The sequence below is a fragment of the Candidatus Eremiobacterota bacterium genome (assembly GCA_031082125.1).
GTDB lineage: Bacteria > Vulcanimicrobiota > CADAWZ01 > CADAWZ01 > Ess09-12 > Ess09-12.
Window position 1 is genome coordinate 1 of sequence record JAVHLM010000040.1, and the last position, 54,467, is coordinate 54,467.

The following is a 54,467-nucleotide window of genomic DNA, read 5'->3' on the forward strand; positions in this document are numbered from 1 at the left end:
CACGGCCTCCGGACCCTCACCATAAGGGGCCGGGCTCCCCACAATCTCACCTTCTCCTTTGGCGCCCCCTCGGAAAATGAGCCTTTCCTGGTCTATGAGAAGGGGGTAAAATCAAGGATCAGCCGGTAAATGTCGCCACCTGTTCCCTCCCCTCATTATATGCTATAATAAATATGCATTGCCGCATCCTGCCCGACGGCTTGATTAAAGAAGCATGGCGAGAGAAGGAGTATCTGCTCATGGAGATAAGCAACGGGAGCCAGAAATATGTCTCCCTCCCTCTGAACCCGCACCCCATGGAGGGAGAAAGCCCACCCACAGCCGCTCCTGAGCCACGGGAGAGCGTCGATATAGGAAATGCCCCCCAGGGCAGGCTTGCAGGAAGACCGGTGTTTCCTCAGCCCACAGGGCTTCCCGCAAGCGCCCCTCAGGGAACAGAGGGAACTGAGGCAAAAACCGATGGACCCTCGGAGGTGCGGCGCCCTGTGCCACCTGAGCCTCCCGCCTTTCCCGCCGACGAGGGAGCCCATCCCGGGGTGAAGACAGAATGGTGGTATGTCAACGGGCACCTCAAGGACAGTGACGGCCGCCGTTTTGGCTTCCACGAGGCGCTTTTTGACACTCCTGATGTCATATCGGGCCGTTACAACATCGACCTGCCAGGCATGCCGGGAGCGACGATGCTTGACACGGCATTTCTTGAACTTGACGCGAAAGCTCACACCCAGAAAAGGATCCTTCACCTCCATATGCCGGGAGCAGACCATCCCGGTCTCTCTGAAGGCAAGCTCGACAACCGCTTCGATTCCCCCATGGGAGAATGGCAGCTCAGGCGGATCGACCCTTCCACCATTGAGCTGGATAAACCCCTCCCCGACGGGAAGCTCCACCTTACCCTCCGCGAGAAAAAGGCGCCCCTCATGATGGGAGGCCAGGGCGAGATACCCATGGGCCCCAAAGGGCTCTCCAAGTATTACACCCACTCTTCTCTCAAGGCCGAGGGCACCATTACGAGGAACGGCAAGACCCTCGACATCAAAGGCTCCGTGTGGATGGATCACCAGTGGGGCGACATGTCCATGTTTGATCCCTGGAAGGGATGGGACTGGTTCGGTATACAGCTTGACGGGGGGAGGCAGCTCAATGCATTCAACTTCAGAAACGAAGATGGCACCAGCCTCCAGACCACCCTTGGGATAAGCAACCCTGACGGCACCCAGGAGCACCTGGACGAGTTCACCGTGAAGCCCGGAGGCCACTGGGAAAGCCCTGTGACCGGCGCATGCTATCCCCTCGAGTGGACTATTGAAATTCCCGCGAAAAAGGCCACCCTCCACGTCAAGGCATATCACAAGAAGCAGGAGGTGCCCGGCAACTGGCCCTATACCAGCAAATATCTTTCTGCCATGCCCACGTACTGGGAGGGAGCGTGCAAGGTGACCGGAACCTTTGAGGATAAGCCTGTCAAAGGAAAGGCTTACATGGAGCTCCTCGGCTATGAGGAGAGGAAAGATGACGGTGAAAAGGCCGTGGCAGAGGCCAGGAAGCTTGTGGCAGCGGCAGAGAGCCACGATCCTTCGGCAGAGATGCTCTTCTCGGGGGGGAACAGGCAGCAGGGATAATCAAAGAGGTATTCTGGTGAAGAAAAGGGCCTGTCATAGACAGGTGCCTCAGGGGTGCCAGAGGCTTCCCTGGTGAAAGAACAATATGAAGAGGGGGTGGCAATTATGCGAATAATGATGCCCGTCCTTCTCCTCATGGCAGTTTTTCTGCTCATGACGCCCTTCCAGGCCCATGCGTGCGGAACCTGTGCCTATCAGATGATAAACGCGCACTTCCCTTTCATCGGTCAGTGGTTCGTGCTTTTTCTCCTTTGGTTCCTCATCATCATTGTGCTGAAAGCCATTGACGGCACCCTTGAAGGTGCAGCTGTCGGACAATTCGCGATTTTCGGATTCATAGCCTTTTGCAGCGGCGCGGCCATGCTGGGCCCCCTTCCATTCATTCCTGTCCTGATCTACTGGCTCTGGTGGTACGGGAGCCTTTTCTACCAGAAGGGGAAGACGAGGACCGAGAAGCTGGCGCTCTATGTCACCCATGGGCTGACGATAGCTCTCATCGTGTCAGCAGGCCTATCTCTGAACAAGGCCGCGGACGAAGGAATAAAGGGAAAGCTGAGCAGGGTCAGCGGCGGGTCCATGCTTTACGGCCTTAGAAGCCAGGTGGCGCAGGAAAAGCTTTTAAGCGACATCGAGCTTGTGGAGCTTGCCCAGAACGGCGATGCGAACCAGAAAACAAGCTCCATTGCAATCATGGGCAAGATGAAAAATACCTTCTTTGTTCCTGCACTCGTGGAGATCATGCAGAACGAAAAGAATAGTAATGTCAGAACACAGATATCCTCTACTCTCAAGGAGCTTACGTCGGTGACGGGGGCGACAGACAGTTCTGTCTTCTGGAAAAACTGGTGGACAGAGATAAAGCCCACGTGGAGCACTTTTAAAGAGCGCCGGAAGGAAGAACAGGAGAGGAGCTCATTATGTCCGGGCCCTTAAAGGAAGGCGAGACAATAAAGGACAGGTACAAGGTGGAGCGTCTCATCGGAGAAGGCGCCACAGGGTTTGTTTATCTTGTCACAGAGATAAGCAACCCTGCTATCACGTGGGCCGTCAAGGAGATCGTGAGCTCCCTTCCCGCGGGAGCCGAACAAAGTGAAATCCTGGAGCAGTTTCAGCGGGAATGCGCTATCCTGCAGAACCTTAACCACACGGGCCTGCCGAAGGTAGGCGAGACATTCTCCGAGGAGGAGAGGCACTATCTCGTCATGGAGTACATTGACGGAGAGAACCTTCTCCTGAAGCTCAAGATAAGGGAAAGCCCCTTCACCTTCGAAGAGCTGCTCCCCGTGATAAGTCAGCTTACCAGCATCCTGGAATACCTTCATGGGCAGGACCCGCCGGTCATATTCAGGGATCTCAAGCCTTCCAATATCATGATCACCGCGAAAGGGCGCGTGAAGCTCATAGATTTCGGCATTGCAAGGCATTTTACCCCGGGCAAGGTGCGGGATACCTACATAATGGGCACCCCGGGGTTTTCAGCGCCCGAGCAGTACGGGAAAGAACAGACTGACCCTAAGAGCGACCTCTATTCCCTTGCCGTCACCGTGTACTTTCTCCTCACCAAAGAAGACCCTGAGAAATTTGCCTTTAAATTCCCTCCCGTGACGCAGTTTAACAGTACCGTGCCCCAGTGGCTCTCGGCGGTTCTCTCCCGCGCGCTGGAAGAGGACAGGGAGAAGCGCTTCCCTTCTGTCGGCGAGATGCTCAAGGAGATAAGGAAAAACGTGCATTCCGAGTCGAAGACGGCATTCTCCTTACCGCCGCAGCCGCAGGCTCCGGCTCCCGTCTCTGATACAGCCATCTTATTCTGGAAGCTTTTCAGCTCCGTCACCCTGTCCGGGGCGTCGGTCCTCGTGCTCAGATATGACTGGGGAATTCCCCTCGGGCTTATTTTTGCCGCAGGTGCCTTCCTGTTCACTCTTGCCCTGTTTTTTGATTTTTTTGCTTCCCATGGGAAAAGGGGATCGGCAGGACAGGGGATCCCGCCATTGATTCCCCTGTGCGCCGGTATTGTGTGCGCCATTGTGCTCTTTTACCCTTTGAGGTCCTGTTATGCAAAACTCACCCCTCCCCCGCGCGATGTTTATGGAGACTGCGTCCGCAATCTTGAAAGCATAGGAGTTGCCTGCGAGCTCTACGCAGGCGACAATGGCGGTCTCTACCCTCCTGCCCTGGATAAGCTTGCCCCCCGCTATATTGAAAAAATACCGGCATGCAGCCTTACAGGCCAGGAAGGATATTACTACCAGACCGACGGAGGGGCAGCTTATACGGTGCAGTGCAAGGGGAGACATAAGGAAGAGAAGGCTCCTTACTTCCCTCAATACAGCTCCAGCAAAGGGCTATCCCGGCAGAATTAAATGGGATCTCAAGAGCAAGCCGCCGTTCCCTTTAGAGGACAAGCCGCGGCCGTTGTTGAACATTGAAAAGACCGTTATGCCTGAAAGAGAAGTGGGGGAATCGAGTTGGAGAGCCCGTCAATCATAACCGTGATATTACTTTTAGTCGTGCCGGTTCTCATCGTCATCTATGCATTATGGACGAGGGCGCGGATTATGGGTCAGCTTGAGAATCTGAAGCATCTGCCCCCGCTCGCCCCGACTATTTCTCTTGAACCGGCTTCCTCGCCTTCCCTGAAAGACCGCAGAAAGGCGGATTCCTGCAGCGACGAGTTCGTCAATCTCGGCTTTGCCTCACTCGGAAGCTTCACGATACCTGAAAAACCGGGCTACGTCGTGATTGCCTTCATAGATGAGAAGGAAAACATTTTCGGCTTCATTCAGGAGTTCCCTCAATTAGGCATCTTCGCAGAATTGCGCTGCTATTATGAGGACGGCACCCGCCTGAGAGTGAGCAATTATATCACCACACTCACTCCGGAGCAGCGGGAGAACAAGAAGGCTCCTCAAGGGGAAAATGGATCCTCAGAAAGTTCGAGCACAATAGCGATAAACAGGGAAGGTGCCTCCGTCACCGGCCTTGCCGCACTTATGAAGGAAAGCCTGGGGGATAAGCCCCGGAAGGCTCTCTCCGGCGAGCTTTTCAAGGCATGCTACGAGAATGATTATGCTGAAGAGGCAAAGCACATAAATGAGGTCATTGAGCAACTGAATGCGCAACTCGTTAAAAGAGTATGCTGAAGCCTGCAGGAAATATGCTCTCTGACCGAAGTAAATAGCTTTTCATACTCTCGTATAGGACTTTCTCTCATCTCTATTGAAGTGGATTCATTATGAGCAATGGAGGTATATTTTGGATAAAACAGAGATAATCAACTCCAGCTTTAGGATTCTCTATTTCACCGGAACAGGCAACACCGACTGGGTGGTAAACAAGATCAGGAACGGCCTCATCGCAAAGGGTGCTTCATGCGAGGCTCTGCCGGCGGACCGCCTGCTGGCGGATTGCGGGATGGGTGTCAGTACAAAGGCGGACCCGGAGCTGATCAGGGCAAAACTGGGAGATTTCCTGGCCGGCGACGCAGTCCTGGTGCTGGGATTCCCCACATACGAGGGAACGGTCCCGAGGCCCTTCAGGGAGCTCTTTCCGCTCTTGCCTGATGGAAAGGTCCGGAAACTGGCATGTGTCTCGACGATACTGCTGGCGGGCGGGGACGCCGTCCACATCGCCGAGAAGACTCTCGCACATCGCGGGTACAAGTCGTTCCTTACCACTTACGTGGTCATGCCCGGCAATATAAGGCTGCCTGATTTCACGTTTTTTGAGATACATAACGGTCATGAGCTTGACCGCTTTTACGAGTCGGCGGGAAAGGCCGTCGCGGAGATTGTGGATGAGCTGCTTTACCAGAAGGCCCACTTTGAAGGAAGAACCATCGCCGACTATCTTATCGGCGCCTCGAACCGATGGGGCGAATATATCCTCCCTGACCTGTGGGGCAGGCATATGTTCGCCGATGCGAAGTGCATCAAGTGCGCTCTCTGCGCTTCCTCCTGCCCGATGGGGAACATCAGCCTTGCAAAGGGATATCCCGAGTTCGGCAACGACTGCTGCACGTGCCTGCGCTGCTACAACTTCTGCCCGGAAAACGCCGTCCAGATAACAGAGCATACCAGGGACGAGAAAAAATACAACCGCTACAAGGGCTTTGACGGCTGGAAGCCGCCGCGGCTGAGGAATGTAGAGGTCGGAAAGCGGGAGCCGGCGAAAAAGTAACCAGCACATCGATGACGGGGGGCGATGAATATGAAGGTGAAGTTCACTGTTTCCCTGCAGGTTCTATCATTATGCCTGATTTTCCTGTGCTCCGGCGCTTACGCACAATCAGGCAGGGATCCCGGGAAGGCCGTGACCCTCCCCGTCACCTCAAAGGCCGTCACCATAATCAGCTCCGTTCCCTCCTGTGAAAGGGGGAGCGAGGTAAAAGCCTTTTCAGGCGCTTTCAGAAAGCTCAGCGCAAAGGCACACAATGGCTCCGTCTCCGTTCAGGCCGGGAGGGAGCCCGTTTTTATCAGTGATGGTGATACTTCTTTACCGGGGAATGTGCCTGCTGAAAAATCCCCTTTCGGCTTTCATCCTGCGAATGTGGCAGGTGACAGGAAGCCCTTTGGTGCCGCGGAGGATATCGGCATCAGGTGGCACCGGGGATTTTATGCCTATTGGATCGTGATACAGAGAGATAACGAAGATATTGAGAAAGGCCGTTACCACTGGGTCGAGAATGACCGCGAGTGGGGCGCCGTGCCCCCTTCAATGACGATTCTCGCGAATATCGGCCTCCCAGAGCGCCTGAAGCCCAATCCCGTGAAGGCGGGAAAAACCGGTGCCCATGACCGCGGAGGCTCACTGTGGCAACTCAACGAGCCCGAAGAGGCCTATCTCAGTTTCGTGAAGGCGGCCGTTGACAGATATGACGGCGATGGAAAGAATGACATGCCGGGCCTCAAGGTGCCCATTAAATACTGGCAGTTCGAGAATGAGCCCGACCTGAGAGGGAACAGTGACTGGGAAGGCTTTGCACATCTCCAGGAGATCACCTATAAGGCCATCAAGAAGCAGTGTCCCGCAGCCAAGGTAATGATGGGGGGACAGTCGGGCGGCGGCATCGAGACTTTTGACGCTTTCTATGCGCCTATTCTCAAAAAACTTGGGGGGCGCTTCGTCGATATCTATGATTTCCATTATTATGGCGATGCAAGGCTGGACTGGCGCGGCGTGAAGAAGATATATGATCATATAAGGAAAACGCTTGACAGCCTGGGGTATAAAAAGACCGAGATATGGATCACGGAGATGGGCTCATACAGCGGGGCGCCGGGTGATGAAAAAGAAAGGCAGGGGCCCCGCCAGGATCCCCATAGAATCAAGGACCGGCCGCAGACAGAGCGGGAGCAGGCAAGAGACGTGGTCAAGAGATATGTCTATCCTCTTGCCCTCGGGGTGAAAAAGGTCTTCTGGGCCTTCGGCCTCATGGAAGGGTTCAAGCATGACGACGGCTATTTTGACCATACAGGATTCATCTATGACGGGGAGTTCGACAATGACCCGCCGCGGGGAACGAAAAAGCTCTCTTACTATACCTTCAAGCTGATGACACAGACGCTTGAGGGCGCCGACTGGGACAAGGCAGGAATACTCGACCTGGCCGGCAATGTATATGCGATCAGGGTGCCGCGTGGAAAAGGCACGGTGACCATCCTCTGGTATGATCCCCCCTATGCTGTCTCAGAATGCCTGCCTCCTGAGAAAATAGCTGAAATCAGGAAAATGCTGAGCGCACTGGAAGAGGAAAAGACAGACCAGAGCAATGCCGAGAAGAAATTCGCCAGGCTCTTCCGGATTATCAGGATAGCCGTCGAGTCCGGCGGGCCGGGCGCGGTAAACTCCTGGGCCCCGAAAGACAAAGTGACGGCCATAGAGAGAAAAATCCGCGAAAGAAAAGCCGATGCCGTGAGCGACCTTGACGGCCTGATAAGGAAAGCCGTCAAGGCCTTTCAGTAGGCAAGAAAGAATCCGGGAGCGGTCCCCTTTCAGAAGGTTATCTCGCCGACGCGCTGCGTCTCTTTCCCCTCTGCAAGGCGCAGCGTGAGGTTTCTCCTCTTTTCCTCGGGGCGCCCGAAGCTGGTGATCACCTCGGCCTGCACGGTGACAGGGCCCATAAGCGAAGGGGCGCTGCTCCCGTAGTAGTTCACATCCACCTTGTAAGTCCCCTTCTCGGCGCGCCTCAGGCAGTATTCCTCAGGGCCGTATCCCTGGGTGAAATCGCGGCTCACCAGCCCGCCGATGGTGGTCCTGTTGTGGTTGTATGACGCCTCTTCACCTGACGGCTCTATGAGGTGGAGGTCCATGTCAGTGAGATCGGCATCCCATGTGAGAAGTATCCTGATATCAAGATCAAGGAGCTTCACAAGCCTCTTGTCGGAGGGATATTGTGCCGTCGCACCGCTCGTGCGCCTCAGGTACTCGGCACGGATGGCGTTGAGATCCATGAGAGCTATGACCTCGATCTCTTCGAAGCGGTCCCATGTATTGATCACCACGTGGTTCAGAAGCTCCATCGACTTCTCGTATTCCTTCGCGTCACCGGTGCTGCGGGCTCTCTTCGCAAGGGCCAGGGCGAGATCGCGGTATGACTGGGGTTCTTCGGGGCGGAGCCTCTTTGCCTCCTCGAGGAGAGGAATGGCAAGATCATATTTCTCGAGCTGCAGGAGCCTCTGGGCCAGCACCCTCAGGAGCGGCGCGCTCTCGAGCTCAAGCTCCGCTATGTTGGAGAGGATCTGTATCGCGATGCCTTCCTGCTTCTTTTTCAGCATATACTGCGCGCAGTCAAGGTAGAAGGCCGGCGAGGCACCGTATTTTTTCTTCTCCTTGATATAAACACTGAAGGGGTCCTCCTTGCCTGCCTGCGAGAGAGCCGTGAGATAGGGAGTCTCAGGATTCCATTCCTTGATGATGATCTCAGGCCCCGCCGGGCTCTCGCCCTTCCCGCCCGACTGCTTCTTGTCGGCGCCCGCCTCTGTCTTTGACATCGCCTCGTCGCGCTCCCCTCCACTGCCGAAGCCGTCTGCCGCCGAAGTGCGCGGCGCTGCAGTTGTTGCCTGGGGTGCGGCACTGTTTCTCATGGGCTCCGCAGGAGCCTGGTGACGCTCTCTTTGCTGCTCCCCGTTATAATATTTGAAATCCTTCTTGTAGGAATATTTCTTTTCCCACCAGGACACGCGGTCATCCCACAGCTTCACTATCCGCTCTATCTTGGACTCATCATCCTTCACTTTTGCCGCTTTTTTCTCTTTCATAGCCCTGTCATACTGCTCCCGGTAATCGGCAAGCCCCGCGGGAGGCCTTATGGCGTGATCCATATACTGCTCAATGCTCTCAAGGACTATAAGGGAAGTGAAGGGAGTGACAAGTGAGAACTCTTTTCCCACGCTCTCAATCTCCTGGGCATTTTTCTCCTGGAATATCGAGAGGTCCTCGACCTTTTTCTCCGCCCAGCAGCAGCGGAGAAGCTGGCCCGATGGCGCATTTTTTGTATCGATGGTATAGGAGGATTCCTTCTCAGTCATACCGGCGCGCCCATACCTGAGAGCCACCTTCGCCCCGGCCCCGCTGAAGCGCCCAAGGAGGGTGAACCTGCCCTGCACAGGCTGTGCCGTCGCAGGATAGCATTCAGGCTCCTCCGGAGATCCCAGATACGAAAAAGGCTTTTTACCTATCTCCCCGACAATTTCAGAAGGGGCGCGGCGCTCAAGGTTGAAAAATGCGCCGCCTGACGAGAGGGCGAGGAATTTCAGGAATCCGTAATTGGCCGAGAGATCCGATGAAAAGACGTAAAGGGGCTTTTTGAGCCCTGAGGGGACCTCACTGCCGAAATTGGAAATACCGTCGGTGAAGAGCAGGGCCACATCAGGATCCCGGGGAGGCGCCGCCAGGCAGCCTGTCTGTGTCCCGCCGTCATAGGCAAGCCCGCTTATTGCCTTTAAAAGCCCTCCGGCATCGCCGTTTCTCACCTCGAAAGACTGCGGCGGGGCCATGGCGTTCCTGAAAACAAGGAGATCGACGATGACTGGATCATTCCTGTACTGAGAGAAGAAGGCTTCAAGAAGGGCAAGCTCTTTCTTGTGATCAGCCTTTTCCCTTGAGCCCGAGGCATCCCAGTAGAGAGCCACGCGGCGGGGTGCAGGGCTTCTCTCCGCGACACCGGCAGGCGAGGGAAAATCATTGACGGCGAAGTAGTAGAAGCCATCGCCGCCATCCTCAACGATGACCGGCGTTTTTTCTACCTCAGGGAGCGCGATGGAGATCAGACCCTCGGCAGGACTGTCCTTGAGCTTGGCTTCGGCCACGTAACTGTCGTTCCAGCGGGAAAAGGCCAGGTTCGCCGGCCCTCCTGACTTCACCACCGGGGCGGCGGCACCCTTCACCACTTCCACCCTCATGGAGAACTCGCTGAGCTTTTTCGCAAAATTGAGGGGGAGGCGGTAGGAGGCCCCATCCTTCCCCGTCACAATGTCGCTTACATAGCTTACCCTTACGGTGCGGCTGCCCCCCGGGGGAATGGGAAATACGCGGGTCTTGAAGGTATTGCCTTTCGCCAGCTCCATGAGGCCCGGGTCGATTCCCTTGCGGACCTCCTTCTCAAAGACCTGCCTCCCCTTCTCCTTGCTCACGGCCACTCCTTCAACCATACGGCCCTTCACGTCCAGGGCATAGCCGCTTACTGTGGCGCCTTCAGGAAGGGGAAAGTAGAGATCGCCCGCCATAGGCCTGCTGTGGGGATTCGAGAATACCAGGGTCATCTCCGTCTCGGCAAAGTACCCGTAGATCCTGGTCTTTATCTCAACCCTCGCGATGCCGAGCTCTTCGGGCTTCTCGTCCTGCCCCTTCACCACCATTGCCGGGGGCCTTGTCACATCAGGCGCCGGAGGCTCGTCATCGGAGACCTGTGAAACCTGGCTATCAGGCCTGGTCTGCGCTACGGGGGCTTTTGCGGTTCGCGTGCAGGCCATGGCAAAGAAAAAAATCACGACAAATAAGGAGATCCACAGCTTCAGGGCAGAATTTACTTTCATCGCGGCAGGCATCCTTTCATAATTTACCTCAAGATAAGAGAAGAGTCGCATGTTCCGGACTATTATTTCTTCTCCCGCGACGATGAAAAATCTTTTTTGAGGGAAAAGGTTTGTAAAGGAGTCTGTCCCCATTTTCCTCGAATGCTGCAGATATGAGGGAGCATGAGAGCATGGCACCACCGCAAGATAAGGCAGGAAGAGGCGCAGGCGCTGCAAAAAAGAAAACGGCCTTTGTGGTGCTCACTGCTCTTGTGCTCCTCATCCTGCTGGAGCTGTTCCTCAGGATGTCCGTGAAACCATCTGAAATATCGTACGGGAAGCTCTTCGGCACCGAGCTCCCACCCTTCAAGATCGCCCCCGTCCCTGAGAAACCTGCTGAGAAACCTGCTGAGAAACCGCCTGTAAAGCAGAATGAGCCCCCTGTCTCAGGCGATGACCTCTATGGCTATTTTGTCCCCGATCCCCTTATCGGTTACCGATATCCCGAGAGCTATTCGTCGGCCCACAGGTGGTGGCGCACCAACAATGTAGGGGCCCGGGCCGACAGGGAGACAGCCCGCCAGAGGGAGCAGGGGAAGAAGCGTGTCATCATTTTCGGCGATTCCTTCACCAACTGCAGCCAGGTGCCCCAGGAAGCCACGTGGCCCCTCATTATGGAGAAAAGGGATCCCTCCCTGGAAGTGCTCAATTTCGGCGTCGATGGCTACGGTATGGGGCAGAGCCTTCTCAGGTACAGCCAGATAAAGGAAAAAATAAACTACGACGCGGTGCTCATGGTCCATGTCTCCTCCTGTGATCTCCTCAGGGACATCAACACTTACAGGAAGCTCATCGGCTGGGGAGGATGGCAGATCATGCCCAGATATGTCATTGAAAACAACGGCCTGAAGCTCATAAAAAGCCCATTTGCCTCCACCGATGAATTCTACAGCGAAAATGAAGGAAAGCTCAGCAGGCGTACTGTCGAGCACCTCAGGAAATACGACGCGCTCTATATCCCCACGAAGTACGAGAGTCCCCCGCTCCTCGGCGATCTGATTCTAGTGAAGCTGCTGCTGGGCTTCTACAACTATGTCCGTGAAGATTCCGTGCGCCTGGGGGTCTTCAAGGGAAACTCCGAGGCCCTGAGGATCACGAAGCTGATATTCAAGGAGATGGAGAAGGAGTGCCGCCAGGGGGGCAGGCTCTTTCTCGTCATCGTGCTGCCGCGCCAGGACGAGATCATCCAGTACAGGGATAAACCGGTCTTCAAGAGAAAGTGGGACGGCATCATCAGCTCCCTGGAAAAAGACCATATTCCTTTTGTTGACCTCATGCCCGATATGGTGGACATCCCCGAAAACAGATTCGACAAGAGCTACGACGGTGAGCATAACGGGCCGGAAGCAAACAGGATCATTGCCGATCTCCTGCTGAAAGCTCTCATCGAGAAGGGAATAACCCGGGACCTTTGATATTGAAGCGAGTTGACTGCCTCAGGCGTATTCTGTTATCATATGAGCGCAGCATTTTAGCGGGCAGAGCCGCGGTCCTTGTTTCAGCGATGGGGTTTACCGCCTGAAGCTGACTGTGAGGTAAGGATAATGCTTTCAACATGGCTTGTCATACTTTTTCTTATAGCCGTCAATGCTCTTTATGTTGCGGCCGAGTTCTCGGCTGTGAGCGTGAGGCGGAGCAGAATCCAGCAGCTTGCCGCTGAAGGGAATCTCTTCGCACGCCAGCTGCTGCTGTCAATCAAGGAAGCGATGGCACTTGACCGGTATGTCGCCGCGTGCCAGATAGGCATCACCATTTCCAGTCTCGTGCTGGGAGCCTACGGGCAGGCGACGCTTGCCTGTGAATTGGCACCTCTTTTCGCACGCTGGGGCTCACTTCAGGAAGCTGCGGCACAGTCAACATCGGCGGTAATCGTGCTTGTCGCGCTGACGGTGCTGCAGGTGATACTCGGGGAGCTCGTTCCCAAATCCATTGCATTACAGTATTCACTGCAGACGGCCCTTTTCTCAGTCGTGCCCATGCGTTTCTCAATGAAGATCCTCTCCTGGTTCATCAACGTGCTGAACGGCAGCGGCATCAGGATACTCAGGTGGCTGCGCGTGCCCTACGGAGCCCATCGCCATATCCACTCTCCGGAAGAGATTTATCTGCTCATCGCCGAGAGCCGTGACGGGGGGCTTCTTGAAGAGGATGAGCAGCGCCGTCTTCATAAGGCCCTGAAGCTGACGACAAGGACCGCAAGGGACCTTATGGTGCCCCGCCGCTCCATCGTGGCGATAGACAGCGCATCTTCACTGGAGAAGATTCTGTCACAGGCAGGCGAAGGCCCCTATACCAGAGTGCCGGTGTACCGGGAATCAATAGACCACATCATAGGATTCATTCATACCAAGGATCTCATGCTCCGCTGCTTCGAGCCCTGCGGCATCGGTGTACTGTCCGAGGCGCTGCGGCCCGCGGTCTTTGTCCCTGAGCACATTACCACGGATCGCCTGCTGTCGGTCCTTCGTGAGAAACGCAGTCACCAGGCGGTCGTCATCGATGAGTTTGGAGGCGTGAAGGGCCTGGTGACGCTGGAGGACGTCCTGACTGAGCTGCTCGGTGACGTGGGAGACGAGCTCAAGGCCGATCAGCCGGAACCTGAAAGACTCCCTGACGGCCGTGTGCGCCTTCCCGGCATCATGCGCCTTGACGGCATCGAAAGATGGACAGGGATTCCCTGGAAGGGCGGCTCGTCAACCGTGGGGGGCCACGTGGCAGAGGCTGCGGGGCGCATTCCTGCTGCAGGAGAGAGGATTACCATTGACGGTGTGCAGGTGGAAGTAGAGCAGATGGACTGCCATACCATAGTCTCCGTGCTCGTCACCCCGGTTTTACCCATTGAGAAAGAGAGAGAGCCGTGGAGATACTGATCCCGGTCATAATCATTAGTATCCTGATTCTCGTCAACGGGCTTTTCGTGGCGGCCGAGTTCGCTATTGCAGGTGTCTCCCGCGCCGCTGTCGAGAATATGGCGTCGAAAGGTCACCGCATTGCCCGTCAGGTCCTGCGTATTATCAGCGATACGCGCCTCCAGGACCGCTATATCGCCACTGCACAGCTTGGAATAACCTTTGCGAGCCTGGGCCTGGGAATGTACGGCGAGCACATTCTGGCAGGGTGGATAGCCGGGAGCCTTGATTCCCTCGGTGCCTCCCGCTGGCCTGCAGCTCACGGCCTTGCGAGCGTGCTTTCCATTGTCATTCTGACGTACTTTCATATCGTGCTGGGCGAAATGGTTCCGAAGTCTCTCGCGCTTCTTTCCGCCGAGCGGACCGTGCTGTGGATCACCCCGCTGATGGGCATCATTCAGAGCGCCCTTTATCCCCTTGTGATCGGACTGAACGCCACAGGCAACATTTTTTTGAAGCTGCTGGGCATCAGGAGGGAGTTTTCTGCCGGGAACTACCACACCCCGGAAGAGATAGAATACATTGTAAGGGAAAGCGAAGAGGGAGGCCTGCTTCGCGCCGAGGCGGGAAAAGTGCTGCGCGATCTCTTCGAGTTCGGCGACCTCACTGCAAGTGAAGTGATGGTTCCCCGCGTCCGTGTCACAGGGCTGCCGATGGACGCCGCAGAAGACCGCATTCTCTCTCTCGTAAGGCAGTCACGCCATACTCGTTACCCTGTGTACAGGGAAAGTCTGGATCACATCCTGGGAATGATCCATATCAAGGATCTTTTCCGTCTTCTGCGGTCAGGCAGGACGATCCAGGAGATCGACATAAGGGCAGTGCCTTATCTTCCGGAGACAACCGACCTGGATACCGTGCTCGCCGCCATGCGGAAGTCCCATGCGCAGATGGTGGTGGTGATGGATGAGCATGGCGGAACCGCCGGAATCATCACGCTGGAGGACCTTTTTCAGGAAGTGATAGGTGACATAGAGGAAGGCAGGGCTTCTGAGCCTGAGATTGCCAGGGATCAAGACGGCCGCCTCACCGTGAGCGGTACCGTGCGACTAGACGAAGTCGGAGAAATCTGCGGGATACCAATTGAGAATGAAGAGGTTGACACCGTGAGCGGCCTTGTGCTCATGCTGCTTGAGCGCCCCCCGGAAATCGGGGATGTCGTACATTACAGGAATATCCGTTTTGAAGTGACAGCAGTGGTGGGCCACGGGGTAAGGAAATGCACCGTCATTCCTGAGGCTGAGCCGGCCGATCAGGCGGGAAGATGATGCTGCACACCGCGGGGACGGAATTCTCCCCGGCAGGTAGGATAATCAGGCAGAAAATGAGAATGAGGAATAAAACCACCGCGGGGATTCCAGGTGTTTCATCAAGGATGCCCGGCCCGCCTCCTTTCTTTACAAAAGATGGCATTCTTATGATATACAACAGTGCTGAAGGGAGCGACCGCCACAGAGGGCTGGCAATCGCCTCATGTCCGAAAGAGGAGCCATGCAGCTACTGAAAGGATTAAAAGTCATCGAGCTGGCAAGCGTGCTGGCAGGTCCCGCCGTGGGCATGTTCTTCGCCGAGCTGGGCGCCACAGTCACTAAAATAGAGAACAAAAAAACGGGAGGAGATCTGACCCGCACCTGGAGGTCCCTCTCGGAAGACGACCACCCCGTCACTGCTTATTTTTCCTCGGTAAACTGCGGCAAAACCTATCTCAGCCTGGATTTGAGCGATGCCAGGGATTACGGGAGACTTCTGAAGCTTCTGGCCAGAGCTGATATAGTACTATCCAATTTCAGGGCCGACAGCGCAAAGAAGCTCAAAGTGGACTACAGGACGATAAAAAGCATCAACGCCAGGATTGTCTATGGGCAGATCAGGGGCTTCAAAGATTCTTCCCGGCCGGCATTCGACGTGGTGCTCCAGGCCGAGACAGGTTTCATGGATATGAACGGAGCGCCAGATGCCGAAGCCTGTAAAATGCCTGTGGCCCTTATTGATGTGCTGGCAGCCCACCAGCTCAAGGAGGGCATTCTCCTTGCCCTGCTGAAAAGGGAAAAAACCGGCAGGGGTTCCTATGTGGAGTGTTCGCTGGAGGAGGCTTCCATTGCCTCGCTGGTGAACCAGGCCAGCAGTTATCTGATGAACGGTACCATACCCCGCCGCATGGGCTCCCTCCATCCCAGTATCGCCCCTTATGGGGAAATTGTGTACACAAAAGACCGCAGGCCCCTGGTGCTCGCCATCGGAAGTGACAGGCAGTTTTCTGAGCTGTGCCGTCTGGTAGACATCAAGGAAACAGCACTTGACGGGCGGTTCATTGATAATCCCGGCAGGGTGGCCCGCAGGAAAGAGCTTCATGAAATCCTGTCGAGGGCATTTTCACTGAAAAGATTCGCACAAATCTACCCTGCGCTGATACAGGCCGACGTGCCCGTCGGCGCCATCAGGAACCTGAAAGAGGTGCTCTCAGCCCCTGCCGCTCAGCACATGATTCTTGAGGAGGATATTGAGGGGAAACACACGAGAAGGGTGAAAACGGTGGCGTTCACGATCTGCTAGGAAGCATTCTCTTTTCCTTCAGCAGCCACCTGCCGGCACACTCGTCACCGGTGAGAAAGAGAAGGAGCAGGCCCGCGGCAAAAAGGATAATGCACTGGGGCCCTGATACCAGCCAGAGATAAAAGGGATATCCGTCCATCTTCTCCTTGAGGGCTGTCACATCAGCTGCCGCAGTCGCCTTGCATGTCTTTTCAAAATCCCCTCTCTTCTCATAGGAGGAGGCTTTCCTTTTCTTGACTCTTCCCCATGAATCGGCAGTATAGTGAATGTTATGCATGGTATAGAACTCCAGGTCATTGTCGCTGTTGACCTTGAAGCTGACGGGTTTTCCCCCTGAGTGGATAAACCATCCCGAGAGAAATGTCCCTGCGCTGTCGTATTTCTGGAAACGGCAGAGGAAGCTCAGGAACACGTAGGAGTTTCCCCCGCGGTCCACGGCAACTCTGGTGTATGGCGCTATGGGAAGCTCTGTATGGGAGGTAATCCACGGGGTGAAGCCGCATGTGGCGAGGATACCATGCATAACAATGCTAATCCCGGTGATAAGCATGATCATGCCGATTACCTTGAGAGCTGCAAGGGGAAGGCTCATCCATCTGAATTGAGGCTTCATGCGACGGAGGAATTTCGGGATTTCCTTTAAGGTAATCATTACAAAGGTGCAGAGCCCTCCTCCGAAGAGGGAAACCGTGATCGTCGCCATGATCCCCAGGAAAAATGACCACGGGGGGGAAAAAGAGAGCATGGAGACAATCGATACAAGAGCGATGACGGCAGCGCACAGCATGAAAAAACGCGACTCTTCCGGGGTCATCCCCTCGGCCTGGGGGCGGGCCTTTTTCTTTTTGGGCTTTTCCCGCTTATGGAACTCTTCACTGAACTCTTCACTGAATATTTTTTTCATAAGGCGGGACTTGCTCCAGTAAGTCGCAAGGTTGAAAGTGTATCCCAGTAGAAAGCCAAATGTGGCAAAAAGCAAGAAGCCGGAAAATTTTCCAGGCAGCTGGCCGGGAGAGCTGGAGGAAAGATTTCCCAGGCCCGAGCAGAAGGCCAGGGCAAGAAATCCCAGGAGCATCTTCATGCCGGAGTCATCTTTGATCTTCACAAAAACGGTGAGGGCAGACTTTTTCTCTCCAAGCGGCGCAATCTCGCCTCTCAAGGCGAAGGAGACCCCTCTCACGTCAGGCGTGATAAGATCGGCTTCGAAGCCATTGCCCGACAACTCGCCGCGGAAGTGCTGAAAGGTGGAATCCTCAAGTTCGTAGCCACATTTCAGCATATGGCCCACCTTCTCGAGGACCTTCTCCTCAGGCAATGCCACCACTATTGAGAATGAATACCTGAAGAGGAGATAATTCAGAAAATGATTCTGCCGCTCCGTCATACTGCTATTTTATCATAAATTGGTCACAGTCACTACTGCTCCACGACCTTTGCCTCAAAGATGAGGGCGTCAGACTGCCTGCCACGTATGGCGGAAGTGCCGCACCGGGGTCTGTGCGCCCCTGAACTGCCAGAGCTGCGACGCCGGGCCGATGAAACTGGCCGCAAACCAGAGCGTGTGGATCGGGTTCGAGATGAAGTGCCTGGCCAGGGCCGCGCTGAAACGAAAATCACGGAATAAAGCGCATCGGAACTTTCTCAGCCAGTCTTCGGCGGTGAATCCATAGTCCTGTGTGCCGTCAACTTCGCGAATAAGGGCAAACTTGTCCCGCGCGCAGCGCTCGAGCTGGCCTTCCGCTGGATAGTAGCCCCCGTAGCCTCGATGAAGAATCGAGAAATGCAGCCCTGCGCTGTCGAAGAGCTGCAGGAACGGGGATTTCAGGAATTTAAAAGGTTCCACCGGCTTTCCCCTGAAATGAAGGGCGGTAGTGACCACTCTTTGCGAGCGGGAAGCGGGGTCAAGCAGGGATGAGAAGATCCGGAACATCTCGCGGTAGATCCTGTCCTGCAGACCTTCGAGGGCATCCTCTGGCTGGCAGAAATGCTCGAGCGCCCCGTTCGCAATGATCCCGTCGAAGTTTCCTTTCAGATGGAGGGGAAGCTCTCTGTAATCAGAAAGCACGACAGAAAGCCCTTTCGCGCGGCATGCCGCCCACTGATCCTCTGAAATGGTCACGCCGGTCGCATTTATTCCCCGCTTGCGCGCGGCCGCCAGCAGAGTGCCCAGACCGCAGCCGATTTCCAGCAGTCTGAAACCAGGACCCGCGTTGAGCTCATCGAGGAGATACTCATGCTGCCGCCTCTGGGTCGCGCAGAAATCCTCGCTGGGATTTCCATCGTAGATTCCCTCTGTGTAGTCCTCCACTCCGGCCAGGGTTGAGATGCCGGTAAGACTGTAGCAGAGGCGCACAGTCTGTGCTGTTTCAACATAGCCTGCCTTGTGAGTATTCTGCTCTAAAACGAGTGCGTCCATAGTCATAGAAAAAACTCCCTGTTGGTGCTTCGACCTAAAGTGCGTTTCAGTTCTTCGACAATAGTTCTGTGAGGCAGGAGTTCTTCTTTTCTCCCTTTCGGTGAGAGTAAGCACAAGGATAGCAATGTGCTTTTCTGTCTCCCCTACATTTTAACAAAAAAAAATCCTTATGACAAGAATTTATCAAACTTAAAAAATTTCTCTCCCGGCGCCGGCTTTACTATTTTTCCCTGATGTTCCTTATATCTTTGAGCATCTTGCTGTACGTCGCGTCATCAAGCCCTGATTTCCCCGCCTGCTGCGCTTCTTTCACGGAGCGCTCATAGACTTCCCACTTGGCCTTTGCGGCATCAGTGAGCCTCTCCCCGAGAGATTCCATTAAAGCTCTCAGCGCGTCATATTCAACTCCGGCGGCGGTGCCGTCGCGATCCTTCGGGCTTGTCACAAGGCTCAGCAGGCTTTGAAATCCTTCGCCGCCCTCGCTTGTTCCCTTGATGATGAAGCGCTCCATCTGCTCCCCGGAAACGGGTCCACGGGGGCATTCAGCAAGAAGAGCCTCTATGGCCGCCCCGGCGCCTCTGTCGGCGTAGCCCGAGGCGCTCTTCATCTTCTCCAGCATCTCCCTGTATTTCTCAATCGGAATTGCCCCCTGGCCTTCCCGCCTGATCTCCTTCACCGTTTTCTCATAAACAGCCCACTTGGCCGCCGCGTCAGGCGACAGGCGCCCAGCATTTTTCATGATGAAGGCATTAAGATCCTCATATTCCCTGCCTGCCCCCGTTCCGTCCCAGTCGCCAGGCCCCATGAGGACCTGGACCGCATCGGAGAGGGAATCATCTCCCTTGAGAGCATACTCTTCAAGGGCGTTATGGATGAGCTCTTCGAGCTGCCTGCCACTGATTATCCCCGCGGGATTCTCCCTGTCAAGAGCCGCAACAGCGGACAGGACGCTCTCGTCACAAGGCGCCGCTCCCAACGCTCCCTCTGTGCCTGCCCCTTTACCTGACCCGCATGCATCGCGTGATGACATGGCCGGCGGGGCAATGGAGCGCGGTTTACTGAGGCTCAGGACAGCATCGTGGAGGCTTGCTAAAAAAACCTTCACCTTTTCCCGGTCACTGTCTCCCGGGACCAGGGCTTTTCCAATGAGTCTGTCAATCTCTTTCCTGAGGGAAGCTCTCCTGGTCTCCCTGAAAGCCTGGTAGTCACCTGCGGTATAGATACGCACCCCTTTGCGGTATGGTTCTTTCATGGCATCTCTCCAAGGAAAATATCCAGACCTGGTATCCTAAATCTTATATAAGAGGCTCCTGTTTCCCTCTTGGAGATGCATGGTTATGGCTCATTCGAGGTTTGCCGTCCTGTCTTTCTACCCCGCAGCCTGGTGTTATGAGAAGCCTGACCATTTCCTTATTGAGCCCTCTGGAGGGTGAGGCGCCCGTTCACTGTCGGATCCAGGCTGTGCCTCGCGCTCCGCGTGCAGATGTCAACTCTTCCGAATCCCTTCCCGTTAAAGGCTCCTCCCGTATCGACGGCCCTGAAGAGGATGGGCCTGCCGTACCTTTTCTCAAGCTCCGGTATCCTGAAGGCGTCGCCGTATTTGACCTGGCCGCTCTTGTAGAGGTTCTTGTCCAGGGCGATGGAGACATAGGGAGCCTTCCCTTCCAGGTAGTCCTGGAGGGTGCAGAGCTTCTTCCCCCTTTTGTCGGTAAAGCCGCCTTCCATGGCGCTGCTGTCGGGATAGTAGCCCGTTCCTTTCGCACTGCCCATGGTCGCGCCAGCATCAGGAACAGCCTGGGGCATGGCGCCGGTCTGGCCTGCCTGCCCGGGAAACATTTCCTGCCCGAATGGAGGTGCTCCCGGTCCCCCGCACCCTCCGCCGCCTCCGGGGCAGCCGCCTCCCGGCGAGCCTCCCATGCCCATCCGGGAAAACATACCCATCATCATATCCATCATCTGCTTCATCATCTGGAGCATCTGCTGCATCATCTGCTGAGGCCCCCCGCATGAAGGCATGGCCCCGCCCGGCCCGCCGAAGTCTGCAAGCTCTCTCATGAGATTGTAGGGAGCGCTCATTGGATTTCCGGGCATGGAGTCCCCTCCGGAAAGCTGAAGCCCTGAGGGAGACTGGACGGGAGGCCTTACCTGGCCTGATCCCGCGGAGAGTGAAAAGGTGCTCATCATCACCCTGAATTGCATGGAAGTATTTATATCACTGTTCATATGAAGGCTCCTTTCCTGGTCCTTCCCTCATGATAAGGCACGAAGTCCACAAAAGGCTCAAAAGGTGCTCAGATGAAACTCAAATATGTTATTTTTTCATTGACCTGCCGGCTCTTCCAGGCCCAGGGCTTTCAGGAATCCCCTGTTGATGATGCAGTGCTCCACCTTTGCCTTCTCCAGGAGCTCATCAAGGGCTTTCCTGCACATCTGTGGCGAAGGCCGGTGAAGGCGTCTCTCTTTCCATGAGGCGCCCCGGTATTTTTCGGCATAGCTCACCAGCTCTTCCCACACCCGGGGCTTTGGGAAGGTGGCCACGCATGAGGGAGAGTCCATTTTCTTATAAGGCCAGAAAGACCAGCCGATGCGGTGCTTTTCCAGGGATTTTCTGTAAGCCTCAATCCATTGATCGGTGTTTTCCCCGGATTCGCCCATCCAGAGCGGGACGCCGTATTTTTCTCTGAAGGCAAGAGCTTTCTGCAGGCTTTTCTCCGAAGGATCAGCCCAGTAGTGGTGGAACGTATAGACAAGCTTCGAATCGAAGGGTTTTCCGAAGCACTCAAAATTGGTGCACCACCGGGAGCCTCCAAGAATGATGAGATGGTCCCTGTCAACAGTGCGGATGGCTTCAGTGATCCTCCTGTAGAGCGGCTCGAGGGAGGCCTCATAGCGCCCGTAGCCTTCAAAATCAGGGACAGGCTCGTTCAGGAGCTCATAGCCGATGACGGTCCTGCTGGCTTTGTAGCGCTCAGCAAGCTTCTTCCAGAGGGCGATGGTCCGCTCCTGGCATTCGGGGCTTTCAAAAAGCCATGGTGTCCCCCACCCGTCATCGATATTCTCTCCCGTCTGGCCTCCCGGGGCGCCGTGCATGTCAAGAATCACCATGAGCCCTGCCTCTTGAGCCCAGGAGACCACCTGATCGAGGAGCGTGAATCCTTCGTCAAGCCATATGCCGGGATGATCCTCGGGGGTGAAGAGGCGGTAGTTGAAAGGCACCCTTATCATATTGAATCCCAGTTTCCGGATCAGCATGATATCCTTTTTGCTGATATAGGCGGCACGGTAGTCTTTCCAGAACCTCCGTGCTTCACCGGGGCCGACAAGCTCACAGAGAAGGTCGTTCAGCAGGCGGGGCGACGAGATTTCCTCGAACTTGAGCATGTAGCCCTCGGGGAGAAGCCAGTTCCCCAGCGAGATGCCTTTCAAGAGAAGCGGAGAGCCGCCAGGCGCCGCTATCTCGGCGCCCTTCAGCGATACAAAACCGTGGCCGGCGGCAAAACAAGGAACACAGGCAAAAGAAAACAGGATGAGCAGAATGCCAAGGGCACAGAGTTTCTTCATAAAAGCCTCCCTGTGAAAAAACTGGGTAGCCTGAAGTACCATTCTCTGTTACCTGCTTTTTACCTCGGTAGGGCTGCTCCCTACATTGAATATTTCCAGGACTTGCCTCAATTTATACTTAAATGTGATAAAAGAGCCTTTCCATGAAAGGTGATGGGAATCGCCCATAGAAATGTTATAGCAGATATATCCGCACAGCCTGTCAAGGCGGAAACATTTCATGGAAGTGAAGGAGGGGGAGTCATGGTATCGACTAAAGTTCTGGATTACAAGCTCTTTATAGGGGGAGAATGGGTTGCCTCAGGCTCCGGTGAGACCATGAAGGTCATTAACCCAGCAACCGGCGAGGAAATTGCCCGTGTCGCCTCTGCAACGGCTGAGGACGTGAACAAGGCCGTTGCGGCCGCGCGGGCAGCCTTTGAGGATGGCCGGTGGAGTGGCCTCTCTCCAGGGGAGCGCTCCATGCTGCTGTGGAAATTCGCCGCAGCCCTGGAAGAAAAAGCCATGGAGCTTGCGGACCTTGAGACGCTGCACTCGGGCAAGCCTGTGAAGCTCACCCGGAACAGCGACATACCTTTCGCCATTGATAACCTGCGCTTTTTCGCGGGAGCCTGCCGCGCCCTTGAAGGGCGCTCCACTGCGGAATATGTGACTGGCTATACCAGCATGATCCGCCGCGAGCCCCTTGGCGTCGTGGCGTCAATCGCGCCCTGGAACTATCCCTTCCTGATGGCCATCTGGAAAATAGGGCCGGCACTGGCAGCCGGGAATACCGTCGTGCTGAAGCCCGCTTCAATTACCCCCCTCACTTCCCTCGAGCTCGCAAAAATAGCCCACGAGGCAGGGATTCCCCCAGGCGTCCTGAACGTGATCACGGGCCGCGGGGAGATAGTGGGCTCCGCTCTTGCAGGCCATATGGATGTCGATATGGTTTCACTCACGGGCGACACCGCCACCGGCCGGCGCATAATGACCGCAGCTTCCGGCTCATTGAAGCGCGTGCACCTGGAGCTGGGCGGCAAGGCTGCCCTTATCGTTTATGATGACGCCGATCTCGACGCCGCTGCCCGGGGAGCGGTTGTCGCAGGCTTTGTCAATACCGGCCAGGATTGCACTGCCGCCACCAGGATATATGCCCACGAGAGCGTTTTCCAGTCCGTGGTGGACCGCATGGTGGAGCTTACAAAGCAGGTCCGCCTAGGTGATCCCAAGGATGAGAAGACTGACATGGGGCCACTCTCGTCAGAGGGGCACCTCAAGAACGTGTCGTCCTTCGTGGAGCGGGCCCGGAAAGCCGGAGCTACCATCCTTGTGGGAGGCCAGCAGGCCCGGGGGGCCGGGCTTGATAAAGGATTTTACTATGAGCCCACCCTTGTGACGGGCCTCCCCCAGGATGCAGAGCTGGTCCGGAACGAAGTCTTCGGTCCCGTCATGGTGCTTCTCCCTTTCAAGACCGAAGATGAGGTAATCGCCAAGGCGAACGATGTAATCTTCGGACTCGCGAGCAGCGTCTGGACAAAGGACATCTATAAGGCCATGAATACGGCGCGGCGCCTTGACTTCGGCACAGTCTGGATAAATGATCACCTGCCGCTTGCCTCGGAAATGCCCCATGGCGGTTTCAAGCAAAGCGGCTTCGGCAAGGATATGTCCATGTATTCCCTTGATGAATACACGCGAATCAAGCATGTGATGGCCGACCTGGGCGGGCAGGTCCGCAAGGGCTGGCATTTCACCATCTTCGGCGACCAGGAGGCATAGGAGCCGTGAGGGAGCCTTCCCCGGCTGAAGGACATGAGAGCTCCGGCAGGAGCTCTTTTTTTCAGAGACTGTGGACCTCCGCCGGCTCGGCAAGGACTGCAGTTTTTCTTCTCTGCATTCTCGCTTTCCTCTCTGCCCTGGGCACCCTGATACCGCAGAATGAGAGCGGTGAATTCTATGCCGGGAAGTACGGCATGCTCCCGGGAAGGCTTATCATAGCTTCCTCCCTGGACACCATGTATTATGCATGGTGGTTTCTGCTGCTCCTTGTGCTTGTGGCCATAAACCTCGTCGTATCCAACATGAAGCGCCTTGAGACCCTGCGCGGGCTCTCAAAAAAAAAGGGCGCAGCCGCACCAGGCAGGGCTTACTTCCTTAACTCACCTCTGGCGGTCAGGTTCACCGCCAAAGATGATGATGAAAAAATCAGGGCAGACCTGGAGCAGGCGCTCCGCCGCCTGGGATACAGGCTGAAGAGAGAACCCCGGGGCGATGAGGTCTGTTACCTTGCTGAAAAAGGCGCCCTGCGGCGCTGGGGCTCCCTCGTGACCCACACAGGCATTCTCATCGTCTTTCTGGGAGTCATCTACGGACACTGGCCCGGCAATGGATTTTCAGGAACAGCCCATATGACGCCTCATGGGGAGGACTCGCTCTTTGAACTCACGCAGGCCGGGTTTTCCCTGAAAATGCTCGACACAGGATCAAAGAGCGACGAGAAGGGAAGGCCTCTTGATTATTTCAGCATCGTAGAGGTGCAGAAAGAGGGGAAAAAGGTCCTGGGCCATACCATCAGGGTCAATGATCCCCTGGAGTTCGAGGGAGTGAAGTTCTACCAGTCTGACTTCGGGGTCCTGGGATTTTACCTCGATGTTGAGGGACCCGACGGGGTGGCCCAAAACGTCCCAGTGCACCTCACCATGGAGGGCGCTCCCGACATGGACCTGCCCATCGAGGTGCCCGGTACGGACCTCTCCCTGTTTCTCCACCGGTATATTCCCGACGGACAAGGAGCCGAAGTCTTCCTTTATGAGCACTTCGTGATGGATTCCTATAATAAATGGGTGGCAAAAGGATGGGTAAGCAAGGGGACTCCTCTCAGCTACAAGGGCTACAGGATATCCATGGGGAATCAGGTCTGCTACTCAGGCCTCCAGTACCGCAAGGACCCGGGAGTTCCCCTCGTCTGGGCAGGGTTCTTCCTCATGATCCTGGGGCTTGCACTCTCTTTTTATGTGACAGAAAAGACCATCCATATCCTTGTTCTTCCAGGGGAAGGTGAGCACAGCATTCTTGCCGTGACTCATTCCCCTGCCGATGAAGACTTTGACGAAGAGCTTTCCGCGTTGCGGAAGTCCTGGAAGGAGCACTGAGCCTATGCCGCAGAGCATTAAAATGCATCCACTTGAGCCCCTTTCGTTCCAGGCTTTCTTCGGGCTCTATTTTCTGAGCCTCGTGGCGTATCTCTTTTATGCCTTTACGAAAAGGGAATCAGCGGGAAAGGCGGCAACGGCGCTCCTCGTTCTGGGGCTTCTCGCCAACACGGTAAACCTGGTCGCGCGGGGCATCGAGGCCGGCAGGGTCCCCTTCGCCAACCTTTATGAATCCCTTCTCATCTTTATCTGGGGCATAGCCCTCTGCCTGCTGTGGTGCACCCTGCGATGGAGGATCCACCTTGCAGGCGCCCTGGTGATGCCCCTCGTGTTTGCCATGGCATGCTTCGCCCTCACGGTGGACTCGGAGATAGAGCCCCTCATGCCAGCCCTTCGCAGCAACTGGATCACTTACCATGTCGCCACTGCAATAGTCGCTTACGGGGCTTTTGCATACTCTTTTGCACTGGCGGTCATTTACCTCATCAGGGAGCATATGGAGAAAGACGGCAGCAGCAGTCCGCTCCTGGAGAGGCTCCCCGGGCTGGAGAAGCTTGACAGGCTCATTTACAAGGTTATTGCCTTCGGCTTCCCCTTCCTTGTGCTCCTCATCATTACAGGGGCCATCTGGGCGGAAAGGGCCTGGGGGCGGTACTGGTCCTGGGATCCCAAGGAAACGTGGTCCCTCATCACCATGTTCATCTATGCCGGCTTTCTCCACGCGCGGTTTTTTCTGAAATGGCGCGGGAGAACCACGGCATTATTTGCAATAATCGGCTTCGCGAGCGTGGTGTTCTGCTACCTGGGCGTGAATCTTCTCCTTCCCGGCCTCCACAGCTATGGAAGAAGGTAAGATCGCAGAGGATCAGGATTTGGGCTGATGGCACCTCTTGCAGTCAGCCTCAGCCTTTACTGAAAAGCATCTTTCGCCGTTATGGCATTTCCCGCAGTGCTCGCCGGTGTTTATGGTGTCGTTGGTCATCCCCGAGGTGCCCTGCTTCATCTGGAAAATGCCGATGTGGCAGTCCTTGCAGAGCAGTCTCTGCTCCGTCGCGTGGGTTGAATGCCTGTATATCACATCGCCCGCCGTAGGGCATTTGTAGGTGAGATCGACAAGGCCGCTTGCATGTATCATTGATATGAGGGCCAGTGCAGCGAGGCCCGTCATTGCCGCGACAAGAAAAACAGCCCGTAATTTCGCCTTTTCGCCCTTTTTCATTTCCCGCCCCCTCTTTTGAATTTATGCTCCCGGGCATGCCTTGCGACATCTCGTGAGCAATGAATCAATATATCTTCTTACCCGGTATGATATTACTTTATTCATTTAATTTTTGATTTTTCCTCCGGATGGCACTTTCTGCATTCTCCGGCATCATGGCAGGCCTTGCACAGATCCTTCCTCTTGAGGGCGTCCTGCTTGTGAAGCCTTAATTTCCACTCCTCCTTGTGGTTGGAAGGCGGCATGGCCTGGTGGCATTTCAGGCATTCCTCCCGCGTGTGACACTTGATGCAGCTCGAAGACTTTTCCCTGGATTCCTTCCCATGATCCATGCCGTAATTCTTCGCATGGGGCAGCTCAATGCCTCCGTGGCAAGTTTTACAGGCGCTCTGCCTCCCTGTCGCGGTATGGCACAGGGCGCACTGCGATTCCCTTCCCTTGGAGCTCTTATGCTCTTTCTTCCACATTTTGCCTTTATGGGACGGGGGGGTCACACTCCTGTGGCAGGCGACGCATTCCTCCTTTTTGTGGCAGCGCAGGCACATGGTCTCCTTTTTCGTGTAGGCGGCCTTGTGATCAATGCCCCAGTTCCCTGGATGCGGCAGGGCAAGGCCATGGCAGCGGTCGCAGGCTTCCCTGGCGTGGCATTTGAAGCAGTTCTCCTTTCCCGCCATTAACGCCGCCCCGTGGCTTTTCTCCCAGCTCCTTCCATGGGATGAAGGCTTTTTGGACCTGTGGCACGACGCACATTCCTTTTCAGTGTGGCAGCGCAGGCAGAATCCCTCGCCGGTCCGTGAGCGGTGGGTGGCCATCCACTGCCCGCTGTGCGGCATTGAGAGGGTATGACACTGGTCACAGGAGGAGTCACTGTCGTGGCAGAGCCTGCATGCTTTCCTGTCCTGTTGCGCTGCTCCACCGTGCTTTTCAGTCCACGCATCATTGTGAGTTGATGGCCTGCTGGTCTTGTGGCATTTCACGCAGAAATCCTGCTTATGGCAGAGAGAGCACTGGGCGTTCTTCTTCGCCCCCTCTTTCTTATGCTTTCCCATCCACCCCTTTTCCCCATGGGAGACCGGAACTGAGTGCTCGTGGCATTTCACGCAGTAGCTCTCTTCATGGCAGCTCTTGCACCGGCCCGGGTGCTGCCTGGCCTCGGCGGCGTGTTTTGCCTCATAGCCCGTCTGGTGCTGTGCAAGCTTTGTGTGGCAGTCGTCGCAGAAATCCTGCTTATGGCATTCATCGCACTTTTTCCTCTTCTTCTCGGCATCACTGACATGGGTTCTCATCCAGTCTATGGGGTGCTGCCACTTCATGTCGTGGCAGGCATCGCAGAACTGCTTGTCATGGCATCTTTTGCATCGGCTCTCGTCCTTTTTCGCGTCCGCTATGTGGGGAGAGCTCTCAAAATCCCTGGAATGGGGGAATATGCTTTTATGGCAGTTCGTGCAGTAGTCCTTGTGATGGCATCGCTTGCACGATTCCTCGCCAGATTCCTTGATATTGCGCTTGTGGTTCGTGACCCATTTCTCCTGGTATCCCCTTCGATCCCGCTCGATTTCTCCCACATGACAGACGCTGCACTTGTTGGAGGTTTTCTTGCCGTCATGGCAGGTGATGCACGTGGCCATCGTGGGATTGTGCAGGAAATCGGAACCGGCGCCGTGGACGACGTTCTTGTGGCAGAACACGCATTTGACGCCCAGGGTGAGATGCTTTTTATGGGTGATCTTGAGAGAATGGTACTCCACGAGCTCGGGAGATTCTTTATGGCACTGCGTGCAGTTGACGTCGGGAACATGTCCCTTGATGTCCCCCGGTTTCACGCCTTTGAAGTGGACATATACCTGCTTGAGGCTTTTGGTCTTGTGAACCACAAGGTTCTTCGTGCCCGGTGAGATATGGCACTGGACGCACTGGAGATCCTTATGGGGAGAGTTCTTCCATGATTCATAGTAGATGCCCATTTCATGGCAGCTGAAGCAGAAGGTGGGGCTGCTGGTCTGCCGGACCGCCAGCAGGAAGGAGAGAACACCTGCAAGAGCGCCGAAAAGGACCAGCAGGAGGAGGAGCCTGAGGCTCACTGTCTTCCTGATGAAAGGGAGGGTGATTCCCCGCTTCCAGAGGCTCTCGCCCGGACCCGGGAGGATTTTCTTGCCGTTATCCTTGTCCATATCGCTTCCTTTGACGGCAGCTCACATACCTTGTCTCAGCGGGAGGGCAGAAGAAAAGAAGCGATGGCATCTATCCGCCGGAGATTGAAGGGATGACCTCCACCACGGAGCCTTCTTGTGGAACATGGGCGTAGTCAAATCTTTTCCCGTCAATCACCAGGGCCATTACATCGCCATGAGGAATGGCGAGCCTTTCCAGCACCTCTCCGAGAGACTCGCCGCCTGAAAGCTCCACCACCTCTTCCCTCTTTCCCCTGAAGTGCCTCAGATGTCCGTTAAGAATAAGGGTTATTTTCATAGGTTACCTTCATGCCTTGCGGGTATGGCTTTCACACTGCTCCAGTCCCAGGTCCTTCAGGAGCTGCGGGGTGGGAATGCCGTCATCATCCCACCTCCTCAGGCGGTAATATTCCTCCAGGATGAGAGGCAGATCGGGGAGAACTCCGGCAGCCCGTCCCGACGGCCTGGGCTCTTTCTGAAGCCTCCGTGGGATGATATCGTCCTTTTTTGTGATTCCCAGCCTGTTGTTGAACAGTCTCTTGAGAGTGAAAATCCGCTCCCCGGTCTTCATCAGCTCGTCCTGCCCGACAGGCCATCCCGTCGAGAGGGAGAGCCACCGGGCAATCTGCGAGGGGCCCACCTGGGCCGTAAAAATAAACTTGCAGAGCCCCAGGGGGTTGAAGCAGGACATATAATTCTGCATCAGGTAGGCAACATGGCCCTTGCCTTCATTGATATGGGGATCGGGCGGCGTGGCGAAGCCAAGATCGGGAAGGGGCACTCCTCTCCCGAGGAAGTAACTGAGCGCTTCCAGGTGACAGGCGCCGCGGTTCGCCGTGGCGTAATTAGCAGCCATGCAGGTGAAGGCCCTGGGATCGTGGTAAGGGAATTCCTGTCCCTTGGTGTGAATGGCAAAATCCCCGGTGGCTCCCCCGAAATGGGCAGCGGCCTTCTTCACTCCCTCACCCAGCAGGCGGGCAAAAGCTCCTTCACGTAGCGCGATTCTGCGGGTAAGCTCCACAATGGCCTCTCCCCTCCCCCATTCCAGGGTAAGACCGTCGGCAGTGGTGCTGTTTATTATCCCTTTTTCATAAGCCTCCATGGCGAAGGCAATCATTGAGCTCGACGATATCGTATCCATACCGAGGCGGTTGCAGAGATCATTCGCAGCGATAATAACCTCGGGATTCTCATTCAACAGGTTTGATCCGAAGCCTGCAAGGGTCTCATACTCGGGCCCGTGGCCGTAAATTCCCTTGTAAGGCCCCTCCTTCACTTTCACAATCTTTGCGCACCTTATGGCGCATGAATAGCAGGTGGCGTGATGATCAAGAAGGGTTGGAAGATAAGCCTGCCCCGCGATTTTCTTTGCCCCTTCCACCCAGCTTCCAAGCTGCCAGTTCTTGATGGGAAGGTCTCCAAGGAACTCAATTGTCTCGACGCCGCCTGCGGTGCTCCAGTTGCGGAGTCCCTGGGCGTTCTTCACCATGAGGGGGACTTCAGCCTTGATAACCTTGAGCAGCTCTTCAGCATTCTCAGTCTCGACAGGCTGCGAGCCCTTCAGCGCAATGGACTTGAGGTTCTTTGAGCCCATGACGGCTCCCATGCCGGAGCGCCCCATGGCTCTCGCGTGGATTCCGTCAAGCATTATGGAGGCAAAGGCCACACCGAGCTCCCCTGCCCTTCCTATGCTTGCGACTTTCGCATCACTCCGGGTTTCTTTTAAAATCTGGTCGGAGGCTTCAAAGGTGTCAAGTCCCCAGAGATGCTCCGCGCGGCGGATTTCAACGGCAGAATCGTTGATCCAGAGATAGACGGGGTGCGGCGCCTTACCCCTCACAAGGATCCCGTCATACCCTGTAAAGGCAAGCTCTGCGCCCCATAGACCGCCGCTGCAGGACTCAGCCCAGATTCCCGTGAGGGGGGAGCGTGCACATGCGGTTACGCGCGAAGAGGATGGGATCTTTGTACCGTTGAAGAGGCCTTTCATGAAGAGGAGCGGGCTTTCAGGCGCGAGGGGCTCAAGGGGCACCTTGTGCTCTTCAAAAAGGACTCTCACTCCCATGCCGCTTCCCGCCAGGAAGTCCCGGTACCACTGGAGGGGAATCTCAATCACCCTTGAAGTGAGAGAAGCAAGATTGACCTCCACGATCTTTCCATTGCAGAGAGAGCGTTTCCTGTTCACCTTGTCCACCCCGCTTTCCTGGTTTCATTGAATCTTAATAGGGGTACCACCACTCCTTTGCTCTCATTTCAAAGTCCCAGTGCACGTGCTTGGTCTCCCTGAACTCCTCAATCCCCTCTTCACCGAGCTCCCTGCCGCCGCCCGTGGACTTCATCCCGCCGAAAGGCCCGGCATCATTGTCGCTGAGGGGATCGTTTATCCATATGGTGCCTGCCTTGACCTCCTCGAAGAACCTTTTCACCTTCCTGGCGTCATTGGTGTAAAGGCAGGCACCCAGGCCGTAGTCGGAGTCATTGGCAAGCTCTATGGCCTCGTCGAAGGTCTTGAAGGTCATTATGGGAGCAACGGGGCCAAAGGTCTCCTCTTTGACGATTCTCATGGTATGGTCCACCCTGGTGAGGACCGTGGGCTCAAGGAAATAGCCTTTCCTGAATTTTTTCGGGCGCTTCCCGCCGTGGAGGAGTGCTGCTCCCTGTGAGACTGCCTCCTGGATCTGATCCTCCACTTTTTTCCTGTAGCTCTCGCCTGCCATAGGGCCGATGTCAGTGGTGGGCTCCATTCCCGGGCCGAGCCTCAGGGTTTTCGTAAACTCCACGAAGCGCTCGGTGAACTCCCTGGCTATTGACTTGTGCACATAGATCCTTTCCGTGGAAGTGCAGACCTGGCCCGCATTCAGAAAAGCCGCCCATGCCACGCCCTTCGTGGCGACGGCGAGATCCGCGTCCTCGCAGACCACAAAGGGATCTTTTCCTCCCAGCTCCAGGTGGACTTTCTTGAACTCTTCCGCGGCGGTCCTCGCAATCTTTCTCCCCGCCTCGACGCTCCCCGTGAAGGCAACCATCCTGATGTCCCTGTGCCTGATGAGAGCCATTCCGAGCTTCTCGCCGCTTCCGGTGATTATATTGACCACACCGGGAGGAAGCGCACCGAAGGCCTTATGGAGGGCTATGGTGGAGAGCGGGGTGACGCTTGAAGGCTTTATCACGACGGTATTTCCTGCTGCAAGCGCAGGTGCCACTTTCCACGACGTGAGAAGCAGGGGATAATTCCAGGGAGCGATGCAGGCAACCACGCCGTAAGGCTCCTTGATGACCAGGGAGAGCTGGGAAGGCTCAACGGGCGCAATCACGCGCCCCATATAATTTCTCCCTAACTCCGCATAATAGTCAAAGCATGCAGCCACCCATGTGACTTCATCGACGTTCTCCCTGAAAGGCTTTCCGCCCTCAAGAGTGAGGATCCTCGCAAGATCTTCCTTCTGTTCCCGGAGCTTTGCAGCAATTTCGTGGAGCAGCTCAGCCTTCTGGACACCCGGGACCTTCCTCCATTGAGGAAAAGCTTTCTTCGCCGATTGCACCGCCCTGTCAAGCTCTTCAAGAGTGCCTGAAGGGACTGTGTCAATCACTTCCTCCGTGGCGGGGTTTTTCACTTCTATCCTGTTCTGTGCGGATCCCTTGACCATTTTTCCTTCGATCCAGTGACCGTACATGGGTGCCCTCCTTATCGGCTATTTTCCTTTCAAGGCTTTTGCAATTTCAGCGGCCACCTTCCTGCCGGCCATCACGCTTCCTTCCACGTGGCTGCTGTAAAGGTAATCGCCGGCAAGATAGAGGCCAAGGGATGGGTCGTGAAGTGACTTTGTTCCGGCATCAATGGGTGATCTCCCCACTGGCCACGCCGGTGTGGCGCCGGGATGGTACCCGTAAAAATACACGGCATTGACATATTTTGAGAAACCCGGCCATATCTTTTCAAGCTCGGCGAGGTACTCCTTTTTCATGGCGTCCAGGGGCTCGAGGTACGTTCTTGCATAGTCACCATGGATAAGAAGGGTGAACACCTCAAGCTTCTGGCCTGCCGGGGGCTCTTCCAGGACACCGTAGATGACCCCGAGTCGGCCCCGGGAGATGATGGGAAAAGGGAGCTTCCCGTCGTATTTTAAAAGGCTGTTGGCTTTCGTGTCAAGCAGGATGTGCACCACATAGTACTGCCCCGCCGTGAGGCTATAGACTGAATCCCATTGTTGCTTGCTGAGGGTGGGCTCCATCTGGATGGAGTGGAGGTGGTTCCACGAAACGGCCACTACCACGGCCTTTGAATTGATGCACTCCATCCTGTTGTTGAGAAGGTAATGGACCTTCACCTCCACAGTGTTGTCGGGCATCAAGGTGCGCACGATCCTGGTGACCCTCGCGTTGAGGATCTTGGGGCCTTTTATGGCCGCCGCGAAGGCGCTGGTAATCTTGCTGTTTCCACCCTTGATATGCCGGCACTTCTCTGTTTTGTGGAGAAACTGGCGAAGCTGCATGATGCCGTAAAGGGCGCTCACCTGCGACCAGTCCGTCGCTATCTCGCACTCTAGGGTAAGGCGCACAAACTCTGCCGTCTTCTTGGGAAGGTTCTGCCCCGCCACCCACTTGGCGAATGAGATCTTCTGGAGAGGCTCAAGGGCCGGAGTGAGCTTCTCTGCCACTGTCTCGTCATAGATTTTTTCCGTGGCGCTCCGCCAGTCGGAGAAGGCTTTTGCCTCCTCGGGATTCAGCACCGTTTTCAGGTACTCCTCAAAAGTGTCCTGGACATAGGGATAGACCTTCCCGTCAAGGATGCAGCTGGAATAGGGCTCCTCGGACTTGCTGTAGGGGAGATTGAACTTCTTGACGTAATCGTTGAGAGGACAGGCTTCCCAGATTTCATGCATGCCGATTTCCGACAGGAGGCCGTCGCCGTAATCCACCGTGGCGACCCTGCCTCCCAGGCGATCGTTCGCTTCAAGTATGACGCAGGAGATTCCTTTCTGCTCAAGCTCATAGGCAGCCACAAGCCCTGCCATGCCGCCGCCCACGATCACCACGTCCGTCTTTGACACCGCAGGCGATGCAAAAGATGGGCGGCAGGGAAAAAGCATAACGGCCAGGATGGCCGCGAAAACCAGGAAGGCAAGGCCCCCCCTCTGACAGCTCCCGGAACTGGCTCTTTTCATTTTCATACCTCCTTTTATTAAAATCATCAGATACCATGGCAGTCAATGGCGATGTTCCAGGCAGAAAGAGGGCATCCCCCACCTCCCTGCGTTATGTAATCTCTTCTCTCGTCACCGAATACACTTTCATCTCTCTCAGGGCCAGTTCTTTGAAGTACTGCTCAGTATCAACGCACACTTCAGGCGGGAGGACCCCGCGTTTCCTGATCTGCCCGTCGGCAATCATCTGTGCTATGATGGAAGCCGGAACACCGGTGTCAAGGGCTCCTGCGCTCACTTTCCAGCGGCTGTGGGGCCTGACTATGCTCTCCATGCGGCATTCCACCTTCAGGCCGTTCTTTTTTCCATGGACTTCCACCCTGATGACATCGCAGTCATCGGCGTCGCCTTCCGGCGAGGGAAGCTCGCTGATAAGGGACAGCAGGAATTTCCGCGGAGACACCTCCACTCCATGAATGGTCCTGCGGGTGTCGCTCGCGAATCCCAGCTCGGCGAGAAACTTTATCTTGTTATAAAACTCCACGGGGAAAGCGATCCTGAAGCTGGCCCTCTTGATGCCTTTCTCTTTAAAGGAGAGAGGGAAGGTGGCCACTTCAGAGTGGATGGTATAACAGGCTGTCTGTATCCCCACAGGCGAGGGGAATATCACTTCCTCCTCACCGGAGAGCGGCGGTACCTCGCGGAACTTCCCCCCCTCAAAGATGACAGGGTTCAGGGAAAACTCATCCAGTATGGTATCCATGGTATAAGGCGGCGTGAGGGGCGATTCACTCCTCGAGAAATCGGCGCACCCTATTTTTACCTCTGCGGATACCACTTCGTCAAGCCTGCCCGCGGCGTAACCTGCCATGATATTTGTGGTGCCCGGAGTGCTCCCGCATCCCAGCACGGCAATAAGGCCCGCCTTCTTGAATTCGGCAGAAAGCTCCAGCTGGCGCTGCGTCATTTTGAAGAGCCCGCCAAGATCAAGGTAGTGGACGCGGGCCTCGAGGCAGGCTTTCATCACCTCGAGATTCAGCAGGTAGGGCGTGGAGTTGATTACCACCTCGTGGCCTTTTATGAGGGCGACGAGCTTATCGTGCTGCTTTATGTCGATGCTCTCCACTTTCAGTCTTTTGTCCTTGAGGTTTCCCAGGATGGCAAGGGCCGACTTGCGGTGCAGCTCTCCCACGGTGACATGCTCAATGTCGGGATTTTCCAGCAGATCCTGCACGGTAATGCGTCCCATCAATCCTGCTCCGCCCAGCACTGCAATTTTCATATGGTTGCTCCTCTCTTCAGAATTTCGTCTAGTGAGTGACTTTCGCTGCCGCCATCGATTCTTCAAGGATGTCAAGGCCTTTCACGAGAAGGTCTTTCTCTGTTACCAGGGGCGCCAGGATTCTTATGACATTGTCATAGATGCCTGCCTTGAGGATGACAAGCCCTCTCTGGTGGCACTCTTTTACTATCGAGGCCGTCTCTGTGCTGGCAGGAGTCTTCTTTTTCCTGTCTTTCACCAGCTCTATTGCCATCATGGGGCCCATTCCCCTCACGTCGCCGATGAGGGGATATTTCCTCTCCATCTGAACCAGGCGGTCCCTGATGAGCTTGCCCTGGTCCCGGGCCTTCTTCATGAAGCCTTTCCTCTGCATTACCTCAATGACTTTGAGGGCAGCCGCGCATGAAAGGGGGTTTCCGCCGAATGTTCCGCCCAGCCCCCCCACCATGGGAGCGTCCATCAGCTCTGCTTTTCCCGTGACAGCTCCGAGAGGAAGTCCCCCTGCCAGCGATTTTGCCGAAATGATAATATCAGGAGAGATTCCGGAGTGCTCGGAGGCGAAGAAAGCGCCTGTCCGGCCGAAGCCTGTCTGCACCTCGTCAGCGACGAAGAGAATGCCGTGCTCCCTGCAGATCTTCTGAAGGCCCTCCATATATTCCGGCGGGGCAGGGATAAAGCCGCCCTCGCCGGTGACAGGCTCAATTATCACGGCGGCGATCTCTTTGGGGTCCGCGTGTGCGGCGAAGAACTTCGTGAAGAACTCAAGGCATTCCATGGAACAGCCTGCCCGCTCCCTTCCCACAGGGCACCTGTAGCAGTAAGGATAAGGTATCCTGTATACCTCCGGCGCAAGTGCGCCGAAGCCGAATTTATAGGGCCTCACCTTGCTCGTCATGGTCATGGTGAGATAGGTTCTCCCGTGGAAGCCCGCCTCAAATACGATGATCCCTTTTCTTCCCGTGGCGCTGCGGGCCACCTTGACGGCGTTTTCAACGGCCTCGGCGCCGCTGTTCACGAACATGGACTTTTTGTGAAATTCTCCCGGCGCTATCTCCGCGAGTTTCTCGGCAAGCCTCACATAAGATTCATACATGGTCACGTGAAAGCATCCATGGAGGAACCTGTCTGCCTGTTCCTTCACGGCCTGGACCACTTCCTCATGGCAGTGGCCTATGTTGAGCACCCCGAGCCCCCCTGCAAAGTCTATGAGGACGGTGCCGTCCACGTCGGTTATCGCGGCGCCTTTCGCCTCTTTCATGAAGACCGGCACTATATTGAAGACGCCTCTCGGCACATACTGCTCTTTTACCTTGATGAGCTCAAAAGATCTTTTCCCGGGGATACCTTTGCTTTTCATAGTTCACTCCGCAGTCTTTTTCTCTTTAAATCGCCTGGCACTTACAAAATAATTTAGAGGCAGAGAGAGGAAAATCCTTTGACAAGAGCGACTTTTTCTGCTATACTCCAGAGCATTACTGACGGCATCATTATACTCATCGCTTCACTCTCCACGCCGCAGCAGTCAATTCTCTTCCGGTCCATCAGAGCGCAGGGGGGGCATGGGCATGCAGAAAAGTTCTCTTGATGAGGCTTTCCAGCAGGAACTGCAGAGGCGTCTTGTCGAGCTTGATGAGTGCTCGGAAGATTCCTTCGGCGCCTTTACCTCCACGGACTGGATACTCAGCATGGTGCTCTTTGTAGTGCTTCCGCTTTTCCTCGTCTGGCTCTTCAGATCGTGACCTGAGAGAAAGAGGGCATGCTTTTCCATGAGCAACCTTGAATCCCATGATCCTGGCCTGGAAGCCCGGGTCAAGGAAGAGGCCATTTTCGGCCGCCTCCCGCTCCTGCCTTCCGAGCGTGAATACTCTCTCTATGGCATCTCCGCCACGGGTTTCGCTTATGCCGTTGCTACATGGTGCTTTCTGATAGGCGGCTATGCCTCCTCTTATGTCGGCGCAGTGCAGGGCCTCGTTGTGCTCATTGCAGGATGCGTCATCGGCGTTGCAATCTCCGCAGTCGCCTCCGCTCTTGCCTGCAACAGATATGGCATTGAGCAGATTGATTTCACAAAATCCTGCTTCGGCCAGCGGGGCTCAAAAATCATCCTGGTTTTCTATGTGATAAACCAGGTGGGATGGACAGGGCTCATCCTGGTGATGATGGCAAGAGGCGTCAAGAATGTCATCGAGTCGGCGGGGTTTCACCCGGGACCCCTCTTCGTCCACCTCGTCACTCTCGCCGGGATAGTGGTAGCTTACGCAATTATAATAAGAGGTGTCCATATCCTGAACATGTTCAATTCCATAATCACGCCTCTCCTCGTGGCAGTATGCATCTTCCTTTTCTACGTCATTTTCAGCAGGTTCGGCTGGGCTGCCCTGGTGAAAGCGCTTCCCCTCAACCCCGAGCCCGACGCCCATGTCAATTACGCGCTGGCCTTTGAGTGCGGCCTCGGCGCAGGTTTCTCATGGTGGCCCGGCATAGGGTTCCTTGCCCGCAACACCGATACTCAGCGTAACAGCTTTTATCCCCAGGTTATCACGATGGGACTCCTGATGGGAGTGGTCTGCTGCACGGGGCTTTTCAGCGGGCTCCTGTTCCAGCAGGGCGACCCCACCGTGTGGATGCTCAAAGTAGGCGGCCTCACCTTCGGCGTCATATCCCTGCTCCTCGTGGCATCGGCAAATATCTCGGCAAGCTCGATCATGATGTACACCGCCGAGCTTGCGCTTCGCCATGTGAAGTATCTCAGGGGATTCTCATGGAAAGCCCTTACGGTCATCACTTTTCTCCCGCTCCTGGCTTTTGTGCTCTTCCCTGACCCTCTTTATGAGAGGGGAAACGCTTTCCTTCCTTACAATGCCACCATGTACGTTCCCATTTCAGGCGTCCTGCTCGTGGATTATCTCTTCCTGAGGAATAGGAGGCTCAACGCCTCTCAGCTCTTTGAAAGTCACCCCTCAGGGGACTATTTCTTCACCGGGGGCTTCAACTGGTATGCCCTGGGGTGCATGGTTCTGGGCCAGGGCCTTTATCTCTGGCTTTACAACCCCGTGACCAGCGCTTATCATTATCCCTTCCAGTATCTCACTGCCTCGCTGCCGGCAGCGCTCATCCCCATGCTCCTCTATTATTTCCTGGCCAGGATCTTCCTCGTGAAGAAAGGGATAGGAGGCTACCTCGAAGATCATGGGAGCCGCCCCCTCCTGGAGCCCAACATCTGATGGCAGAGCTCCGCAGGGAATCACTCCCCCCGGGTGGCGGTTTTATTCCAGTTCCTGTAAGGGTTTTTCGTGAGATTGGAATTAAAGTAGCGCGGATCACCGGAGACCTCTTCACCTATCCAGGGCGGGATCTCGAGTGACTGATGCTCGTCGTGGAGCTCCACCTCGGCGATTATAAGGCCCTCGTTCTCGCCGGAGAACTCGTCAATCTCCCACGTCACGCCGCCCCTTGCTATTTTGTACCTGTTCTTTTCAATCAGGGGCTTTTCACAGAGGTTTGTCAGCAGTTCGTTGGCTTCCGCACCAGGGATAGGGTATTCATATTCTGGCCTGCTCACCCCCGTGGTGAGTCCCTTGATGGTGAGAAAGCCTTCGTCGCCAACGGTGCGGACCCTTACGGTGCGCTCCCTCACCGTGGAAAGATAGCCCTGGCGGTAAGGCACTCCTTCTGCAAGGCTCCTCCAGTCATCGCCATTTACAAGAAACTTTCTCTCTATTTCCTTCCCCATGGTGTCCTCCCTGGTTATTACTGTTGCGCGACATTTTCTCCTGTGAACTGCATGGAATCACTGCCGGCGGGCCTGCTGCATATGGCGGCCTCACTGGTGGGAATGCCCGGTGACGCCTCTCTATTCAGCAGGGGAGCGTGAAGGTGAAGATGCTTCCCCTGCCGGGCTCGCTCTGCACCTCAATGGTGCCGCCATGCTTCTCCACGAACTCCTTGCAGAGGATAAGGCCCAGGCCCGTGCCTTTTTCCCGCCCTGTCCCGATTGTGCTCTGATGCACATCAATCCTGAAGAGCTTGCCAAGATCGGCCACCGTCATGCCGATGCCGGTATCGGTGACGGAAAGAGCCAGGAAATCCCCCCGCTTTTCCACTGCGAGCGTCACGGCGCCCCCTTCGCTGGTGAATTTTATCGCGTTGGAGATAAGGTTCCTGAGAACGGTGCCCACCATGTTCTCATCGAAGGTGGCAGCGGTATCGTCTGCAATCTCCATTGTGACAGAGATGCCCTTCTGCCTGGCTCCAGGAGCCAGCAGTGAGAGCACTTCACGGGCAAGAGGGGCGATACGCTGAGGGGAGGGCTCAAAATCTATCCTCCCGGCCTGGGAGCGCGCCCATGTGAGAAGGTTGTCAAGAAGATTGCGAAGGTTGGAAGCGGCGTCGTGGAGAGACCTGAGATACCTGAGACTGCTCTCCTCGTCCAGCATGTCTTTTTCAAGCAGAAGAGTGGAGACCTGGTAGAAGAGCGTGACAGGATTCTTGAGGTCATGGGCCAGGATGGAAAAGAATTTATCCTTCATGCTGTTGGCCAGGAGCAGTCCTTCCTCAGACCTGGCGAGCTTCTCGTTTATCTCCATGAGCGCATCGTTCTGATGCCTTATGCGCTCCCTGGACTGCCTCAGCTCGAGATGTGTCAGTATCCTGGCCATAAGCTCGGCGGATTTGAAGGGCTTGGTGATATAGTCAACGCCGCCTGCCTCAAAGCCCCGGACGATCTCGCTTTCGCCGCTGTGGGCAGTGAGGAAGATTATGGGAATGTCGGCCGTGAGGGGATTGGCCTTGAGCCTCTCGCAGGCAGAGTAGCCGTCCATCTCCGGCATGCTCACATCCATGAGGATGAGAGCCGGGGGAGCCTTGACGGCGGCGGTGAGGGCCTGCATACCGTTTGTCGCCACTGATATCTCGAAGCCTGCCTCGCTCAGGAGGCTGCCCAGGATCTCAAGATTTCCGGGCACGTCATCGACTATCAGGATGATGCTGCTCGCCGCCAGCGCTCTCTGCCCATTGGAGATCGTCATGAAAGAAGCCCTGCCTTTCCGGTTTTCTAAGGCTCTTGAGACCACTCCAGGCCTTCACTGAGAAGACGGGGAAAATGCTTCAGCGTCTGAATCATGCGGTCTATCTTGAAAGAGGAGGCCTGCTGGTAGAGAGTATCTCCATAATCCTTAAGCATGAAGACATTCTGGAGTCTTCCAAGCTCCCTGAGGTCATAGGCGAAAGCCTTTATCTCTTTCACCACCATGCCTGAGCGGACATCATCCCACCGGGGCTTGAACTTCTCTTTGAGGTGCTGCAGAATTTCCGGGGGAATCTCCCTGGCCGGAGAAGGCGCCGGGGTCTCCTCCTCTCCAAAAGAAAAAGGGAGAAAACGGGAGATCTCCTTGAGGAGGCGCGCCTTTGTCACGGGCTTGCGCAGGTAGCCGCTGAAAAGGCTTTTTATCCTGTGCAGATCTGTCTCCGTCGAGGACGCGGTGAAGGCCACAACGGGAATCGAGGCGAGGGCCTCTTCATTCTTCAGAATCACCGTTGCTTCGTAACCGTCCATCACCGGCATCTGGAGATCCATCAGTATCATGCCGGGACGGTTCTGCCGTGACACTTCAAGGGCCTCCTGCCCGTTGGCTGCCATGAGGAGCACAATGTCGTGAGGCTCGAGGAGACCGGCAATGACACGCCTGTTGGACTCAATATCCTCGGCAAGGAGGACGACCGCGTGCTTGAAGCGTATGTCTTCAAACTCGCGGATATCTTCTGTATCAAGAGGCTCAATAGCTGCAACCTTGACGCCGGGGAACCTGATGCTGAACGTGGAGCCTTTCCCCGCCTCGCTTCTGAGCCTGATGGCTCCTCCCATCATCTCCACAAGCCTCCTGGTAATGGTGAGGCCCAGGCCGGTGCCGCCGAACCTGCGGGTGCTCTGTCCCTCCTGCTGGCGGAAGGCCTCGAATATCATCTGCTGCTGGCTTTCCGGGATGCCGATGCCCGTGTCCTCAATCTCAAATATGAGGTCCATGCTGCTCCTGTCTGCCAGGGGATCAGCAGTGAAGACGCGGAGCTTCACATACCCTTTTTCAGTGAACTTGATGGCGTTTCCGATGAGGTTGAGGAGGATCTGCCTCACCCGCACCTCATCGAGCATGAGGCCGTGAGGCAATTCTTTGCTCACCTCGATCAGAAACTCAATGCCCTTTTCCGCAGTCCTCACTGCAAAGATCTGCGCCATCTCCTCGCAGAACACATGGGGATTGGCCGGCTCCCAGTGAATCTCCATCTTCCCTGCCTCGATCTTCGACAGGTCAAGCACATCCTCTATGAGGCCAAGGAGGTTCTTGCCCCCTGTCAGAATCCCCTGGAGATACTCCCTGGACTTTTCATCAGTGACCCGGCCCTTCAGCAGCTCGCTGAAGCCTATGATTGCGTTCATCGGCGTGCGGATCTCATGGCTCATGTTGGCAAGGAACTCTGATTTTGCACGGTTTGCCCGCTCTGCCTCCTCCTTGGCCATCTGAAGAGCCTTTTCTATCTCCTTGCGCCTGGTGATATCGTGGACGGTGGCCTGAAGCACTCTCCCGTCAACAAAGTCAAAAGCGGAAAGGAGCACCTCTGCCGGGAAGTCTTCGCCATTGGCGCGCCGGTGGACCCACTCAAAGCTGTCGGAGCCCTCCCTGAAGGCTTTCAGGATATGTGCCATGGCCGCATCATAAGATGGCTCGCCACTGGGCTGGAAAGGAGGAGAGAGATCAGCAGGATGGGTTCCCACGAATTCCTCCTTGCTCCTTAAGGCGAACATACCAAGGGTGCGCTCGTTGCAGTCAAAGAAGCCCTTTTCGGTAAGAAGCATAATGGCGTCGTATGAGCCTTCAAAAATAGCCCTCAATCTCTCTTCATTGGCCCGCAGGGCATCGATGGCCTGCTTCCGCTCCGTGATGTCGCGCAAGATTCCCACGCCATGCCACTGATCCTGAATCTTCACCGATGCGAGTGCGATCTCGAGGGGAAACTCGCTCCCGTCTCTCCGCAGACCCGCCAGTTCCAGCACCTTCCCGACGGCTCCTCCCTCGCCTGTATTCTGCCAGTGGGGAAAAGATCTCAGATAGGCCTCCCTGAACCTCGGGGGAGCGAGAAAGGCATGGAACTCCCGCCCAAGGGCCTCCATGAGGTTGTATCCGAACATGCGCTCCGCTGCCGGGTTCCAATAGGTGATGGCACCGTTGTTATCAATCATCACAATGGCGTCCAGGGCCGATATACTGATAGTGCGGAACTTTTCCTCGCTTTCACGGAGGGCTTCCTGGACATGCACGCGGATGGTGATGTCATTTATCGTGGTGATTCTTGCCTTTTCACCGTGGTAATCTATGACGCCTCCCCTTGTCTCGCCCCAGAAAGTGGTTCCATCCTTTCTGACATAAAGAGCCGTGTAGGTAGTGGTTAAACCTCTGTCGATGTGGCGCCTCACTATTTCATGGTGGCCGGCATCAATAAGGCACATTATGTCAGGAACGCTCTGAATCTCTTCAATGGACTGGTAGCCGAAGAGGGTGAGAAATGTCCTGTTGGCATCCTTGATTCTCCCCTCATGATGAATCACGATTCCTTCAAAGGCGAACTCGGAGATGATGCGGCTCCGCTCTTCGCTCATTCTCAGCGCCTCGTCGGCCAGCCTGTGGCCGTTAACCTCCTCAAGAAGCCTTGTGTTTGCCTCCCGCAGCTCTGCCGTGCGCTCCCGGACCTTGGCTTCAAGCTCCTGGTGGGCTCTTTTCAATGCCTCTTCCGCGAGGCCCGAGATGAGCACAAAAGACGCTATGCTTGCGATATCCTCCAGAATCCTTTCCTCTTCGGCGGTGAGGGGCTCTTTTTTAAAGAGTGCCAGCACGCCTACGGCCCGCCCCTCTGCGGAGACAAGCCTGTAGCCTGCGAATGATACGAGGCCCAGGGACCTGGCCCACTCCCGGTTGTGCTCACGTAAATCATTGCCCACATCATTGGTGATGAAGCCTTTTTCTTCGCCTGCTGCCACACGGCCTATCTTGTAGGCTCCCATCGGGACGCGGCTGTGGATGCCGTCAATATCTGTGTAGCGCCCCGAACTGGCAACAAGGTGAAGGCACCGTGTCCTGTCCTTGCAGGCATATGAGCCATCGGTGACTTTTCTATGAAGACACCTGTTGTCGCAGAGATCGCCCTCCCTCAATACCCATATCCGCGCAAAGTCCGCTCCGACCAGGCGGATGACGGCATCAGTAATAAGCGTGGTCTTCTTACTGAGAGTGCCTGTTTCCAGAAGCCTCTGCTTGAGGGTGCTCAGCTCCTGGAGAAGCTCCTGCGGGGGCCTGTGGTCCGCTGGCTTCTTCGCTGCCTTGAGGCGCGGTACCCTTTTTCCTGAAGAGGGAGCTTTTTCCATCAGTGATCCATCTCTCTTTCAGCAAGCGGTCATGCCGGGGAACCTCGCTGTACAGACAAAAGAAGCTCCTGGTGTGAATTCTGGTGCTTCTTCGTAGAGTGCAACATTGCCGCTTTAAGGTAAAGACATGGTTCTCCTCACTGGGCGAAAGTTCCTTTTATAATCCTTCCTGCTCCTTGATAAGGGAGTGAAACGCGTGACCCGGCACTGAGAGCCATAGCCTTGTGCTCTCTGCTGGAATGTGATAAAATCACCTTAAACATTCTGACAATGAGGATGATATGACAGCAAGATGCGGCAAGGCTTTTTTTCTCATTGTGCTCTTTGCCGCCCTCATCTTATCGTCTGAGTCTGCCGCCCTTCCCCTGCCCCCTCCCCCGGGCAGGGAGGTCTTCACCGTTGATGATGCATCTCTCATCAAGAAAGAGGACCTGGAAAAGATCACCGCCATCCAGAAAGATGCGTATACCATTTTCGACACCTCACTGATGGTGGTGACCATTCCCACCATGAGCCTCTATGACGGCACCGGCGCTCAGGATTTTCAACAGTTCGCGAGGCAGTGGTTCGAAAAGTGGAAGGTGGGAAAAATTGATGCCCATGGGAACCGCCTTAACAGCGGCATTCTGATCCTGCTGAGCAAGGCCGAGCAGAAGTTCTCGATCCAGCGGGGAGACGGCTGGGTCAATGGCTGGGACCCTTATATTGACTATGTGCTCAAGTACGAGATGGGGCCCTCTTTCAGGAAAAACGACTTTTCGAAGGGAATCCTCAGGGGAGTGCAGGCTCTCAACGAGATGATAAAGGTCACCACCAGGGGCGCGCCCAGGAAGCCGGACACCGCGCAGCTCGCAATCGCGGGACTGGCTGAGTATATCAGGCATCCCCCCTTCTCGGTCTTCGGGGAGTACACCTGGATAGCCCTGATCGTGGCCTTCATCTTCATATTGACCGCCTTCATCTATGAGAAAGGCTCGGCATTTTTCTTCGGCACAGGTTTTCTCATCGCCTGCCTTGCCATTTTCTATCCGGTTTTCATCATTGCCGGAGTGATTCTTGTGGCCCTATTTTACCTATGGATGTATAACCACGATATGGAGCATGACATGAAATACCATTCTTTCAGGTTCTGGTCTTGATATGAATGCAAGGAGATTTCTCACTGAACACGAGAGAGAGGCCGTCGAGAAAGCCGTTTCCGAGGCGGAGAAGCTTACTTCTGCAGAGATCATATGCGCCATCGCCACTGAGTCCGGCCGGTACGAGAGGGCCATTACCCTCATGTCCATTCTTTCCGCTCTTGTAGCGCTTCTGGCAGCTAATTTTGCCGGGGCCGCTCTTCTCACCGCACCGGGAAGCTGGTCCCATGCCGAGGGAATCCCCCTGACCTGGCAGCTTGCCGCCGTGGCGGGGGGCTTTCTTGCCGGAGCGGCAGCAGGAATTTTCTGGAGGAGCCTCCGCAGGCCTTTTATCGGAAGACGCGAGATGGATGAGGAAGTGAAGCGCTCATCGGCCTTTGTGTACGCCCTTGCCAAGATGGGCAGCACAAGGCAGAGAGGCGGCGTGCTCATCTATCTCTCGCTTTTCGAGAAGAGTGTGCTGATCCTTGCAGACCAGGGAGCAGAGGCCGTTCTGGGGAAGGAGGGCGCAGAGGAGCTTTCTGAAACAGCCGCCGGCCACCTCCGCGGCAGGAAGCACTGCGAGGCTTTCACGGTGACGATAGCAGCCGTTGCGCAGAAGCTGAAGGAGGGCCTTCCCCCCGAAGGCGAAAACCCCGACGAGCTCCCCAACGCTCTCCTCCTATACCATCCCAGGCCCTGAGGGCGTCAGCGTCAGGGTAATATTGATCAGGTGACGAAATGACGGGCCTGCGCCCGGGAGAAAAAACTTGGAAACCCTTTATGTAAGGTACGGAACCGATGAAAGAGCGATGACCAGGACCCTCCTTGAAATAATGGATGTTCAGGAGTCCATAAACCCCGCCCATACGGTGGTCATCAAGCCCAACCTTGTCAATCCCACCGCTCCCTCGGAAGGCGCCACGACCCATTCCGGTATAGTGCGCACTGTGATAGAATACCTGCTGGAAAGGGGTATCCACAAGATTGTGATAGCAGAGAGCTCATGGGTCGGCGCTTCCACCCTCGATGCTTTCAGGATATGCGGTTACGAAAGCATCGCAAGGGAATATGACGTGCCTCTTGTTGACCTGAAAAACGAGGGATCAGTCGAGGTCCCCGTGATGGATATGAAAATCAGGGTCTTCGAGAGAATCCTCAAAGCCGATATCCTCATTAATATGCCGGTGCTGAAGGCCCATTGCCAGACCTCCATGACATGTGCCATGAAGAACCTCAAGGGCTGCATCCCCGACAGCGAGAAAAGGAGGTTCCACACCCTCGGCATCCACAGGCCTGTGGCTCTCCTCAACAGGATTCTCAGGAGCCATCTTGTCATTGTTGACGGGATCTGCGGGGACCTGTTCTTTGAAGAGGGCGGGACTCCCCTCCCCATGAACAGGATTATTGCCGGGCGGAACGCTCTCACCATGGATTTGTACTGCGCAGGCCTCATCGGATATTCGTTCGAGGATATTGAGTACCTGGGAATTGCAAGGAAACTGGGCCTGGGCGATGGCCGCTTCAATGTCGTTGAGACAAATACGTGCAAAGACTCCGATACCTGCATGCAAGTAAAAGAAACACGGGGGAAAAGGCTTGAGAGCCTCACAAAGAACGTCGTCAACGACCAGGCCTGCTCCGCCTGTTATGGAGGGCTCATCCAGGCCCTGGGCAGGATGAAGGACCTGCCGTCAGGGATGAAATTCTCCATCGGCCAGGGCTTCAAAGGCAAAAAGCTCGCGGGTGTGGGCATAGGGAACTGCACCTCGGGATTCACGCGGTGGGCAAAGGGCTGCCCCCCCAGGGCCATTGATATAATTGATTTTTTGGCACACAGCTGAGGTGACTTTATGAACAGCAGGCACAGGAGCCTTCTGGCCATTGAAAAGGAGGACAGGACCCTCTCCACGCGCTGGAAAAAAATGTGGCGCTGCCACGTGAAGCCCTTCTGGCGCAACAACCAGTGGCTCGTCATGATAAGCCTCTGGGTGCTGACCCTAATCCTGGGATTCACAGGCTTTGCCAAGAACAGGGCCTCAACGGGCCAGGAGGCGACGTTCTGGGATATCTGCTACCTCACCCTCCAGCTCTTCGTGATGGAATCGGGATCGGTTCATTCCCTCCACTGGGAGCTCGACGTGGCCCGTTTCATGGCTCCGCTGGTGGCAGCCCTCACGGCGGTGCAGGCCATCGCGCTTCTTTTTCATGAGCAGATGCAGATGCTCTCCATGCGCTTTCTTTCAGGGCATGCGATTGTATGCGGCCTGGGCAGAAAAGGCCTTCTTATTGCTGAGGAATTCAAGCGCCGGGGATATCAGGTGGTAGGCATTGAAAACGACACCTCCAGCGCGAATATACGGCATTGCCGCGAGGAAGGCATCATTGTCCTCACGGGGAGCGCAAGGGATGAAGCCCTTCTCATGCGATCGAACTCCAGGAATGCTATCTACCTCGTGGCCGCAACCGGTGACGACACCGTCAACATAGACATTGCCTCTCTCGCCTGGGGTACCGCGCTGAAACGCAGGAGGAAAGCCCTCAACACGATCATCCATATCATCAATCCCCGCCTCTGTGTCATGCTCAAGGAGCATGAGCTTGCGCATTCCTACGAGAGCCTTTTCCGCCTGCAGTTTTTCAATATCTATGAGACCGGTGCCCGCATCCTTATGGAGAGGCATTTTCCCCCCTCCTGGCAGGCAGCAGCGCCGCACCTTGTCATTGCAGGTGACGGGGAGCTCGGTGCTTTCGCCGTCATTGAGGCGGCGAGAAGATGGAAACAGATAAGTCCTGACGTGAAAGAGCGCCTCAATGTCACTCTTGCGGGCGCGGCTGCCTCGGAGCGCCATGACCTTCTGGTGGGCCGCTATCCTTCTCTTGAGAGATTCTGCCTTTTCAAGACAATCAACGCCCCCATCATCTCCGCCTTCTTTGAAAAGGCGGAGTTCCTCGAGGAGGGAGAGAAAGGCAGCAGCGCCGATGCAGTCTTTTTCTGCCATGATGATGACTCCGAGACCGTGCCGGCGGCATTGACCCTGCTCCACCGCCTGAGAGGACAGGCATGCCCGGTTATCGTGCAGACTTCAAGCCGCGAAGGCCTTGCCTCTTTTCTCATGGCAGGCGGAAGAACAGTTGCTGCCGGAGAGCTGAGCTTCTTTTCTCCCTCCGATGAAGCGTGCAGCTTTGATTTTCTGCTGGGAGGGACCAATGAGATCATTGCTCGGGCCATGCATGCCGAGTATCTCAGGAACCGTCAGGCCCAGGGCCTTACAGAGAAGGACAGGCGCTCCCTTGCGCCATGGGATGACCTTCCCGAGCACGTGAGGGAGTGGACAAGGCGGCAGGCCGATCACATCGGGGAAAAGCTTGATGCCATAGGGTGCTCAATAACACCCCTTCTTGACCTGGACGAAGAGCCCCTCATCTTTGATGAGGAAGAGACTGCCATGCTCGTAAAGATGGAGCGTGAGCGCTTTGTCGGGGAGCGCCGCGCCGAAGGCTGGACCGACGGCCCCCTTGATCCGGCGAAAAAGATATCGCCCCACCTGGGTGCCTGGGAGAGCCTCCCTCCCGACATCCAGGAGTATGTGAGGGATTCCGTGAAGAGAATACCGGCCTTCCTTGCCGAGGCAGGCTTCAGCATCTACAGGCGGGCCGGCAGGAAGACGAAATAGCCCGCCGTGGAGAATCCCGGTGCTTATTCCTTAAGGATGAACTTATACGGCAGCCTCACGACCCTTCTCTACAATCCCAAGTGGGGAACCTATAATGATTGGAAGGATAACGGCTACCAGGGCTGGGGCACCTTTCTGCAGCTGATGGAGAAGTCCGTCCAGTGACTTGCGGGAACTTGACCTGCCGGTTTACTCGCCTTCGTGCCTGGCGGACTTCTTCAGCTTTATTCCGCCTATGATCAGAGTGGAGTCATCATCATTGACGATTCCCCCACCTTCGCCGTCGGCACCGAATGCCACCGCAGTCTCTGTCACCTTATCCGTCACCGCTTTCCACTCTTCTATCTTTTCCTTTTTATCCATAATGTGCTTCTGTGCCTGCTCTGCTTCCACTATCTGCGCCTGCTGCTTCATTGCTTCACTTTTCTGGGCACTGGACCGCGCGGTCAAAAGAAGGAGGGCTATCGGCGCGCCAAACATTACCACCAGGGGCAGCACACCGGAGACCGCTCCGCCGGCCGTGGCGGCAAGGGCAAAGCATCCTATGGCTCCCGCAAATCCGAGAGTCAATCCCAGGGTATTGTTGCTCCTGGCCTTGTGCTCGGTTTTCACCTTCATATCCTGGAGGCTCTTTATGTTTTCACCGACATTCTCATATTCTTTACCAAGGGTGTCGATTTTATCATTGTAGAAGGAGCCATGGGCCTCTTGAACACTTTCTGATGACGGCTTCTGAGAGGCCTGTCCCGCAGTTGCGCTGGAAGCATTGGAAGCGCTTGAAATCAAAGGCTGAATATCCATAAATCTTCCCGGCTCCTTTAAAATCTTCATTATACCGCCTGTTCCCGGTTACAAGCCCCTCCTGCAGCCGAAAACAGGAGCATCAACAGCAATAAAGCATCGATGCCGTGGCGAAACATCAGGCAAAAGCCCTGTCCCTGCAAATATATTATAACAGGGGATCTTTCTTCATACAATGGTGGTTTTGTTAAATTGATGTAACTTTAAAGAGACGGATGCTTCTCCAGCGTCTTTCCGTCCGGGGATTCAGAAGGAGCGGCGGGAGCTGAAGCCGCCGGCAGGGCTTGCATTATCCTGAAATTCCTAGTATTATTCAAAGGGGACCAGATACTCATGAGTCGTCGGAGGTGCATGGTGGGGATTATCGGGGACCTCATGGCGGGAATGGGCTTTAAAAGATTTACCTTTATTTACCAGAACCCCTTCGCTCTCAATGCGCAATCCATCAAGGATGAGATAAGGCACCAGCCCCAGGAGCGCGAGTTTTACAGCCAGTGGCTCTTCAGCGCCACGGGGGCCGTGAACTGCATCATTGAGGAGTTCTTCTTCGACGAAAAAAGTCTCCCCTTCAGGAGCCATGTCAAAAAAATGACATGGGAGAAGTTTTTCCAGGTCTTTGAGCTCTTAAGCTGGCACTTTATCATCAAGTTCCTTGAAAGCCAGTATGCCCATGCCATTTTTACCAGCATACAGGGAAGCCCCGCGCGCTTCGAGGAGGTCATGCTGAATCTTCTTAAATTTGCCGGCGCATCACAGAATATTCTGTGGACCAGCAGCGGGAAAAAAATATACGACCACCTCAAGGAGCTTTACAGCAAGGATGGCGACTCCTATGAAAAAGACCTGTACCAGCGGCTGTTGAAGATCTTTGACATCTCAGAGGGAGAATCAGCATCACTGGGCCATATTGCCCTCATGTACGAGAGGCTGAGCCTTCATTACACAAGCTTTTCAATGGGGATCTTTGGCCAGAGAGCTGCCCCGGGCGCATGAGATCGATTTTCCCTTTTCATCTGGAAGGCACCGGCTTTCCTGGGTGCTCAAGAAGACCCTCTTTTGAGGTATACTGCGGGTAATCTGGGTCTGTCAGGTAGGCGGGAAACCTTGTCGCCCTGTGCACCGTGTGGGCTTTCCCGCTGCACCAGAGGGTATAGTCAGTTCTCAGGTCATTCACGTCATACCCGTAGCGGTTTTCTTTTTCAGGGCATTCAGGGAGCCTGTCGATATATTTTGGGCAGAGGTCAGTGAGATAACGGGGATAATACCTGCTGTCGTGGCCTGCTTTATAGCCTTCGGCGGCCTGGGCCATTTTTACAAGGTTGTACTCGCATTTCAACGATCTCTTGGCTTCATCATTGGGATAGAAGATCCCGAAGGAGAAGATGCCTGCTATCCACGTGATCATAAGAACATATGATGACGCTTTCATCGAGACGCCTGTTTTCGGTGCATATTTATCGATATAGGTTCCCGATATGAAAAAACAGGCGATTAAGGCCAGCGCATAGTATTTATATATCCCCATCACCTTCATGGCAGCGGGAAAATCCTTCTGAAAGCTCTTGAGTGAGGTTATGGCAGTGCCGTCAAAGAAGCGGCAGATAATATCCTGGGACCACAGGAAAAGTGCAATAAAAGCAATCATGCAGATAACCACAGGCGAGGTGAGGTAAGCGAAAACATAAAGGGGCAGGTTGAGCTTCACCGGCGGGCCTGGCGGAGCCTTCGGTGCTTTCTTTGAATGCACCGGCGCCGGCGGCGGAATCTGCTGCTGCGACGGAGGAGTGTAGGGGGTAAGGCGGAGAAGCGCCTCCTTCAGGTCGTTCACCCGCTGAAAGCGCTTGAGGGGCTCTATCTCCAGGCACCGCACTATTACCTTCTCGAGAGCGTGGGATACGTCGGGGTTCAATGAGGAGAGGCCCGGGAATGCAAAGTGGTACTTTGCCACGTCTTCCCTGGAGAGAAGAAAAAAGATCGTGGCTCCCAGCGCATAGATGTCGCTCCGTCTGTCAGACTGGCCTTTGCCGTACTGCTCGGGCGGCGCAAAGCCGGGCGTCCCGAGAAGGTGCGTGTCGCAGATGCTCTCGGGCGAATAAAACCTTGCTATCCCGTAATCAATGAGGTGCACCCTGCCGTCCCTGGCTATCATGACATTTGACGGCTTGATATCACGGAATATTATGTTCATCCTGTGGAGATACTCAAGGATGTCGCATATCCTGAGGCCCCATGAGAGCACTTCCTCCACAGCGGGAGCCCTGTCCCTCGCGATCTGCTCAAGGGTCTCGCCTTCAATGAATTCCATCACGAGGTAATGACAGGTGCCTTCGGTAAAGAAATCATTTACCTTGGGAATGTCCTTGTGGGAAAGCATGGAAAGGAGCTGAGCTTCGCTCTTGAAGAGCTTTATCGCGCTTTCCCGCTCATCAGGGCTGATAAGCTCCTCCCGGAGCTCCTTGACGGCCCAGAACTGCGATTGCTGACCCGGCTCTTCCGCCAGGTACACGCTCGCAAAAGCGCCTTTCCCCAGTAAGGCACTGATTTTATAGCGGTTATGGAGGGTATCCCCCGGTGACAGATCCGGACAATTCATAGCACACCACGAAAATATCTGCTTGCTTTAAAGTTCACTTTCCGTGGGTTGCTATCCTGTTTGAGAGCCAGGGTTTCGAGGTCATCAGGCGGGAAATTTTGCGCGCATAGCATCTGAGCCATTATAGGCCTCGCAGCGAATTTCCTGTTGTAACAGATTTGTAAATTTTCCAGAGCTTTGCCGAACTCATTGCATTGGAGAGGATATTGCACCTCCAGTGAAATTATTCCCTTTCAGGAAGCCATATTTAAGGGTGACAACTCTGGCACCTTCGTTTTAAAGCCACAAGAGTGCCATACTGATTCCTTTACAATTCAGCTTTCACTGCCTTATAATATAGTATGCTTCCTCTTTTAAGGGAGCGATGAAACATCCAAATCCAAGGTGGTGCATGGTGATGAAGATCCAAGGAGAACAGACCCCTCCTGCCCTACCGGTGACTCCCCCGGCAAAGAAAGAGCCCGAAGCCGGCGGCAGCACGCTGCCTGTGCCGGCCGATCAATATAAAGGGGCTGTCGAGGAACACCACTGGGTGAAAGATGCCGACCTCGCCACCTATAAAAAAGTATATGGCGCAATAGGAGCAGCCACTATGGCTTTCGCGAGCCATTTTGCCATGGCAGGAGGCTTCGCCGCAGCAGGTGCCGCAATAGGGGGCATAGCAGGCGCGGTGCTCGGAGGACCTGTAGGGGCACTTGTCGGGAAAGTGGCCGGAGGCGCCGTGGGAGCCTATGCCGGCGCAAAGATCCAGGGGAAGACCAAAATAGGGAGAAAAGCGGCAGGCCGTATCGGCGGGATGATCGGCAACACCATGGGGCTCTTTGCCAAAGCCCTGAAAATTCCTTTAAGAAGCGATCATATCAAGGAAACGAAGGACTACAGCTATGAAAAGATGAAGACTCACCTGGACACGACGACCTACACAAGCCATCCCCGTATAAACGAAAAGGATGCCGATGAGTTCATAAGCAAGCTCAAACCTGGCGACGTGGTGCTCACCAATGACGAGGCCTGCACCATTTTCTCACTCCTCATCGTCGCGGCTGACGGGAAGGCCGATTTCAACCACGCGCTGCTCTACACTGGAGACGGCAAGACCATTGAGGCCCGTACAGTGACCCACGGCGTGGCGGAAGGCGACCTCAAGGATGTGCTCGGCCACAAGCATCACGCGGTCGCAATAAGGCCCCATTACGAGCCCGAGGAAAAACAGGCGTCCGACGTGGTGCAGGCCGGGAAAGACATGATAGGCATCCCCTATGACTATCGCTTCAAAATGAGCAATGACGCCATGTACTGCTCAGAAGTGGTCTATAAGGCCGTCAAGAAAGGCGCTCCGCAGATAAATTTCAAGAAGAGGCCCCTTATCACCAGGGAAGTCGTGCTGCCGGGCGATCTCCTTCGCACAAAGCAGGCCGAGGTGATAGCGGAAGTTGGTAAGGATAACACGCTCTTCAATTCATTCCTCGCCAAGTTCATCTGATGCGGATTACTGAGACCGGGCGCAGCGGAAGCCCAGGGTGGCCATCGCCCGCTCGGGAGGGTAAGTGCCGCCCCTGTTGGCAGTGCCGAAGTACCGCGGATTGTCGCCTCTCCATGAGCCTCCCCGCGCCACCTTCAGCTTTGAGCCGAAATCAGGGCTGAGAAACGGGGCGCCGGGATAGCCGTCATAGCTCGATGCAGTCCATTCCTCGGCATTTCCCGCCATATCCATGACACCATAAGGTGAAGCCCCGCCGGGGAAGCTCCCCACGGGCAAGGTTCCCCTTCCCTGGGTTATCCGGCTCATAAGGGGGAGAAGGGCTTCGTCAGAGAGAAGCAGGCTGTTCAGCGATCCCTTGTCCCAGCCGCTTCCCCAGGGATAGATTCGCACCGTGTCACCTCTGGCGGCCTTCTCCCATTCAGCCTCGGTGGGAAGCCTTTTCCCTGCCCATTTCGCATAAGCCGCCGCATCGGCAAGAGCGACATTCACCACGGGGTGCCTGCCTGTCTCCTCCGTGTAATAGCGCTCCCACCCCGACTTTGTCACGTAACCCGTCTCATCGGTAAACTTCTTGAACTGCTCGTTGGTCACCTCATATTTGTCGATATAATAGGCGGGAAGGCTCACCTCGTGGAGAGGGTATTCATCCTTCTGCCCCATACCGTAATAGGAGCCCATCAGAAAGGGGCCTGCCGGTATGAGGACCATTGTTGATCCGTCTTTCTCGCAGGTGACCTCTTTTACGCCTTTGAGAGGCACACCCGCCAGGGCCTCTCCCTTGAAGAGCTTCCCTATTTTCATGATGGCAGGCTTGAGATTCCTCACCGCATCAAACCTTATTATCATGCGCGAAGGATTCCCTTCCTTCATCTGCACGAAGGCCACGAGGGGGAGGCACTGAGGCGTCACCTGGAGATTCTTTTCCAGATATTTTCCCGTGCCTGCATCGGAGTAATCCAGGATCTTATAGGGAAGCGAGGAGTCTGAGAGGACGTTGAGCCTCTGCATTTCGCCATAGCCTTCCCCGGCCTGATTCATGAGAGCCTTTGCATGTTTCCCCTTACCGTCAAGGACCACTATTATCATGGGGTCGCTGATGGCACATTCCGCGGAGACGGAAGCAAGAAACATCACTGCTGCCGCAATGAGCACGGAGAATATCAAGGCATTTCTCTTCATGACAGGGCTCCCTTCACTGTAGTGTCCAATTATACCACAGGCGGAATCCCTTTGTATAGTGGCGTCTCTGAGACCCCTGCACAATGAAATGCAATCTGTCAGCTTTGCTCCAAGCGCCTAC

43 protein-coding genes are annotated in these 54,467 nt (G+C 55.4%); 23 read left to right on the forward strand and 20 right to left on the reverse strand.

All coding sequences use genetic code 11. The features are described from left to right. Positions 1–239 precede the first annotated feature (239 nt). The 6 genes from RDV48_28100 (at position 240) to RDV48_28125 (ending at position 7,583) form a co-directional block, all read left to right on the forward strand. Positions 240–1,622, forward strand: a complete 1,383-nt coding sequence (locus tag RDV48_28100) for a lipocalin family protein (protein MDQ7826698.1) — start codon at positions 240–242, stop codon at positions 1,620–1,622. Positions 1,623–1,727: 105 nt separating this feature from the next. Next, the gene (locus RDV48_28105) at positions 1,728–2,555 is read left to right on the forward strand and encodes a hypothetical protein (GenBank protein MDQ7826699.1); all 828 of its coding nucleotides are present in this window, start codon (positions 1,728–1,730) and stop codon (positions 2,553–2,555) included. Continuing rightward, positions 2,540–3,982 carry a serine/threonine-protein kinase gene (locus RDV48_28110; protein ID MDQ7826700.1) on the forward strand — a complete coding sequence of 481 codons (1,443 nt, stop codon included), beginning with the start codon at positions 2,540–2,542 and terminating at the stop codon, positions 3,980–3,982. Before RDV48_28105 ends, RDV48_28110 begins: the two co-directional genes overlap by 16 nt. 195 nt (positions 3,983–4,177) lie before the next feature. After that, on the forward strand, positions 4,178–4,762 hold the full coding sequence (locus tag RDV48_28115; protein MDQ7826701.1) for a hypothetical protein: 585 nt from the start codon (positions 4,178–4,180) through the stop codon (positions 4,760–4,762). A 112-nt stretch (positions 4,763–4,874) separates the two neighbouring features. After that, complete coding sequence (locus RDV48_28120) at positions 4,875–5,798, forward strand: EFR1 family ferrodoxin (GenBank protein ID MDQ7826702.1); 924 nt, start codon at positions 4,875–4,877, stop codon at positions 5,796–5,798. A gap of 30 nt (positions 5,799–5,828) precedes the next feature. Beyond that, a complete protein-coding gene (locus RDV48_28125; GenBank protein MDQ7826703.1) occupies positions 5,829–7,583 on the forward strand; it encodes a hypothetical protein in 1,755 nt (584 codons plus the stop codon). 29 nt (positions 7,584–7,612) lie between these two features. On the opposite strand, the gene RDV48_28130 is transcribed toward RDV48_28125, so the two are convergent. Then, a complete protein-coding gene (locus RDV48_28130) occupies positions 7,613–10,654 on the reverse strand; it encodes a VIT domain-containing protein (protein ID MDQ7826704.1) in 3,042 nt (1,013 codons plus the stop codon). Positions 10,655–10,824: 170 nt separating this feature from the next. Between RDV48_28130 and RDV48_28135 the strand changes: the two genes are divergently transcribed. The 5 genes from RDV48_28135 to RDV48_28155 all read left to right on the forward strand — a co-directional run bounded on the left by RDV48_28135 (position 10,825) and on the right by RDV48_28155 (position 16,155). Next, positions 10,825–12,108, forward strand: a complete 1,284-nt coding sequence (locus RDV48_28135; GenBank protein ID MDQ7826705.1) for a hypothetical protein — start codon at positions 10,825–10,827, stop codon at positions 12,106–12,108. A 129-nt stretch (positions 12,109–12,237) separates the two neighbouring features. Beyond that, a complete protein-coding gene (locus RDV48_28140) occupies positions 12,238–13,563 on the forward strand; it encodes a hemolysin family protein (protein ID MDQ7826706.1) in 1,326 nt (441 codons plus the stop codon). Next, the gene (locus tag RDV48_28145) at positions 13,551–14,870 is read left to right on the forward strand and encodes a hemolysin family protein (GenBank protein ID MDQ7826707.1); all 1,320 of its coding nucleotides are present in this window, start codon (positions 13,551–13,553) and stop codon (positions 14,868–14,870) included. The genes RDV48_28140 and RDV48_28145 overlap by 13 nt, the downstream gene beginning before the upstream one ends. Further along, complete coding sequence (locus tag RDV48_28150; protein MDQ7826708.1) at positions 14,867–15,106, forward strand: hypothetical protein; 240 nt, start codon at positions 14,867–14,869, stop codon at positions 15,104–15,106. Before RDV48_28145 ends, RDV48_28150 begins: the two co-directional genes overlap by 4 nt. Continuing rightward, positions 15,094–16,155 carry a CoA transferase gene (locus RDV48_28155; protein ID MDQ7826709.1) on the forward strand — a complete coding sequence of 354 codons (1,062 nt, stop codon included), beginning with the start codon at positions 15,094–15,096 and terminating at the stop codon, positions 16,153–16,155. The genes RDV48_28150 and RDV48_28155 overlap by 13 nt, the downstream gene beginning before the upstream one ends. Here RDV48_28155 and RDV48_28160 read toward each other — a convergent pair. The 5 genes from RDV48_28160 to RDV48_28180 form a co-directional block, all read right to left on the reverse strand. Beyond that, the gene (locus RDV48_28160) at positions 16,142–17,539 is read right to left on the reverse strand and encodes a hypothetical protein (protein ID MDQ7826710.1); all 1,398 of its coding nucleotides are present in this window, start codon (positions 17,537–17,539) and stop codon (positions 16,142–16,144) included. The genes RDV48_28155 and RDV48_28160 overlap by 14 nt on opposite strands. Positions 17,540–17,608: 69 nt before the next feature. Then, positions 17,609–18,577 (reverse strand): class I SAM-dependent methyltransferase, encoded by a 969-nt coding sequence (locus RDV48_28165; GenBank protein ID MDQ7826711.1) that lies wholly within the window; start codon positions 18,575–18,577, stop codon positions 17,609–17,611. Positions 18,578–18,791: 214 nt separating this feature from the next. Continuing rightward, positions 18,792–19,823 carry a hypothetical protein gene (locus RDV48_28170; GenBank protein ID MDQ7826712.1) on the reverse strand — a complete coding sequence of 344 codons (1,032 nt, stop codon included), beginning with the start codon at positions 19,821–19,823 and terminating at the stop codon, positions 18,792–18,794. Positions 19,824–19,981: 158 nt separating this feature from the next. Further along, positions 19,982–20,794, reverse strand: coding sequence for a hypothetical protein (locus tag RDV48_28175; protein MDQ7826713.1), 813 nt, complete (start codon positions 20,792–20,794; stop codon positions 19,982–19,984). A 96-nt stretch (positions 20,795–20,890) separates the two neighbouring features. Further along, complete coding sequence (locus RDV48_28180; protein MDQ7826714.1) at positions 20,891–22,132, reverse strand: glycoside hydrolase family 5 protein; 1,242 nt, start codon at positions 22,130–22,132, stop codon at positions 20,891–20,893. A 243-nt stretch (positions 22,133–22,375) separates the two neighbouring features. Between RDV48_28180 and RDV48_28185 the strand changes: the two genes are divergently transcribed. Genes RDV48_28185 through ccsB form a run of 3 tightly spaced genes read left to right on the forward strand, consistent with a single transcriptional unit; the run spans position 22,376 to position 26,119 of the window. Further along, entirely contained in the window at positions 22,376–23,893 is a 1,518-nt protein-coding gene (locus RDV48_28185) for a gamma-aminobutyraldehyde dehydrogenase (GenBank protein MDQ7826715.1), read from the forward strand. 5 nt (positions 23,894–23,898) lie between these two features. Further along, positions 23,899–25,266, forward strand: coding sequence for a cytochrome c biogenesis protein ResB (locus tag RDV48_28190; protein ID MDQ7826716.1), 1,368 nt, complete (start codon positions 23,899–23,901; stop codon positions 25,264–25,266). Positions 25,267–25,270: 4 nt separating this feature from the next. Then, positions 25,271–26,119, forward strand: a complete 849-nt coding sequence (gene ccsB / locus RDV48_28195; protein MDQ7826717.1) for a c-type cytochrome biogenesis protein CcsB — start codon at positions 25,271–25,273, stop codon at positions 26,117–26,119. A gap of 12 nt (positions 26,120–26,131) precedes the next feature. Here ccsB and RDV48_28200 read toward each other — a convergent pair whose 3' ends face one another. The 8 genes from RDV48_28200 to gabT form a co-directional block, all read right to left on the reverse strand. Beyond that, positions 26,132–26,485 (reverse strand): cytochrome c3 family protein, encoded by a 354-nt coding sequence (locus RDV48_28200; GenBank protein ID MDQ7826718.1) that lies wholly within the window; start codon positions 26,483–26,485, stop codon positions 26,132–26,134. Between the two features lie 101 nt (positions 26,486–26,586). Continuing rightward, a complete protein-coding gene (locus RDV48_28205; GenBank protein ID MDQ7826719.1) occupies positions 26,587–28,656 on the reverse strand; it encodes a NapC/NirT family cytochrome c in 2,070 nt (689 codons plus the stop codon). A 70-nt stretch (positions 28,657–28,726) separates the two neighbouring features. Continuing rightward, positions 28,727–28,954: a MoaD/ThiS family protein gene (locus tag RDV48_28210; protein MDQ7826720.1), complete on the reverse strand. Its 228-nt coding sequence runs from the start codon at positions 28,952–28,954 to the stop codon at positions 28,727–28,729. A gap of 9 nt (positions 28,955–28,963) precedes the next feature. Next, on the reverse strand, positions 28,964–30,850 hold the full coding sequence (locus RDV48_28215; protein ID MDQ7826721.1) for an aldehyde ferredoxin oxidoreductase family protein: 1,887 nt from the start codon (positions 30,848–30,850) through the stop codon (positions 28,964–28,966). Positions 30,851–30,875: 25 nt separating this feature from the next. Beyond that, positions 30,876–32,330: an aldehyde dehydrogenase family protein gene (locus RDV48_28220; GenBank protein MDQ7826722.1), complete on the reverse strand. Its 1,455-nt coding sequence runs from the start codon at positions 32,328–32,330 to the stop codon at positions 30,876–30,878. A gap of 18 nt (positions 32,331–32,348) precedes the next feature. Beyond that, complete coding sequence (locus tag RDV48_28225; GenBank protein ID MDQ7826723.1) at positions 32,349–33,821, reverse strand: NAD(P)/FAD-dependent oxidoreductase; 1,473 nt, start codon at positions 33,819–33,821, stop codon at positions 32,349–32,351. Positions 33,822–33,912: 91 nt separating this feature from the next. Further along, positions 33,913–35,082, reverse strand: a complete 1,170-nt coding sequence (locus RDV48_28230; GenBank protein MDQ7826724.1) for a saccharopine dehydrogenase NADP-binding domain-containing protein — start codon at positions 35,080–35,082, stop codon at positions 33,913–33,915. Between the two features lie 28 nt (positions 35,083–35,110). After that, the gene (gene gabT / locus RDV48_28235; protein MDQ7826725.1) at positions 35,111–36,439 is read right to left on the reverse strand and encodes a 4-aminobutyrate--2-oxoglutarate transaminase; all 1,329 of its coding nucleotides are present in this window, start codon (positions 36,437–36,439) and stop codon (positions 35,111–35,113) included. Positions 36,440–36,647: 208 nt separating this feature from the next. Between gabT and RDV48_28240 the strand changes: the two genes are divergently transcribed. Next, on the forward strand, positions 36,648–36,821 hold the full coding sequence (locus RDV48_28240; protein ID MDQ7826726.1) for a hypothetical protein: 174 nt from the start codon (positions 36,648–36,650) through the stop codon (positions 36,819–36,821). A 27-nt stretch (positions 36,822–36,848) separates the two neighbouring features. After that, entirely contained in the window at positions 36,849–38,306 is a 1,458-nt protein-coding gene (locus RDV48_28245) for a cytosine permease (protein ID MDQ7826727.1), read from the forward strand. A 20-nt stretch (positions 38,307–38,326) separates the two neighbouring features. On the opposite strand, the gene RDV48_28250 is transcribed toward RDV48_28245, so the two are convergent. The 3 genes from RDV48_28250 to RDV48_28260 all read right to left on the reverse strand — a co-directional run bounded on the left by RDV48_28250 (position 38,327) and on the right by RDV48_28260 (position 43,495). Then, the gene (locus tag RDV48_28250) at positions 38,327–38,815 is read right to left on the reverse strand and encodes a CYTH domain-containing protein (protein ID MDQ7826728.1); all 489 of its coding nucleotides are present in this window, start codon (positions 38,813–38,815) and stop codon (positions 38,327–38,329) included. 124 nt (positions 38,816–38,939) lie between these two features. Continuing rightward, positions 38,940–40,109 (reverse strand): hybrid sensor histidine kinase/response regulator, encoded by a 1,170-nt coding sequence (locus RDV48_28255; GenBank protein MDQ7826729.1) that lies wholly within the window; start codon positions 40,107–40,109, stop codon positions 38,940–38,942. A 26-nt stretch (positions 40,110–40,135) separates the two neighbouring features. Beyond that, entirely contained in the window at positions 40,136–43,495 is a 3,360-nt protein-coding gene (locus RDV48_28260) for a PAS domain S-box protein (protein MDQ7826730.1), read from the reverse strand. 281 nt (positions 43,496–43,776) lie between these two features. Here RDV48_28260 and RDV48_28265 point away from each other — a divergent pair, with 281 nt between their 5' ends. From RDV48_28265 to RDV48_28285, 5 genes are all read left to right on the forward strand, one after another. Continuing rightward, the gene (locus tag RDV48_28265) at positions 43,777–44,634 is read left to right on the forward strand and encodes a TPM domain-containing protein (GenBank protein MDQ7826731.1); all 858 of its coding nucleotides are present in this window, start codon (positions 43,777–43,779) and stop codon (positions 44,632–44,634) included. A 1-nt stretch (position 44,635) separates the two neighbouring features. Beyond that, entirely contained in the window at positions 44,636–45,316 is a 681-nt protein-coding gene (locus RDV48_28270; GenBank protein ID MDQ7826732.1) for a hypothetical protein, read from the forward strand. 67 nt (positions 45,317–45,383) lie between these two features. Next, on the forward strand, positions 45,384–46,457 hold the full coding sequence (locus tag RDV48_28275) for a DUF362 domain-containing protein (GenBank protein MDQ7826733.1): 1,074 nt from the start codon (positions 45,384–45,386) through the stop codon (positions 46,455–46,457). A 9-nt stretch (positions 46,458–46,466) separates the two neighbouring features. Then, positions 46,467–48,290 carry an NAD-binding protein gene (locus tag RDV48_28280; GenBank protein ID MDQ7826734.1) on the forward strand — a complete coding sequence of 608 codons (1,824 nt, stop codon included), beginning with the start codon at positions 46,467–46,469 and terminating at the stop codon, positions 48,288–48,290. A gap of 36 nt (positions 48,291–48,326) precedes the next feature. Next, positions 48,327–48,455, forward strand: a complete 129-nt coding sequence (locus tag RDV48_28285; GenBank protein MDQ7826735.1) for a hypothetical protein — start codon at positions 48,327–48,329, stop codon at positions 48,453–48,455. 24 nt (positions 48,456–48,479) lie between these two features. On the opposite strand, the gene RDV48_28290 is transcribed toward RDV48_28285, so the two are convergent. Continuing rightward, entirely contained in the window at positions 48,480–49,091 is a 612-nt protein-coding gene (locus RDV48_28290; protein MDQ7826736.1) for a hypothetical protein, read from the reverse strand. A gap of 333 nt (positions 49,092–49,424) precedes the next feature. Between RDV48_28290 and RDV48_28295 the strand changes: the two genes are divergently transcribed. After that, entirely contained in the window at positions 49,425–50,084 is a 660-nt protein-coding gene (locus RDV48_28295; GenBank protein ID MDQ7826737.1) for a hypothetical protein, read from the forward strand. A 16-nt stretch (positions 50,085–50,100) separates the two neighbouring features. On the opposite strand, the gene RDV48_28300 is transcribed toward RDV48_28295, so the two are convergent. Next, entirely contained in the window at positions 50,101–51,684 is a 1,584-nt protein-coding gene (locus RDV48_28300) for a serine/threonine-protein kinase (protein ID MDQ7826738.1), read from the reverse strand. A 397-nt stretch (positions 51,685–52,081) separates the two neighbouring features. Here RDV48_28300 and RDV48_28305 point away from each other — a divergent pair, with 397 nt between their 5' ends. Continuing rightward, the gene (locus tag RDV48_28305; GenBank protein MDQ7826739.1) at positions 52,082–53,167 is read left to right on the forward strand and encodes a YiiX/YebB-like N1pC/P60 family cysteine hydrolase; all 1,086 of its coding nucleotides are present in this window, start codon (positions 52,082–52,084) and stop codon (positions 53,165–53,167) included. Between the two features lie 6 nt (positions 53,168–53,173). On the opposite strand, the gene RDV48_28310 is transcribed toward RDV48_28305, so the two are convergent. Continuing rightward, positions 53,174–54,346, reverse strand: coding sequence for a formylglycine-generating enzyme family protein (locus RDV48_28310; protein ID MDQ7826740.1), 1,173 nt, complete (start codon positions 54,344–54,346; stop codon positions 53,174–53,176). Positions 54,347–54,467: the final 121 nt, after the last annotated feature.

Coding starts and splice junctions, on each gene's coding strand:
- RDV48_28100 (MDQ7826698.1), top strand. CDS start 240: ATGGAGATAAGCAACGGGAGCCAGAAATATGTCTCCCTCCCTCTGAAC.
- RDV48_28105 (MDQ7826699.1), top strand. CDS start 1,728: ATGCGAATAATGATGCCCGTCCTTCTCCTCATGGCAGTTTTTCTGCTC.
- RDV48_28110 (MDQ7826700.1), top strand. CDS start 2,540: ATGTCCGGGCCCTTAAAGGAAGGCGAGACAATAAAGGACAGGTACAAG.
- RDV48_28115 (MDQ7826701.1), top strand. CDS start 4,178: ATGGGTCAGCTTGAGAATCTGAAGCATCTGCCCCCGCTCGCCCCGACT.
- RDV48_28125 (MDQ7826703.1), top strand. CDS start 5,829: ATGAAGGTGAAGTTCACTGTTTCCCTGCAGGTTCTATCATTATGCCTG.
- RDV48_28130 (MDQ7826704.1), bottom strand. CDS start 10,654: ATGAAAGTAAATTCTGCCCTGAAGCTGTGGATCTCCTTATTTGTCGTG.
- RDV48_28135 (MDQ7826705.1), top strand. CDS start 10,825: ATGGCACCACCGCAAGATAAGGCAGGAAGAGGCGCAGGCGCTGCAAAA.
- RDV48_28140 (MDQ7826706.1), top strand. CDS start 12,238: ATGCTTTCAACATGGCTTGTCATACTTTTTCTTATAGCCGTCAATGCT.
- RDV48_28150 (MDQ7826708.1), top strand. CDS start 14,867: ATGATGCTGCACACCGCGGGGACGGAATTCTCCCCGGCAGGTAGGATA.
- RDV48_28155 (MDQ7826709.1), top strand. CDS start 15,094: ATGCAGCTACTGAAAGGATTAAAAGTCATCGAGCTGGCAAGCGTGCTG.
- RDV48_28160 (MDQ7826710.1), bottom strand. CDS start 17,539: ATGACGGAGCGGCAGAATCATTTTCTGAATTATCTCCTCTTCAGGTAT.
- RDV48_28165 (MDQ7826711.1), bottom strand. CDS start 18,577: ATGACTATGGACGCACTCGTTTTAGAGCAGAATACTCACAAGGCAGGC.
- RDV48_28170 (MDQ7826712.1), bottom strand. CDS start 19,823: ATGAAAGAACCATACCGCAAAGGGGTGCGTATCTATACCGCAGGTGAC.
- RDV48_28175 (MDQ7826713.1), bottom strand. CDS start 20,794: ATGAACAGTGATATAAATACTTCCATGCAATTCAGGGTGATGATGAGC.
- RDV48_28180 (MDQ7826714.1), bottom strand. CDS start 22,132: ATGAAGAAACTCTGTGCCCTTGGCATTCTGCTCATCCTGTTTTCTTTT.
- RDV48_28185 (MDQ7826715.1), top strand. CDS start 22,376: ATGGTATCGACTAAAGTTCTGGATTACAAGCTCTTTATAGGGGGAGAA.
- ccsB (MDQ7826717.1), top strand. CDS start 25,271: ATGCCGCAGAGCATTAAAATGCATCCACTTGAGCCCCTTTCGTTCCAG.
- RDV48_28200 (MDQ7826718.1), bottom strand. CDS start 26,485: ATGAAAAAGGGCGAAAAGGCGAAATTACGGGCTGTTTTTCTTGTCGCG.
- RDV48_28205 (MDQ7826719.1), bottom strand. CDS start 28,656: ATGGACAAGGATAACGGCAAGAAAATCCTCCCGGGTCCGGGCGAGAGC.
- RDV48_28210 (MDQ7826720.1), bottom strand. CDS start 28,954: ATGAAAATAACCCTTATTCTTAACGGACATCTGAGGCACTTCAGGGGA.
- RDV48_28220 (MDQ7826722.1), bottom strand. CDS start 32,330: ATGTACGGTCACTGGATCGAAGGAAAAATGGTCAAGGGATCCGCACAG.
- RDV48_28225 (MDQ7826723.1), bottom strand. CDS start 33,821: ATGAAAAGAGCCAGTTCCGGGAGCTGTCAGAGGGGGGGCCTTGCCTTC.
- RDV48_28230 (MDQ7826724.1), bottom strand. CDS start 35,082: ATGAAAATTGCAGTGCTGGGCGGAGCAGGATTGATGGGACGCATTACC.
- gabT (MDQ7826725.1), bottom strand. CDS start 36,439: ATGAAAAGCAAAGGTATCCCCGGGAAAAGATCTTTTGAGCTCATCAAG.
- RDV48_28240 (MDQ7826726.1), top strand. CDS start 36,648: ATGCAGAAAAGTTCTCTTGATGAGGCTTTCCAGCAGGAACTGCAGAGG.
- RDV48_28245 (MDQ7826727.1), top strand. CDS start 36,849: ATGAGCAACCTTGAATCCCATGATCCTGGCCTGGAAGCCCGGGTCAAG.
- RDV48_28250 (MDQ7826728.1), bottom strand. CDS start 38,815: ATGGGGAAGGAAATAGAGAGAAAGTTTCTTGTAAATGGCGATGACTGG.
- RDV48_28255 (MDQ7826729.1), bottom strand. CDS start 40,109: ATGACGATCTCCAATGGGCAGAGAGCGCTGGCGGCGAGCAGCATCATC.
- RDV48_28260 (MDQ7826730.1), bottom strand. CDS start 43,495: ATGGAAAAAGCTCCCTCTTCAGGAAAAAGGGTACCGCGCCTCAAGGCA.
- RDV48_28265 (MDQ7826731.1), top strand. CDS start 43,777: ATGACAGCAAGATGCGGCAAGGCTTTTTTTCTCATTGTGCTCTTTGCC.
- RDV48_28270 (MDQ7826732.1), top strand. CDS start 44,636: ATGAATGCAAGGAGATTTCTCACTGAACACGAGAGAGAGGCCGTCGAG.
- RDV48_28280 (MDQ7826734.1), top strand. CDS start 46,467: ATGAACAGCAGGCACAGGAGCCTTCTGGCCATTGAAAAGGAGGACAGG.
- RDV48_28285 (MDQ7826735.1), top strand. CDS start 48,327: ATGAACTTATACGGCAGCCTCACGACCCTTCTCTACAATCCCAAGTGG.
- RDV48_28290 (MDQ7826736.1), bottom strand. CDS start 49,091: ATGGATATTCAGCCTTTGATTTCAAGCGCTTCCAATGCTTCCAGCGCA.
- RDV48_28295 (MDQ7826737.1), top strand. CDS start 49,425: ATGAGTCGTCGGAGGTGCATGGTGGGGATTATCGGGGACCTCATGGCG.
- RDV48_28300 (MDQ7826738.1), bottom strand. CDS start 51,684: ATGAATTGTCCGGATCTGTCACCGGGGGATACCCTCCATAACCGCTAT.
- RDV48_28305 (MDQ7826739.1), top strand. CDS start 52,082: ATGAAGATCCAAGGAGAACAGACCCCTCCTGCCCTACCGGTGACTCCC.
- RDV48_28310 (MDQ7826740.1), bottom strand. CDS start 54,346: ATGAAGAGAAATGCCTTGATATTCTCCGTGCTCATTGCGGCAGCAGTG.